This is a genomic window from Variovorax sp. UC122_21 (genome assembly GCF_044056785.1).
Classification (GTDB): Bacteria; Pseudomonadota; Gammaproteobacteria; order Burkholderiales; family Burkholderiaceae_C; genus Variovorax.
In genome coordinates, this window is the sequence record NZ_CP172003.1 from 335,713 (window position 1) to 388,804 (window position 53,092).

Here is a 53,092-nt window from a genome sequence, read left to right on the forward strand (position 1 = left end):
CGCGGCGTGCTCGGCATCGTCGGGCGCAACGGCATGGGCAAGACCACGCTGTGCAACGCGCTCACCGGCCTGGTGCCGGCGCGCGGCAGCGTGCGCTTCGGCGGCGAGGAGATCCTGGGCCTGGCGCCCAACGAGATCACGCGCCGCGGCATCGCCTACGTGCCGCAGGGCCGGCGCGTGTGGCCCTCGCTCTCGGTCGACGAGACGCTGCGCCTGGTGGCCAGCCGCCGGCGCGAGGTCGACCGCGTCTATGCGATGTTCCCGCGGCTGGCCGAGCGGCGCGGCAATGGCGGTGCCCAGCTCTCGGGCGGCGAGCAGCAGATGCTCGCGATCGGCCGCGCGCTGCTGCTGAACCCCAAGCTGCTGGTGATGGACGAGCCGACCGAGGGCCTGGCACCGGTCATCGTCGACCAGGTGGCGCAGGCGCTGCGCGACCTCGCGGCCGAGGGCCGCATCGCGGTGCTGCTGATCGAGCAGAACCTCGGTGTGGCGATCTCGGTGGCCGACCGCATCGGGCTGATGGTCAACGGCCGCATCGCGCGCGAGATGCCGGCGGCCGAACTCGCGGCCGACCGCGAGCTGCAGGAGAAGCTTTTGGGCGTGCGCTCGGGCGGCCATGGCGACGAGGCCGAGGCGGAGCAGCCCGCGCCGCGCATGGGCGAGCACGAGGGCCGCGACAACGCGCCGCGCGTCTACACCGTGCGCCGCGCCCATGGCGACGGCGCGCCCTCGCTCGACGACCTCGCGCCGGCCAGCGTGCGCGGCTTCACGCGCTGGAACGCCGGCGGCACGGCCGCGCCCGCGGCCGACATCCCGCGCCTGATCGCACCGCCCGAGCCCGCACCCGAACCGGCACAGCCCGCGGCGGCCTCGGGCCAGGTGTTCGACTTCCCGGTGGCCGCGAGCAGCGTGCGCGCGGCCTACGTGGCCGGCACCTTCGACACCAAGAGCCGCGAGCTGTTCTTCCTGCGCCAGTGCATCGAGCGGCTGGGCCTGCGCGTGGTCACGGTCGACCTCTCGACCTCGGGCAAGCCCTCGACCGCGAGCGTGCATCCGCGCGAGGTGGCGCGCCACCATCCGAAGGGCGAGTCGGCGGTGTTCAGCGGCGACCGCGGCAGCGCCACCGCCGCCATGGGCCTGGCCTTCGAGGCCTTCCTGCGCACGCGGCGCGACCTCGGCGGCCTGATCTCGGCCGGCGGCTCGGGCGGCACCTCGATGGCCACGCAGGGCATGCGCGCGCTGCCGATCGGCGTGCCCAAGCTCATGGTCTCGACCATGGCCAGCGGCGACACGCGGCCCTACGTGGGCCCGAGCGACATCTGCATGATGTATTCGGTCACCGACGTGCAGGGCATCAACCGCATCAGCGAGAGCGTGCTGTCGAACGCGGCCAATGCGCTGGCCGGCATGGTGGCGCATCCGGCTTCGGTGTCGGCCGTGACCCGGCCCGCCATCGGCCTCACGATGTTCGGCGTGACCACGCCCTGCGTGCAGGCCGTGACGCGGCGGCTCGAGGACGACTGGGACTGCCTGGTGTTCCATGCCACCGGCGTGGGCGGCCAGTCGATGGAGAAGCTCGCGGACTCGGGCCTGCTCGCGGGCGCGATCGACGTGTCGACCACCGAGGTGGCCGACGAGATCGCGGGCGGCGTGCTGTCGGCCGGGCCCGACCGGCTCGACGTGTTCGCGCGCCACGCCCTGCCCTACGTGGGTTCGTGCGGCGCGCTCGACATGGTGAACTTCGGCGCTTGGGAGACCGTGCCCGAGCGCTTCCGCGCGCGCAATCTCTATCGCCACAACACGACGGTGACCTTGATGCGCACCACGGCCGACGAGTGCCGCGCCATCGGCGAGTTCATCGCCGCCAAGCTCAACGCGATGCGCGGACCGGTGCGCTTTCTCATCCCCGAAGGCGGCGTCTCGGCCATCGACCGGCCGGGCCAGCCCTTCCACGACCCCGAGGCCGACCGCGCGCTGTTCGCGGCGCTCGAGGCCGGCTTCCGGCCCGGGCCGAACCGCCAGCTCAAGCGGCTGCCGCTGCACATCAACGACGAAGCCTTCGCCGATTCGCTGGTCGAGGCCTGGCGCGAGGTCTCGCGGGCCGCGCCCGGCGCGCGCCGCGCATGAGCCAGGAACAACCAAGGAGGAGCCCACCACCATGACCCGCATCTCACGCACCGCGCTGCTGGAGCGCTTCCGCGCCAAGATCGCCTCGGGCCGGCCGCTGATCGGCGGCGGCGCCGGCACCGGCCTGTCGGCCAAGTGCGAGGAAGCCGGCGGCATCGACCTGATCGTGATCTACAACTCGGGCCGCTACCGCATGGCCGGGCGCGGCTCGCTCGCGGGGCTGATGGCCTACGGCAATGCCAACGAGATCGTCTGCGAAATGGCGCGCGAGGTGCTGCCGGTGGTCAAGCACACGCCGGTGCTCGCGGGCGTGAACGGCACCGACCCGTTCATGATCCCCGACGAGTTCCTGCACCGGCTGATCGCGCTGGGCTTCTCGGGCATCCAGAACTTTCCGACCGTGGGCCTGATCGACGGCACCTTCCGCGCCAACCTCGAGGAGACCGGCATGGGCTACGGCCTCGAGGTCGAGCTCGTGGCCCGCGCGCGCGCCCTCGACCTGCTGACCACGCCCTATGTCTTCAGCGAGGCCGATGCGCGCGCCATGGCCGGCGCGGGCGCCGACATCGTGGTCTGCCACCTGGGCCTGACCACGGGCGGCGCGATCGGCGCCGAGACGGCACTGAAGCTCGACGACTGCGTGCCGCTGATCAACCGCTGGGCCGCGGCCGCGCAGGAAGTGAACCCCGGGGTGATCGTGCTCTTTCACGGCGGCCCCATCGCCACGCCGGAGGATGCGCAGTACGTGCTCGCGCGCTGCCCCGCCTGCGACGGTTTCTATGGCGCCAGCTCGATGGAGCGCCTGCCCGCGGAGGTGGCGCTGACCGAGACCACGCGCCGCTTCGTTCAGATCACGCGATAAACCAGGAGACGACATCCATGTCAGGTTCTCAATTCGGAAGTTTCATCCTCGGGCTGCTGGTGGTGGCGATCGCGGTCGCGATCGTCGTCTGGCTGCTGCACTGGCTCTACCTGCGCAGCTCCAAGGAACGCGCCTTCGTGCGCACAGGCCTGGGCGGGCAGAAGGTGGTGCTCGACGGCGGCGCCTTCGTGCTGCCGATCGTGCACGACGTGATCCCGGTCAACATGAACACGCTGCGGCTGGAGGTCAGCCGCGGGCGCGACAAGGCGCTGATCACCAAGGACCGCATGCGCGTGGACGTGATCGCCGAGTTCTACGTGCGCGTGGCCGCCAAGGCCGAGTCGGTGGCGGTGGCCGCGCAGACGCTGGGCCTGCGCACCACGGAGCCCGAGCAGCTCAAGGAACTGGTCGAAGGCAAGTTCGTCGACGCGCTGCGCACCGCCGCGGCCGAGATGACGATGGAGGAGCTGCACGAGAAGCGCGGCGCCTACGTCAAGCGGGTGCGCGAGGCGGTGGCCGAGGACCTGACCAACAACGGCCTGGAGCTCGAGGCCGCCTCGCTCACGCAGCTCGACCAGACCGGCATGGAGTTCTTCAACCCGAGCAATGCCTTCGACGCCGAGGGCCTGACGCGGCTGACCGAACAGATCGAGCGCCGCAAGAAGCAGCGCAACGACGTCGAGCAGGACACGCTGATCGCGATCCGCAACAAGAACCTCGAGGCCGAGAAGCTGTCGCTGGAGATCGACCGCGAGAGCGAGCATGCGCGGCTGACGCAGCAGCGCGAGGTCGAGATGGCGCGCTCGCGCCAGCGCGCCGAGGTGGCGATCGAGCGCGCGCAGCGCGAGCAGCATGCCGAGAGCGCGCAGATCGCGGCGCGCCAGAGCATCGATGCCGCGCGCATCCGCTCGGAGCAGACCATCGAGGAGGAGCGCATCGGCAAGGAGCGCGCAATCCAGAGCGCCGAGCTCGAGCGCCGCACCTCGCTCGAGCTGGCCGAGCAGCAGCGCTCGATCGCCGTGGCGCGCGAGAGCAAGGCGCAGAGCGAGGCCCAGGCCGAAGCCGAGGCCGCGCGCGCCCAGGCCGTGACGGCCGAGGAGAAGGTGTTCACGGCACGCGAGGTCGAGAGCGCCGAGCGCAAGAAGACCATCGAGCTGATCGCGGCCACGCTGATCGCCGAGCGCGAGGCGCTGCGGCTGACCTCCGCGGCCCAGGCCGAGCACGACGCGAGCGCGCACCGCGGCGCCGCGCTGCGCGCCCAGGCCGAGGCCGATGCCGACGCCGAGAAGATCCGTGCCGATGCCACGCGCGTGCGCGCCGAGATCGAGGCCGAGGCCGCGCGCTGGATGAACGAGGCGCACAACATGCTCACGCCCGAGGCGCGCATGTCCGCCCTGCGCATGCGGCTGGTGGAGAAGGCCGAGGGCATCATCCGCGAGTCGGTGCGGCCGATGGAGCGCATCGAGGGCATCAAGATCCTGCAGGTCGACGGCTTCGGCGGTTCGTCGGGCGGCGCGCGCAATGCCGAGGGCGGCGGCAACTTCGCCGACGGGCTGGTCAATTCGGCGCTGCGCTTTCGGGCCCAGGCGCCGCTGGTCGACCAGCTGCTGCGCGAGATCGGCATCGAGGGCGGCGACATCCAGAAGCTGGTCAACGAGAGCAGCGGCGCGCGTGCCGCGCTGGGCGCCGGCACGCCCAAGGAATAAGGCATGGTGAACGTCTACGTCTCGAGCGTGATCGACGCGAGCGCCGACAACGTGTGGGCGCGCGTGCGCGACTTCAACGGCCTGCCGCAATGGCATCCGCTGATCGCCGACAGCCGGATCGAGAACAACCAGCCGGCCGACCGCGTGGGCTGCATCCGCCATTTCCACCTGCGCGACGGCGGCATGATCCGCGAACGGCTGCTCGCGCTCTCGGACTACGACTACAGCTGCAGCTACGAGATCCTCGAGAGCCCGATGGGCGTGAGCCACTACACGGCGACGCTCAAGCTCACGCCGGTGACCGACGGCGGGCGCTGCTTCGCCGAATGGAGCGCGGAGTTCGACTGCGAGGCGCATCGCGAGCGCGAGCTGGCCGACTCGATCGGCGAGGGTGTGTTCCAGGGCGGCTTCGATGCGCTGAAGCGGCACTTCGGAGGCCGCTGATGCTACAGCGGGTCGTGCGCTCCACCGTCATCGACGCGCCGATCGAGCGCGTGTGGGCGGTGCTGCGCGACTTCAACAGCCATGCCGACTGGCACGAGGTGGTGGAGGCCAGCCGCATCGAGGGCGACGAACGCGGCGACCAGGTGGGCTGCGTGCGCAGCTTCACGCTGCGCGACGGCAACCGCATCCGCGAGCAGCTGCTGAGCCTGTCGGACAGCGAACACAGAAGCACCTACTGCATCGTCGAGGCCACCCTGCCGCTGCAGCGCTACGTGGCCACCGTCACCCTGAAGCCCGTGACCGACGGCGACCGCACCTTCTGGCATTGGGAATCGACCTTCGCCACGCCGCCGGGCCGCGAGCGCGAACTGCGCGACACGGTGGCGCGCGGCGTCTACGAGGCGGGGTTCGAGAACCTGCGGCGCTACCTGGAGCGCGGGGCGCCCACGTCATCCGCCGGCATCGCCGCTTCGGCCGCGCTCGCGCTGCCGCGGCGCAGCGTGGGCCTCGAAGCCTACGGCGGCGCCGAGGTCCTGCGCCCGCGCGACGACGAGGCGGCGGCGCCCGCCGAGGGCGAGGTGCGCATCCGCCAGCGCGCGATCGGCGTGAACTTCCTCGACGTCTACCTGCGCCGCGGCTGGATGCCGGCGATGCTGCCGGTGTCGGAGGGCGCGCCGGGCGTGCCCGGCATGGAGGCGGCCGGCAGCGTGATCGATGTCGGCCCCGGCGTCAGCGGCCTCTTTCCCGGCGACCGCGTGGCCTACCTCGGGCCCGTGCCCGGCGCCTACCGCAGCGTGCGATCGGTGCCCGCCGACTGGGTGGTGCGGCTGCCCGCGGCGGTTGAGGACGACGAGGCCGCGGCGCTGCTGCTCAAGGGCTTCACGGCCGACTACCTGCTGCGCGACCTCGGCCGCGTGCAGCGCGGCACGCGCATCCTCGTGCATGCCGCGGCCGGTGGTGTCGGCCTGCTGCTGTGTTCCTGGGCGCGCAGCCTCGGCGCGGTCGTGGTGGGCACCGTCTCGAGCGAGGAGAAGGCCCGCGTCGCGCGCGACCATGGCTGCGAGCACGTGATCGTCACGCGCGACTACCGCTTCGCCGATGCGGTGCAGCGCGCCTGCGGCGGCGTCGACGTGCTGGTCGACGGCCTCGGCGAGGCCGCGCGCGCCGAGAACCATGCGGCGCTCGCGCGCCGCGGCCACTGGATCAGCCTCGGCCAGGCCAGCGGCGCGCTGGCCGCGCTGCCGCCCGACCTGCTGATCGCCAAGTCGCTGAGCTTCTCGCGGCCCGTGGTGTTCGACTATGTCGCCACGCCCGCGCAACTGGCCGAGCGCGCGCAGCGTCTGTGGGATGCGCTCGCCAGCGGCGCCATCCGCAAGCCGCCGATCGAACGCTTCGCGCTCGATGCCGCGGCGCGCGCCCATGAACGCCTCGAATCGCGCGCCAGCATCGGCGCCTTGGTTCTGCTGGCCTAGGGCCTGTCAACACGATGCAAGGAGAACGCCCGTGATCGTCGGCATGAACCACTTCACCGTCACCGCGGAAGACGAGCGCCAGACGCTGGACTTCTACACCGGCCTGCTCGGCCTGCGCGTGGGCCACCGGCCCGACCTCGGCTTTCCGGGCGCCTGGCTCTACGGCAGCGGGCCACAGGCCGTGCTGCACCTGTACTTCGGCCGCCCCGTGCCCGCGCAGCGCACCGGCGTGATCGACCACATGGCCTTCACCGCGCAGGACCTGCGCACGGTGAAAGCGCGCTTCGACGCCGCGGGCGTGAAGTACGAACTGCGGCAGCAGGCGGGCGCGGGGACCTGGCAGCTGTTCTGCCACGATCCGAACGGGGCGAAGGTGGAGCTGGATTTCGATCCGGGGGAGACGCTTTAGGACAGGTGTTCCAGTGGCCTACCGACCCTTCGCGTGGGCCATGCCATCGCTCCAGATGTTTCGCATCTGCGCCAGCAGGTCCTTCGGAATCCGCGGGTCGCGGGCCGCGATTTCCAGTGTCTTGGCCATCCCCTCGGCGATTCGCGCGAGCACCCTTTCCGGCTTCGCGACCGCGCAGACCTTGCTGCCGAACTGCAGCAGTTCCTCGGTCGTCGGATAGGCCTTGGTGTGGCCCTTGCCGGCGAAGAGCTTGAGCGCCAGCGTGCGGTCCTCGAGCTCGGAGCCGCCTTCGTAGCGCGTGTAGCGGTAGAGCGCGGTCGTCACCACGTCGAACATCGGCGCGAGGCGGCAGTCGGCCGCGGAGGTATAGAGCAGGCCGTAGTTCTTGAGGTGGCCGTCGCCGTTGCGCACCATGACGCTGAAAGCAACCTGCGCGAAGAAGCGCTCGAGGTTCTCGATCGGCAACTGGAGGTACCGCATCAGCTCGGCGATGCGCTGGTAGCTGCCGTGGTACTTCCGATCGGACTGGATGTCGCGCACGCGAAGACCCATCAGCGCCGCGATGTCCTCGAAGGCGATGCGGGAGCCATCGGTCGCGATGTCGAAGCGGTCGACCAGCAGCAGCTGTCCGTCGTCCGAGAGGTCGAAGGTGGGTGTCTCGATGCCCGCGTGGCCGGCCGCCGTCAGGCACAGGAATTCGTTGGCCGACAGGCCGGGGTAGGACGGCGCGGCCGCCTTCACGATGATGGTGGGCACCGGAACGCTGACCCGGTCCGGCACCATGATCTTCGGCTGCATGCCGCCGATGCCGGCACCGGTGCTCAGGTAGGCCCGCACCAGTTCGTCGAACACCTCGGGCGTGTAGCGGGTGGCGAGCAGGGTCTTGCGGTCGATGAGCCGGGGCGCGGCGAGCGCCGGCGCCCCGGGCAGTCGGAAGCCCAGGCGGCCGATGCCGTTCGACCCCACCACCGCGAGCAGATGCATCGGGGTCAGCTCCTGCTTCGGAAACATCGCGCGCAGCCGCAGGTACAGGTCACCCTCGGGCAGGTTCTGATCCATCACCGCGAAGAGGTTGCCGTCCTGGTAGGTCGGCCGGGTCGGCGGCATGAGCAATGCGACCGAGGGCTGCTCAGCGCGGCTGTCCAGGTACCGGAACTCGTAGATCGAATGCTTGAGCAGTTGGCCGGCCGGCGCGCCGGCGATCTCGACCTCGAGCTGCCTGATCTTTTCAGGAAGCATCGTCGTCCTCGTCCTGTCCGAAGCGCTGCGCGACTTCCTCCAGCGTGGGCATGCCCAGGCGTTCGAGGCGAATCGTGAGATCCATGGCGCGCAGGATGTCGAGCAGCGACGCGACGGTGATGTCGTCCCCGCGCTCCAGCCGGTAGAGCACGTTGCGTGCACGGCCGGAGCGTGCGGCGATGTCGGTCGCCTTCAGGCGGCCTTCCTTGCGCGCGCGTTGGATCGCCTGGCCAAGCTCGATGGGAAGCCGGATTTTGTCCTGCATACGCCACATTTTTGCAAAAAAATTAGAAAATGTCCATCAAGAAGGACACATCCATACGAAATGGTCGATGGCAGAGACACGGGCCGGCGATGGGCATGGCGCGCGCTAGCGATCATTTACCCGCTTCCAGATCGTGCAGGGGATAACCCGCTCACCCTGGCGCCCTCCCGGAGCACGAGGCACTGTTTGACTGAACACGCGCATACTTGGGTCATCTGCCCACCCAACCGCCGCCATCTCGCCTGTTAAACGCACCATCGTCGGCTTCACCCCGCTATCACGCCATGACCGCCATCACCCAGCAGTCCCTGTTCGCCAAGATCAAGGCTCTGTCGCCCGAGCAAGTGGCTCAGGTGGACGGCTTTGTGGAATCCCTCTCGGCCAGCGCCAGGCGCCATGTCGCGCTGGACCGGCTGCTGGCCATCGCACCCGCGCTGGAGGCCGCAGGCGTGACGCCCATGAGCGAGGATGAACTCCAGGCCGAGATCGACGCCGCGCGCGCCGAGCGCCGCGCACGCCGGGCCGAAAACGACGGGCAAGACGATGCCGACCGGGGTTCGGATGCGCCTCGTCCTTGATACCAATACCCTGATCTCCGCGCGCTGTGGCGCGGCACGCCCCACCACCTGCTGCACGCCATCCGCGCACGCGCGAACCTGCAGCTCTACAGCAGCCCCGACCTGTTCGAGGAACTGGCCGACGTGCTCACGCGCGCATCGCTGCGCAAGCAACTGGGCGTGATCGGCAAACAAGCCCTCGAGGTGCTGCGGGACTACGCGGCGGTCGTGCAATTGATCGAGGTCGAGCCACTGGCCGAGCCCGTGTGCCGCGATCCGGACGACGCTGCGGTGCTCGCCCTGGCACGGGCAGCCCAGGCCGACCTCATCGTCTCAGGCGACCAGGACCTGTTGGTGCTCGGGCAGTGCGAGGGCGTTCCCATCGCCACCCCACGCGATGCGCTCGAACGGATCACGCAGGCGTAGCTGAAGCCCTGCGTACGGGATGCGGGAATAACCGCGACTACGGAGCTTCCCCCGCCCCCTTCACCCCCAACGCCTGCGACAGCCGCGCGCAAGCCGCGACCACCTGCCGCCCCAGCGCGTCCACATGCCCCTCGCCGATGCGCGCGGCCGGGCCGAAGATGCCGATCGATCCCGCGACGCCGCGGCCGTTGTAGAACGGCGCGGCCACGGCCACGGCGCCTTCGATCAGCTCGTCGCGGCTGACGGCATAGCCGCGCTCGCGCGTGCGATCGAGTTCGGCGCGCAGCTTCTTGAGGTCGATCTTCAGGTCTTTGGTGTATTGCTCGAGCCGTTCGTCGGCCCCGGGCATGAAGGCCAGGATCGCGCGGCCGCTGGCGCCGCGGGCGATGCGCTCGGTGTAGCCGACGCCGCGCTTGAAGTTCAGCGGCTGCGGGCTCGGCATCTCGGCCAGGCACAGGCGCATCTCGCCCTGCGCCACGAACATCGCGACGGTCTCGCGGGTCTCGCTCCACAGCCCGCGCATGATCGATTCGGCCAGCGCCGACAGGTCCAGCGTCTCGGTCCACACATGCGACAGCCGCGCCACCGAGGGCCCGAGGCGGAAGCGCTGCGGGTCGCCGACCGAGACGATGAAGCCCTTGGTCTCGAGCGTGTAGAGGATGCGGTAGAGCGTGGGCCGGCTCAGGTCCACGCGCTGCAGCAGCTCGCCGGCGGTGAGCTCGGCGTCGTCCTTGGTGAACGCCAGAAGGATGTCGAGGGCGCGGTTGACCGCGCGCACGTTCTCCGAGTTCTTCTCCTTCGGCTCCATGGCCCCTCCTGTGTTGTCGCTTTGCATCGCGGCATTTTCGCTTCCCGCCCGATCCCCTCCCCCGCTCCGTGCGGCCGCGCCGGCGCGACCCGATTGCGCGATCGAATCTTGTCCGTATAATGAGCGCAGAGTCCACACAACGGACAATCCGCACCGACAAGCGATTGGAGACACGATGAACCCCGCCACCCCTTCCGCCTCCGCGGCCGCTCTCTGCTGGCGGCCGCCGCCCTCTTTCTCGCAGCCCTGGCCGCGCCCGCGCAGGCCGCCTATCCCGACAAGCCGGTGCGCGTGGTGGTCGGCTTCGCACCCGGCGGCACCAACGACATCCTGGCCCGGCTGATCTCGGTCAAGCTCTCGGAGCGGCTCAAGCAGTCCTTCGTGGTCGACAACCGCGCGGGCGCCAACTCGATCATTGCGGCCGAGCTGGTGGCCAAGGCGCCGGCCGACGGCTACACGCTGTTCGTGGCCTCGTCGGGCGCGATGACGGTGAACCCGGCGGTCTACGGCAAGCTGCCCTACGACCCGGTCAAGGACTTCCAGCCGGTGGCGCTGCTGGGCTCGTTCCCGCTGGTGGTGACGACCAACGCCGCGTCGAGCGCGAAGACCATGGCCGAGCTGAAGGCGCTCGCGGCCAAGGCGCCGGCCGGCGGCCTCAACCACGGCGTGGCCTCGTCCTCGTTCCAGCTCGCGGCCGAGCTCTACACGAGCGAGGGCGGCGCGAAGTTCACGCACGTCAACTACAAGGGCACCGGTCCGGTCATCACCGCGCTGCTGGGCAACGAGGTCGACCTCGGCTTCCTCGACATCGCGGCGGTGCTGCCGCAGATCCAGGCCGGCCGGCTCAAGGCGGTGGCCGTGACGACGGCCAAGCGCTCGAGCGTGCTGCCGCAGGTGCCGACCATCGCCGAGTCGGGCACGCCCGGCTACGACGTGCCGATCTGGACCGGCCTTGTGGCGCCCGCGGGCACGCCCACCGAGGTGGCGGACCGCATCCGCGCCGCGCTCAAGGAGGTGCTGGCCGAGCCCGACACCGTGAAGAAGCTGCAGGCCCTCGGCATGGAGCCGGGCCATGTCGACAGCGCGGCCTTCGGCAGGCAGATCGCCGCCGACATCGCGCGCTGGACCGCGCTCGCGAAGAACGCCAACCTCAAGGTCGACTGACCGGCGCACCCAAGGAGCCACCGATGAGCGCCAGCGTCGCGATCACCCTGCTCTTCGCCGATGGCGGCACGCGCCGCGTCGACGCGAATCCCGGCGACACCGTCGTGGCCGCGGCCGCCGAGGCCGGGCTGAACCTGCTCACCGACTGCAGCAACGGCCAGTGCGGCACCTGCACCGCGCAGCTGGTCTGCGGCAGCGTCGAACTCGGCGACTACGACCGCGCGGTGCTGCCCGATGCCGACCGCGCGGACGGCGCCACCTTGTGCTGCGTCTCGCGCGTCACGGCGCAAGACTGCGTGATCGAGCTGCCCTACGACCTTTCCGAGGCCACGGCCGAGGAGCCGCCGCCGATCGAAGGCACGGTGAGCGCGCTCGAGCGCGTGGCGCTGGAGACGATGCGGCTCGAGGTCCGCGTCGATGCGCCCGTGACTTTCCAGCCGGGCCAGTACGTGCGCCTGCGCGCCGCGGGCAGCGAGGCCTGGCGCTCCTATTCGATGGCCAATGCCTCGGGCGACAGCACGCTGGTGTTCTACGTGCGGCTGGTCGATGGCGGCGCCTTCTCGAGCTGGCTCACGCAGTCGGCCGCGGTCGGCGCCACGCTCGAACTCAGCGAGCCGCGCGGCAGTTTCTTCCTGCGCCACGAACCGCGCCCGCGCCTGTTCGTGGCCGGCGGCACCGGGCTCGCGCCCTTCCTCTCGATGCTCGAGGCGATCGCTTCGCGCGAAGGCGCGGCGATGCAGCCGACCACGCTGCTGCTCGGCGTGCGCACCGGCGCCCACCTGTTCGCGCTCGAGCGGATCGAGCAGCTCAAGCAACGGCTGCCGGCGCTCGACGTGCGCCTGGCCGCCGAGGCCGAGCCCGGCGACGCTTGCCACGGCGGCTATGCCACCGACCTGATCGGCACGCTCGCGCTCGATCCCGCCACGCGCATCTACCTGTGCGGCCCGCCGCCGATGGTCGAGGCCGGCCGCAGCGCGGCGGCCTCGGCCGGCCTGGCCCGCGCCGACATGCTCTGCGAACGCTTCAACTGAAGCGCCGCTTTCCGATTCCCCACCCGACGCACACGACGACAAGGACGCAACGAATGACGACGACGACACCGATGGTCTATCACCGGATGGTCGACCTCAAGCAGGGCACGATCAGCCGCGAGATCTTCTCGAGCAAGGACGTCTACGAGGAAGAGCTCGAGAAGGTGTTCGCGCGCGCCTGGCTCTTCGTGGGCCACGAGAGCCAGATCCCCAAGCCCGGCGACTACTTCACCTCGCGCATGGGCGCGGAGTCGGTGATCCTCACGCGCGACAAGAAGAACAAGGTGCACGTGTTCCTCAACTCCTGCCGCCACCGCGGCATGAAGGTGTGCCAGTACGACCACGGCAACACGCAGCTCTTCACCTGCCCCTATCACAGCTGGAGCTACACCACCGAGGGCAAGCTGTTCGGCGTGCCGCAGTTCAAGGCCATCTACGACGGCTGCCTCGAGAAGGAGAACTGGTCGCTGATCGAGGTCGCGCAGCTCGCGATCTACAAGGGCACGGTGTGGGCCACCTGGGACAAGGACGCGCCCGACTTCCTCACCTACCTGGGCGACGCGCGCGCGCACCTCGACCTCGCGCTCGACTGCCGCGACGGCCGCGAGGGCGGCTCCGAGGTGCTGGTGGGCGTGCAGAAATGGGTGATCCCCTGCAACTGGAAGTTCGCGGCCGAGAACTTCCTCGGCGACACCTATCACAACGTGAGCCACCGCTCGGTCGACCTGATCGGCATCGGCCCGAGCGCCGAGGTCGGCGTGAAGGGCCGGCGCGACAACGAGCTCGAGTACGCGCAGCACCTGTGGGTGAACTTCCCCGCCGGCCACGGCGTGCACAGCGCGCTGCTGCCGGAAGACACGCCCTTCGTCGACACCTACAAGAACAACCCGGTGATCGCCGAGTACTTCCGCCATTGCCACGAGGAGCGCAAGCGCCGGCTCGGCGCCGAGAAGAACCGGCTGGTGCCCTTCGTCGGCACCATCTATCCGAACACCTCGTTCCACGGCAAGCAGCCGCGCAACCTCTGCGTGTGGCATCCCAACGGGCCGGAGTCGACCGAGGCCTGGCGCTTCTTCCTGGTCGATGCCGACGCGCCGCAGGAGGTGAAGGACTTCCTGCGCACCTACTACATGCGCTATTCGGGCCCGGCCGGCATGACCGAGCAGGACGACATGGAGAACTGGAACTACGCCACCGCCGGCAGCCGCGGCACCATCGCCAAGCGCTATCCCTACAACTACCAGCAGTCGATGGGCAAGGTCACCACCGAGGGCCCGGTACCCGGCAACGTGAGCCTGCAGGTCAGCGAGGAGAACCCGCGCCAGTTCTACCGCCGCTGGCGCGACTACATGGACGGCGCCGACTGGGACACTCTGCTGGGCCGCCACGACACCGGCGCGGCGAGCTTCGCCGGATGACGGCCGCGGAAATGGCAGAAAGGGCAGGCATGGCAGGCATGGCGCACCAGCCCGTCACCCTCGTCACCGGCGGCACCTTCGGCCTCGGCGAAGCCATCGCGCTCGAGCTGGCCCGGCGCGGCCACCGCGTGCTGGCCTTCGGGCTCGCGCAGCCGCAGGTCTCGAGCACCGCGCAGGGCCTCGAGGGCGTGCGCGCCGCGGCCGAGGCCGCGGGCCTCGCGGAGCGCATCGAGGTGCTCGAGGCCGACGTCTCCAGCGCCGCCGACGTCGAGCGCGTGGTCGAACGCGCGCTGTCGCGCTTCGGCCGCATCGACGGCCTGGTCAACAACGCGGCCATCGGCCCGCTCGGCACGGTGCTCGACACCAGCGAAGAGATGTTCGACCGCATCCTGGCCGTCAACGTGAAGGGCGTGTACCTCGCCTCGCGCGCCGTCATCCCGGCGATGGCCGCGCAGGGCGGCGGCTCGATCGTCAACATCGGCTCGGGCGCCGGCCACGGCAAGCCCGACATGGCGGCCTACGCGGCCAGCAAGGGCGCGGTGCTCGCGCTCACCACCGCGATGGCCTACGACCACTTCCACCAGCGCATCCGCGTGAACCTCGCGATTCCCGGCGGCGGCGGCATCGTCTCGGGCATGAGCGTGGGCCGCGTGGGCGGCGACGCCGCGCTGTTCGCGGGCCGCAAGGTCGCGGGCACGGTGGCGGGCCGCCCGGCCACCGGGCGCGACCTGGCCAACGCCGTGGCCTTCCTGCTGTCCGACGACGCCGCCACCGTCTCGGGCACGGTGGTCGACGTCGGCTGCTTCGCGAACCAGGGCGGACCGATCCCGCCCGCACCGAATTCCTGACCGCATCTCCCACGAAGGACGCATCGATGACCGAGACCCTCACCGAACCGACCGCCGTCGCCAGCCCGCCGCCGAGGCCGCCGCGCGACGCGCGCTACTACGAACTCAAGCGCGAGATCGAGGAGTTCCTCTACGACGAGGCCGAGATGCTCGACCAGCGACGCTTTCGCGAATGGCTGGACACGCTGGCCGAGGACCTCGTGTACTTCATGCCGATGATGTTCAACGTCAAGTTCGGCCAGCACGAGACGCGCGAGAAGACCCGCTACGAGAAGGACATGAGCTGGTTCAACGAGGGCAAGTGGACCCTGACCAAGCGCGCCGAGCAGATCCTCACCGGCGTGCACTGGGCCGAGGAGCCGCTGTCGCGGCTGTGCCGCCTCGTCACCAACGTGCAGCTCACCGCGATCGAAGAGAACGCCGCCGGCCAGCAGGAGGTGTCGGTGCTCAGCGGCTTCCTGATCTACCAGAACCGCTGCGAGCACGAGGAGTACTACTTCGCCGGCAAGCGCAGCGACGTGCTGCGGCGCGTGGACGGCCGGTGGCAGCTCGCGCGGCGCGAGATCCGGCTCGGCCAGAACGTGCTGCTGGCCAAGAACCTCACCATGTTCTTCTGAGGCCCGCCCATGCTGAACATCATGCACCTCGAGGCGGGCCGCCGGCTCGAACTGCGCAGCGGCGCCATCGGCGAGATCGTCGAGAACATGGGCGACGGCATCTGGGTGCAGTTGCGCATCCTGAGCGCGCCGCGCGGCGACTTCGCCGCGGGCGACGAAGAGCTGATCCATTGCGAGGACATCAAGGACCTCGCGCCCGACTGACATCGACACGCGGCGGGCAGGACCGGGCCATCGAAGCCCGGCCATCCGTCGAGCCCCCACACACCGGAGACAAGCCCCATGAAGATTCTCTCGACGCGCTTCAACGCGCGCGCGCTCGCGAGCGCCGCCCTCGCGCTTTGCGCCTTCGCCGCCACGGCCCAACCCTTTCCCTCCAAACCGGTGACACTGGTCGTGCCCTTCGCGCCCGGCGCCTCGGCCGACGGCATCGCGCGCATCGTCGGGCGCGAGCTCTCGACCTCGCTGGGCCAGCCCGTGGTGGTCGACAACAAGCCCGGCGGCGGCGGCGCCACCGGCCTGATCGGCGTGGCGAAGTCCGCGCCCGACGGCTACACCATCGGCATGGGCGCCACCGGCGCGATCGTGGTCAATCCGAACCTGCCCGATGCCGCGCCGCTCAAGCCGCAGGAGCAGCTCGCGCCGGTCGCGAAGGTGGCCGACATCCCGCTGGTGCTGGTGGCCGGCGCCAAGACCGGGCTGCGCGACCTGCGCGGCTTCATCGAGAAGGCGCGCGCCACGCCCGAGGGCACGAGCTACGGCACCACCGGGCAGTACACCGCGCAACACCTCGCGGGCGAACTGCTGGCCAGCATGGCGAAGCTCAAGCTGGTCGCCGTGCCCTACCGCGGCAGCGGCCCCGCGGTGACCGACCTGCTCGGCGGCCAGCTGCCGGTGGCGGTGGTCGACCTGACCTCGGCCTATCCGCACATCAAGAGCGGCGCGCTGGTGGCGCTCGGCGTGACCAGCGCCACGCGCAGCGCGGTGGCGCCCGAGATTCCGACCATCGCCGAGGGCGGCGTGCCCGGCTACTCGGCCACCGCGTGGATGGGCCTGTTCGCGCCCGCCAAGGTACCGCCCGAGGCGATCGAGAAGCTCGCGGGCGCGATCCAGGCCGTGGTCGCCAAGCCCGAGGTGCAGTCGCAGATCGTCGGCCTCGCGGCCGAACCGCGCTACCTCGGTCCGGCCGGTTTCAAGAGCTTCATCCATGCCGAGTCGGACAAGTGGGCGGGCGTGATCGCCTCCATTCCCGCGCCGCAGAAGTAGCCCGCCAAGGAGACGCCATGAACCGCATCAAGAAGCTCGCGAGCCTGCTCGGCCTGGCCGTGCTGGCCGTGCTGGCCGGTGCCAGCACCGCCGCGCCCTGGGCGCCCACCAAGCCGGTGCGCATCATCGTGCCGATCACCGGCAGCACCAACGACACGGTGGCGCGGCTGGTGCGGCCGAAGCTGCAGGAGGCGCTGGGCCAGCCGGTGATCGTCGAGAACCGACCCGGCGCGGGCGGCAACATCGGCGCCGACTACGTCGCCAAGTCGCCGCCCGACGGTCACACGCTGCTGGTGGGCTACAACGGGCCGATCGCGATCAACGCCACGCTGTTCCGCAAGATGCCCTTCGATCCGCGCAAGGACCTCGCGCCGATCACGCTGGCCGTGACCTCGCCGCAGTACCTTGTGGTCAATGCCGACCTGCCCGCGAAGACGCCGGCCGAGTTCGTCGCGCTGGCCAAGGCGCGCAAGGGCGGGCTGTCGTATGCCTCGGTGGCGGTGGGCAGCGCCTCGCACCTCACGATGGAGATGCTGAAGTCCGCCGCGCAGGTCGACATCACGCACGTGCCGTACAAGGGCGCCGGGCCGGCGCTGGTCGACCTGGTGGCCGGCAACGTGCAGAGCGCCTTCCTGGTGCCGGGCAACGTGCAGCAGTTCGTCAAGGACGGCCGGCTGCGCGTGATCGCGACCACGGGCGAGAAGCGCTTCGCGAACGTGCCCGAGGTGCCGACGATGGTCGAGTCGGGCTACCCCGATTTCGTCGCCACCTCGTGGGTCGGCTTCCTCGCGCCCGGCGGCACGCCGCGGCCCGTGATCGACCGGCTCAACGCCGAGATCGTGAAGATCGTGCGCTCGCCCGAGATCAGCGCGAAACTCCGGGAGCTGGAATTCGACGTGGTGGCCGGCTTGCCCGAGGATTTCTCGCGCTGGATCGACAAGGAAACGGACCGCTGGGGCCGCGTCATCAAGTCGACCGGCGCCACCGTCGACTGACCGGCACACCCCTCACGATCCGAACGAAGAACCCAGGAGACACACGAATGACGATGGATGCGGCCTCGGCCCCACCCGCTCCCCCCGCGCCGGCCGGCATGCCGGCCGCCGAATGGACCGCCCGGCTCGACCTGGCCTGCTGCTACCGGCTGTTCGACCACCTCGGCTGGACCGAGCTGATCTTCAACCACATCACGCTGCGCGTGGACGAGGCCGGCGAGGGATCGGAAGCGCGCTACCTGATCAACCCCTTCGGCCTGCACTACGCCGAGGTCACGCCACTGAACCTGATCTGCACCGACATCGGCGGCAACTCGCAAAGCGAGAGCGCCTACACGGTCAACAAGGCGGGCTTCGTGATCCACAGCGCGGTGCATGCCGCGCGGCCCGACGCGCACTGCATCATGCACGTGCACACCACCGCGGGCTGCGCCGTCGCCTCGAAGGAAGAGGGCCTGCGGCACGACAACTTCTACAGCGCGATGATGTACGGCGACGTGGCCTACCACGACTACGAGGGCGTGACCACGAACCTCGACGAGCAGCCGCGGCTGGTGCGCTCGCTCGGCCAGGCCAACCATCTGATCCTGCGCAACCACGGGCTGCTGACCGCGGGGCCCGACATCCCGACCGCCTTCAACCGCCTGTGGACCTTGCAGCGCGCCTGCGAGATCCAGCTCGCGTCCGATGCCGGCCGCGGGGCCAACCGCGCGATTCCCGCCGAGATCCTCGAGACCGTGCCGGCCACGCGCGTCGCGGGACGCGGCCCGGTGAACCGGCTGGTGTTCGAAGCCATGCTGCGGCGCGCGGGCATCTCGCGCGCGATGTTCGGCTGAGCCCGGACTAGCTCGCGAAGTGCGCCGCGAGCGCGAGGTCCGCCGCGGACCTCGCCTCGGCCACGGCCGCCTCGCCCAGTCCCGTGCCCTGCACCGAGAAGAAGTGCAGCTCGGTGAGCCCGATGCTGCCGAGGATCGCGCGCAGATAGGGCGTGAGGAAATCGGGCTGCCGCGCGCGCTCGCCCGAGAAGCGGCCGCCCGAGGCGATCGCGATGAACACGGGCCGGTCGCGCAGCATGCCGACCTTGCCCTCGGGCGTCATGCGGAAGGTGCGGCGCGCGCGCACCACGTGGTCGATCCAGGCCTTGAGCACCGAAGGCAGGCTCAGGTTGTGCATCGGCGTGCCGATGACCACCACGTCGGCCTTCTCGAGCTCCTCGATCAGGGCATCGGAAGTCGCGACCGCGCCCCGCGGCACGACCTCGGCCGTGCCCGAGTGCTGCCCGAGCGCGTAGTTGGCGTCGATGTGCGCGAGGCCGCCGTCGCCGATCGCGCGCCGCACGAGCAGCGCCGCGGGCGCCTGCCTGCGAAGGTGCTCGACGATCTTGTGCGAGAGCCGGCGGCTCTCCGAGTCTTGTCCGCGCGGGCTGCAGTCCAGGTGCAGGATGTTCATCGTTCGCTCCCCATGATGTGATGGCGGCGATTCTAGAAATCGCATGGCCTGCCATGAAGAGCCATGAATCGACTTCTCAAATGGGCCATGATCGATGGCCCGGTGCTACGATCCCGCGCACCATCCTCTCTCCTCATGCACGCCATGGCCGCAGGGACCCTCGCCCATCTCTCGCCGCTGGACCCGAAGTCGCCGGAGCCCTACTACCGGCAGATCTACGGGCGCTTTCGCAACGCGATCGCGAGCGGCACGCTGAACCCCGGCGACCGCATCCCCTCGGCGCGCGCGCTCACGCAGGAGCTGGGACTGGCGCGCGGCACCATCGATGCCGCCTACGGCCTGCTCGCGGCCGAGGGCTACATCCAGGCGCGCGGGCAGGCGGGCACGGTGGTGTCGCCGAGCCTGCGCCCGCGCATGCCGGTCGCGCGCGAGCAGCCGGTGGCGGCAACCCCCTACACGCCGAGCTTCCGGCCCGATTCGATCCTGCCGTTCCAGATGGGCCTGCCCGCGCTCGACGTCTTTCCGCGCAAGATCTGGGCACGGCTTGGCGCACGCGCCGCGCGCGCGATGCAGCCGATCGACATGACGCATCCGGCCGTGCCGGGCCTGCCCGCGCTGCGCGCCGGGATCGCCGCCTACCTGCATGTGTCGCGCGGCATCGACTGCGCGCCCTCGCAGGTCTTCCTCACCTCGGGCTACCGCCACACGCTCGAGCTGGTCGCGCAGGCGCTGCTCAAGCCCGCCGACCGCGTGTGGTTCGAGAACCCCGGCTATCCGCCCACGCGCGAGCTGCTGGCCGCGATGCGGCTCGCGGGCGTGGCGGTGCCGGTGGATGCCGAGGGGCTGGTGGTGGCCGAGGGCCTGCGGCTCGCCCCGAAGGCGCGTGCCGCGGTGGTCACGCCCGCGCACCAGAGCCCGCTGTGCGTCTCGCTGTCGCTGCCGCGCCGGCTCGCGCTGCTCGACTGGGCCCGGCGCAACCAGTCGTGGATCGTCGAGGACGACTACGACGGCGAGTACCGCTATGCCAGCCGTCCGCTGCCCGCGCTCAAGAGCCTGGACCGCGACGGCCGCGTGATCTATGCCGGCACCTTCAGCAAGGTGCTGTTCCCGAGCCTGCGGCTGGCCTACCTCGTCGTGCCCGAGGCGCAGATCGAGCGCTTCGAACGGACCCAGGCGATGTTCGCGGGCGGCAGCCCGCAGCTCACGCAGGCCATCGTCGCCGACTTCATCGCCGAAGGGCATTTCGCGCGCCATATCCAGCGCATGCGCAGGCTCTATGCCGAGCGCCGCGACGCGACCCGCATCGGCCTCGAGCGCGTGCTCGGCGCCAAGGTGCGCATCGACGAGCAGCCCGGCGGCATGCACCTGATCCTGCGGCTGCAGGGCCGGCGCTCCGACCGCAGGCTGGTCGCGCGCATGCGCGAGGAAGGCCTGTTCGCGGAGGCGCTGAGCGACTGGGCCGTCGACCGGGACATCGCACCCGCGCTGATGGTGGCCTTCACGAACGTCGATTCCGCCGCCACGGCCGAGCGCTTCGCAAGGCGGATCCTGCCGTTGATGTGAAGCGTCGCGGCCGGATCATGGCCTGGAACGCAAGGCCAATCATGGCTCTTCTGAAGTAGACCAAGCCGGCGCACCATACGGTTCTTCATTCAACGCACATTGCTTCCAGAGGATCCGTCATGACCCATCGCATCGACTACGCCAAGGTTTCGCCCGAAGGCTACAAGGCCTTCGGCGGGGTGTACGCCGCGCTCCAGAAGAGCGGCCTGCCCAAGGAACTGGTCGACCTCGTCTACCTGCGCGTCTCGCAGATCAACGGCTGCGCCTACTGCATCGACATGCATTCGCGCGACCTGCTCAAGGGCGGCCTCGCCGTCGACAAGCTGGTGCTGGTTCCGGTGTGGCACGAGGCCGGCGCCGTGTTCAGCGCGCGCGAACGCGCCGCGCTGGCCTGGTCGGAATCGGTGACCCGCGTGGCCGACACCGGCGTGCCCGATGCCGACTACCAGGCCGCCAGCGCCGAATTCAGCGAAAAGGAACTGGTCGACCTGACCTATGCCATCGGCCTGATGAATGCCTTCAACCGCCTCGGCGTGACCTTCCGCGCCACGCCGGCCGCGGCCGTGGCCGCCGCCAAGGCCTGAGCGTGGCCTGGACCCTGCTCGGCATCGCCGGGCTGCTGGAGATCGCCTTTGCCTTCGCGATGAAGTCCTCCGAGGGCTTCACGCGGCTGGTGCCGGCCCTGTTCACGGTCGCCACGGGGCTGTCGAGCGTGGTGCTGCTGTCGTTCTCGATGCGCACCCTGCCCATGGGCACGGGCTACGCGGTCTGGACCGGCATCGGCGCCGCGGGCACCGCGATCGTCGGCGTTCTCGTGCTCGGCGATTCGGCGGCGCCGCTGCGGCTGCTGTGCATCGGCCTGATCCTCGCGGGCGTGATCGGGCTCAAGCTGGTCGCCACCGATTGAGCACGCCGCCGCCAGGCGCAGGAGGCATCCAGTTACATGCGCCATCGGCGCCGTCCGACGTGCCGTCCCCGACGCCCCTCGCGATCATTGCGGCCATATTCCTGGAGGTTCCCAAAATGGCTGTGGCGCAAAAGAACTGGATCGCGGATGGCGGCGGCCACAAGGAGGCTTCGCTCGCCACATGGACCGTGCTCGTGTCGCTGGTGGTGGTGGTCGTCACGATGGCCTGCCTCTACCTCGCGGTGCAGCGCGAGCGGGCGGCCGTGGCGCAGGCACCCGCGTCGGCCGTGTCGGTGCAGACGCAACCCGAAGAGATTTCGCTGGCGAGCATGCCGGTGGGATTGGCGAAGTAAGGCGGGGCGCTCTCGCACTTGTCACTCTGCTGCTGCCCGGAACGCAGCCTGAACGGCGCGCACGATGGACGGGTGCAGCACCCCCAGCTTGGGCATCTGCCCGTGAGGTGCCGCAGGCGGCACCGAAAACCATTCGGTGCTGTAGGGCAGCTCGAGCGTCTGCTTGAGATCGAACTTCGTGTCGTAGCTCAGCCCGGCAGCCGCATAGGCGGCCGGGTGGCGGTCGCGCAGGATGGCAAATTCTCCTCGGTGCAATGTCGTGGTGCGCTGGCTGGTGCCATAGGCCACGCGCACGGTGAAGCGGGGTGCATCGTCGTCGAACACCGTGAGGATCAAAGCGGGTCGCGGCTTCGGACGAGGATGGATGTCATCGGGGAAATGGCACCAGACGATCTCGCCAGCGGTGGGCTCGCCCCACCACTGGTGAATCATGCGGTCTCCGTATCGAACAGGCTCGAGCGCACCGAGCGCTTGCCACCCTGCGGTACCTTCTTCCTGATCTGCCGGACTTGGGCTGCCGTCAACGGGCCCTCGTCGGCTTCGTATTGCGGCAGCACGCGCACGGCCAGTTCATGCAACGCCTGGTGAATGGCCTGCGTTTCGTCCACGCCCAGGTGCTCCGCCAGGCGTTTGGCGGTTTCGCGCGTCACCCCGGTGGCGCTGTCGACCGGGCGGTAACGAAAAGCGATCTGGTTGGCGAGGGAACGGGTGGGCATGCCATCACTCCTTTGGATATCTCGAAGATATCCATTTTACCCGCCTCTTCCAGCGAACGAACAACGCTCAGGCCAAGGCCCTGAGCGCCACCCCCATATCGCGCCAGTTCTCGGGATGGCAGGTGAACAGCAGCACCTGGTGCCGCTGCGCCGCATCGAACAGCACCCGCTTCATCTGCGCCAGGCGCGGCGCATCGCTGTGCACCAGCGCGTCGTCGAGGATCAGCAGGGTCGGACGGCCCGCCTCCTGCAGCAGGTCGGCATAGGCGAAGCGGCTGATGATCCGTAGCTGCTCGCGCGCGCCGAAGCTCAGTTCCTGCAACTGCCCGCTCTCCACCGTGCCGCCCAGGCGCGCGCGCGTGAGCGTGGCGGGCGCGAGCCCCGCATCCATCTCCACCGTGGCGCCGGGCATCAGCAACGGCAGGTAGTGCTGCATGCGCGCCTGCAGCGGTGCCTGCAGTCGGGTCAGCGTGGCCTGCCGCTTCTGTTCGAGCTTGCGGCACAGCAGCGACAGCGCCTCGGCACGGCGCTGCAGGTCCGCCTGCCGGCGCTGCGCCTGCGCGAGCTGGCCGGCCAGCGCCTCGCGCTGTTCCTCGAGGCCCTGGGCGCCGGCCTGCTGCAGGCCGCTCTCCAGCACCAGCAGCTGTTCGCGCCGCTGCTGGTGGCCGCGCATCAGTTGCTCGATGCTGCGCCGCAGCCGCTCGATGTCCTGCAGCACGATGTCGGGCCGCGCGGCCTGCAACTCGGTCTCGGTGAGCTCGATGCGCGCGGCCAGGGCATCGGCCTCGGCGCTGGCGGTCAGCAGTTGCTGGTTGGCCTGCGCCTGGCGCTGCTGGCGGCCCGGGTCGGCCAGCGTGGCCTGGGCCGCGGCCAGTTCGCGCCGCGCCGCCTCGCTCGCGCCCTGCGCGGCCGACTGGCGGCGCTGCGCCTCGCCCAAGGTCTTGCGCAACGCCTGCTCGGCCGCCACGGCGGCTTCCTGCGCGGCCTCGGCCTCTTCGATCGACGGCGGCTCGCCCGCGGGCGGCGCGGGCAGCCGTTCGAGCGCGGCCTGCGCGCCCGCATGGCGTGCCTGCGCCTGGGCATGCTCGCCGCGCAGCGTGTCGATGCCGCGCGGCGCGACGATCGCCAGCGCCTGCTGCGCGAGCCGGGTCTGGGCCTCGAGGTCGGCCGCGGCGCGCTGCCGCGCCTGGGCCTGCGCGACCTCGTCCACGCCGAGCGAGCGCAGCGCCGCCTGCAGCGCCTCGCGCGCATCGGCATGCTGGCGCGCCAGGCCCGCGAGGTCGTTGCCGCCGGGCGTGATGATCAGTTGCCCGCCGCCGGGCAGGTGCAGCGTGGCGGGCGCGTCGACGAGCCGTTCGCCCTCGGCGCGCAGCTCGTGGCTTTCGCCGCGCGCCTGCAGGCGCAGCGCCTGGCCTTCGGGCAGCACGAACTGCAATCGCGTGGCGACAGCCTGGCGGCGCAGGTCGGCATCGCGCTCGGCGCGTTCGAGCTTGAGCAGCCGGTCGAGCTCGGCCGGCTGGATCGCCGGTGTGGAGGCGGCCGTGGCACGCAGGGCCGCGAGCCGCTCCTGCGCCTCCTCGGCGCGCGCGAGGTTCTCGGCATGGCGGGCGACCTCGGCCTGCGCCTGCTGCAGTTGCTGCTGCAGGCCGCGCCGCTGCGCTTCCTGGCTCGCCGCGCGCCAGGCCTCGCGCGCGGCATCGACGCGCCGTTGCGCCGCGTCGGCCTGCGTGCGCGCCTGGGCCACGGCCTCGTCGCTCTCGCGCAGTTGGCGTTCGGCCTCCTCGGCGGCCCGCTCGCGCGCCTGCGCAGTCGCCTGCTGTTGCGCCAGGCCCTCGAGCGCCTTGGCGAGCAGGTCGCGCGTCTCCTGCAGCTGCCGCAACCGTGCGCGGTCGCCAAGCAATTGCGCCTGGCCGGCCTGCAGTGACTCGTTGCGCGTCTGCGCGGCCTGCAGCTCCTCGCGCAGCGCGTCCCAGGGCCGGGCCGTCTCGTCGGCCTGGTGCTGCTGGCGCATCAGCGCGAGCTGGTCGACCTGCTCGCGGTAGGTGGTGATCTGCGCATCGAGCGCGGCCCGCTGCGCCTGCAGCGCGGCGGCCTGCTCGATGACCTCGGCATAGGCGGCGCGCGGCTTGCCGGTCGAGGTCAGCAGCTCGTCGCGCTGCGCGCGCAGGCTGTCGAGCAGCGCATCGCCGCCGCTCGCGGCCAGCGGTGCCGCGGCATCGCCGGCCGGGTCGCGCAGCGCATCGTGCAGGTGGTCGCGCGCATGGCTCACGTCGAGCTCCTGGCCGCGTCCCTGCTCCACCCACAGCAGCCCCGGAATGCCCCAGTTCTCGGGCCGGCTCGCGCCCTTGGCCGCGAACGAGAAGCCGAACAGCTGCGCCAGGTGGTCCTCGGCCTCGGTGCCCTCGAGGCTGCGCGCGCCGGCATCGAGCACGCAGCGCTTCTTCGCGAGGAAGCTCTTCATGAGCCGGTGCGGCTGGCCGTCGAGCAGGAAGTCGAGCTCGACCTGCGGCGCGGCGCCCGTGCCCTCGCCCCAGGGGCGCAGGTCCTCGACCTGGGTGGAACGGTGGCGCTCGAAGAAGGCAGCGCGGATGGCGCGCACCAGCGTGCTCTTGCCGGCCTCGTTGGCGGCCGCGACGATGTTGAGGCCGGGCTCGAAGCCGTCGAGTTCGAACGGCGCGCGAAAGCGCCGCAGCTGCTCGACGCGCATGCGGGTGATCTGCAGCTTCATGGCCGGGCTCCCTCCGCCGCGCCGCGCGCGAGTTCGGCCGCGAGCAGCGCCAGCGCGTCCTGCGCGATGCGCGCCTGCGCCGGGTCCGCGCCGGCCTGGGCCTCGCGCAGTTCCTGCATCACCTCGCCGAGGTAGCCGTCGGCGCGCAGGCCGGCGATGTCCTCGTCGGTGGGCTCGAGCCGCAGCGCCGACAGGTCGGCCTGCAGGTGGCGCGCGCGTGCCTCCGCGCGGCCGATCGCGGCCTGCAGCCGCTGCAACCCCGCGAGGTCGATGCGACCCTGCACGCGCAGGTCGACCACGTCGTTCGCATCGAGCCCCTCGAGCTGCGCTTCGAGCGCATCGGCGTCGGTCGCGACCTGCAGCACGCCGGCGATGGCCTGCCAGCGGAAGCGGCCGACCTGCAGCTGCGTGACACGCGGCTCGGCACCGGGCGCGTCGATCTCGACCAGCAGCGCCTGGCCCGAGCCGTTGTCCTTGAAGCGGTCGGGCTCGGGCGTGCCCGCGTACCAGGTGCGCGCGTCGATGCGCTTGCAGCCGTGCCAGTCGCCGAGCGCGAGGTAGTCGAGCCGTGCGCTCGTCGCGCGCTCAGGCGCGATCGGGTTGGCCGAATCGATGTCCTCCGACAGCAGGCCCTGCACGCTGCCGTGCGCGAGGCCGATGCGCAGCAGGCCCGCGGGCGTGTCGGCCTCGTCGAACCATGCCGTGAGGTCGTTGTAGGTGTGGCGCTGCGCGAGCGGCGCGGGCAGCACCGCGAAGCCCTGGGCCTCGAACAGGCGCAGCTCGGGCGCGAGCAGCAGGTGCACGTGGGCCGGCACCGCGCCCAGGCGCTGCGCGCGCGTCCACACGCTCTCGGCCAGCGCGGCGTCGTGGTTGCCGGGGATCAGCAGCCACGGGCCCGGATAGGCGGCGAGCGCATTGAACAGCCGGCGCAACGTGCGCTCGGACACGGTCTGGGCATCGAACACATCGCCCGCGACCAGTACCGCGTCGACCCGGTGCTCGAGCGCGAGCGCGGCGAGGCGTTCGACCACGGCGATGCGCGCCTCGGCCAGGATCGGCGCGTGCTCGGGGTCGAAGCTCGCGAACTGGCGGCCGATCTGCCAGTCGGCCGTGTGGAGAAAACGTGTCATGAGAAGAGAGGGAGGTGCGGCGCGCCTGCGCCGTGGCGTTGCATTGTCGGTGCTTCGATCACGCGTCGAAGCCCTCGGCCAGGGTCTCGCGCAGCCAGGCCACGAACACGGCCACGGCGCGCGGCACATGGGTGGCATAAGGGCGGATCGCATAGAGCTTCTCGCCGAAGGCACCAACCGAGCGCCATTGCGGCAGCACCTCCTGCAGCTTGCCCGACTGCAGCGCCGACTGCGCGCTGAAGTCGGGCACCAGCGCGATGCCCAGGCCGCTCACGGCCGCGTCTCGCAGCGCCTCGCTGTTGTTGGCCACCAGCGGTCCCGACACCGGCACCGTGATGCGCTGCACCGCCGCCTTCGAGGCCGCGGCGCGCGCCTCGAAATGCCAGGTCGGCGTTTCCTGCGCGCGCGGGTAGTGCAGGCAGTCGTGCCCGGCCAGCGCCTGCGGTTCGCGCGGCGTGCCGCGGCGGCGCAGGTAGGCGCGGCTCGCGACCAGCACGGAGCGGGTGTCGCACAGGGTCCAGGCGACGTGGGTATCGGGCGGCGCGGCCGTGTGGCGGATCGCGAGGTCGAAGCCCTCCATTGCGAGCGAGCTCAGGCGGTCCGACATGTCGAGCTCGATGCGCACCTCGGGCTGCGCGCGCAGGAAGGCCGCGAGCCGCGGCACCAGCTGCTGGCGCGCCAGCGCCACCGGCGCCGTGACGCGCACCAGCCCGCGCGGCACGCCGGCCAGATCGCGCACGCCCTCGAAGCTGTGGGCGATCTGCTCGAAGGGCCCGCGCATGTCCTCCACCAGCCGCTGGCCGGCCTCGGTGAGCCGCACGCTGCGCGTGGTGCGTTGCACCAGCGAGGCGCCGGCCGCGCGCTCGAGCTCGGCGATGCGCTGGCTCATGGCCGCCTTGCTCACGTTGAGCCGCAGCGCCGCCGCCGTGAAGCTGCCCTGCTGCGCCAGCACCGTGAGCCAGTGCAGGTGGGTCCAGAGCGACTCGATATTTTGGGTCTTCATGGATCCATTGTTCACTATGGCAAACAATAAGTTCAAGCTTCGCGTCTAGGCGAGGGCGACCGCGCTGCCTAAACTGGCCCTCGACCCCCCGCATTCCTTCGCATCCCCGCCTCCTTCCACACGAGAGACACGCACCATGCCCATCCAGTCCATCGACCATTACATCGCCGGCCAGGCCGTGGCCAACACCTCGGGCCGCACGCAGGACGTGACCAACCCCGCCACCGGCGCCGTCACCGGCCGCGCCGGCCTGGCCGATGCCAGCCAGGTCGCCGCCGCCGTGGCCGCCGCGCAGGCCGCCTTCCCGGCCTGGGCCGACACGCCGCCGCTGCGCCGCGCCCGCGTGATGTTCAAGTTCCTCGAGCTGCTCAACCAGCACAAGGACGAGCTGGCCCACCTGATCACCGCCGAGCACGGCAAGGTGTTCACCGACGCGCAGGGCGAAGTCAGCCGCGGCATCGACATCGTCGAGTTCGCCTGCGGCATTCCGCAGCTGCTCAAGGGCGACTTCACCGACCAGGTCTCGACCGGCATCGACAACTGGACCCTGCGCCAGCCGCTGGGCGTGGTCGCGGGCATCACGCCCTTCAACTTCCCGGTGATGGTGCCGATGTGGATGTTCCCGGTGGCGATCGCCGCGGGCAACACCTTCATCCTCAAGCCCAGCCCGACCGACCCGAGCCCCTCGCTGCGCATCGCCGAGCTGCTCAAGCAGGCCGGCCTGCCCGACGGCGTGTTCAACGTGGTGCAGGGCGACAAGGCCGCGGTCGACGCGCTGCTCGAGCATCCCGACGTCAAGGCCGTGAGCTTCGTGGGCTCGACCCCGATCGCCAACTACATCTACGAGACCGGCGCACGCCACGGCAAGCGCGTGCAGGCCCTGGGCGGCGCGAAGAACCACATGGTGGTCATGCCCGACGCCGACATCGACCAGGCCGTCGACGCGCTGATCGGCGCGGGCTACGGCTCGGCCGGCGAACGCTGCATGGCGATCAGCGTGGCGGTGCTGGTGGGCGACGCGGCCGAGAAGATCATGCCGAAGCTGATCGAGCGCACCAAGACGCTGAAGGTGCTCGACGGCGAGAACCTCGAGGCCGAGATGGGCCCGATCGTCACGCGTGCCGCGCACGAGCGCATCACCGGCTACATCGCCCAGGGCGAGAAGGAAGGCGCGAAGCTGCTGGTCGATGGCCGCCAGTTCGACGGCGCCAAGGCCGGCAAGGGCTGCGACGACGGCTTCTGGATGGGCGGCACCCTGTTCGACCACGTCACGCCCGAGATGCGCATCTACAAGGAAGAGATCTTCGGCCCGGTGCTGTCGTGCGTGCGCGTCGCCAACTTCAAGGACGCCGTCGACCTCGTCAATGCCCACGAATTCGGCAACGGCGTGAGCTGCTTCACCCGCGACGGCAACGTGGCACGCGAATTCGGCCGCCGCATCCAGGTCGGCATGGTCGGCATCAACGTGCCGATCCCGGTGCCGATGGCCTGGCACGGCTTCGGCGGCTGGAAGCGCTCGCTGTTCGGCGACATGCACGCCTATGGCGAGGAAGGCGTGCGCTTCTACACGAAGCAGAAGTCGATCATGCAGCGCTGGCCCGAGAGCACGCCGAAGGGGGCGGAGTTCGTGATGCCTACGGCGAAGTAAGCCGGGGCCCCTCACCCTCGCACAGGCGGCCCATCGGCCGCCTTTTTCTTTGGCTCAGCTCGCCCGCATCCGGCAAGCCGCCCGCACGATCCGCGCCGTCGGATTCGGCGTCATGTCGAGAAAACGCATCGGCTTGGGCGCCGCGCTGTAGTCGGCGACCTGGTGCGGCTCGCCGCGCCACAGCGGCTCGGCATAGAAGCGCGCCTGCACATAGGTCGCGCTCTTCGCCTGGCAGTCGAAGACCACGCGCGATTCGTACGAGCGATAGGGGACGCGGTCCCAGTTGAAGCGTGGGCCCGAGCGGTTCACGCGCACGTTCATCTCGATCAGCGGCTTTTCGGGCCTCGCCTCGCCTTCCGCGGGCGGCGGTGCCGCGATGCGGTTGGGGTCGACCTGCACCGTGTCGGCCGCCTTGTCGAGCGGATCGCCGACCACGGTGAACCACGCGGGCTGCGCCCACGCCAGACTGCCCGCCACTGAAAGACCCGCCGCCAGCCACCAATGCCTCACGCGTTTGCTCCTCGTTGTCGCGACCGGGCCCCGCCAGGTCGGCAGGGAAAATAACCGAAGAATCCGGTTCGCTGACACAGGAATTTACAGTTTTGGGCATGCCGGGTTTGTCGGACACCGGCGTGGCGGGCCTGAGGAAAGTGCCCCGTCGCCACGACCGGCGCCGGCGCGTCACGGGCTCAGCCTGCCGGCCGAGATGCGCGCGCCGCCCAGACGCTGTCCGCCGGCCCTTCGCGCGCGCGGCGGGCCGTGCGCAGCGCCATCCAGGCAAAGGCAGCGGCACCGAGCAGCGCGAAGGCATCCACGCCCAGCGCATCGGCGCGCAGCCACAACCCCGAGGACGGCAGCAGCCACCCGGCGATGCCGGTCAGCGGCACCGCCAGGGCCGCGGCCGCGGCCAGCCAGAGCAGCTCGACGGAACCCCGCGAAGCGCCGCGCAGGAAGGCCCAGGCCACGCTGCCCAGGAACACGGCGTGATAGACATGCTCGCGCCATGGCGCCGGCACCTCACCCTGCCAGGCCCACAGCCACTTCTCGGCCGCCACCGTGAGCGACAGCGCCGCCACGCAGCCGAGCGACACGCCGACCGTGCCCGCGGCCATCCACCGGCTCGAGCGGCGTTGCTCGACGCGTGCCCCGCCGCGCTCGGCACGCCGGCGCGACTCCACCCACAGCAGGTTGCCCGAATAGAAAAGAAAGGCCCCGGCCAGCCCGAGGAAGAAATAGCCCCAGCGCACGGTGCCGCCGCCATAGGCGCCGAAATGCAGCGCGAAGAAGGCCGAGACCGAGGCCATCCAGCCCGATTGCTGCCCCGCCAGGTACTCGGTGTGCAGCAGCCGGCCGTCGACCGCGCTCGCCAGCACGAACGATCCCTGCGCCTGGCGCGTCATGCAGCACGCCATGTCGCCCGCGATCCAGACCGCGGCACCGGCCGTGCCGGCCCCGCGAAAGCGCAGCGTGTGCGGCACGAAGCCCTCGGCCTGCGCGCGCACGCGCGCCTCGAGCGCGGGCAGCGGCAGCAGCGCGGCCGGCGCGGGATCGGGGCGGATCGCGCTGAAGGGGCCGCTGGCCTTCCAGATCCGCTCGAAGCGCGGCTCGCCGTAGACCACGGCCTTCTGCGCGTCGTAGATCAGGTCGTGCATGCCGAACACCACCGCGCTCAGCGCCATGACCAGATGGAACGGCAGGCTCACGATGCCGATCACGTTGTGCGCGTCGAGCCACATGCGCTTGAGGTTGCGCCCGACGCGCAGGGCGAAGAAGTCCTTCACCAGCGTCGGCCACAGCACGACCACGCCCGAGACGATCGCCAGTGCATAGAGCGCGCTGACGACGGCCATGACCAGCGTGCCGGTCTCGAGGTCGACCGGCAGCGCGACGGTGCGGTGCACCACGTCGATGAACTGGCCGAGGCCAGCTGGCGCGTCGGGTGCGATGCGCAGCGTGCCGTCGGCCGCGAAGCTGGCGCTCCAGCCGCGCTCCTCGCCGCGCGCCTTCCACGCCACGCGCTCGGGCGCGCCGTGCCGCGCCCGATGCAGGGTGAAATCGGCGCGCGCATCGGGCCGCGCGGCCAGCGTCTGCGCGATCAATTCGTCGGCGCCCGGCGACTGCGCCGCCGCCACGGCGGGCGGCGTGGCCCAGCGGTCGAGCGGGCCCTTGAACATGGTCAGGGCGCCGGCATAGAAGGCGATGAACAGCGCGAGGCCCGCGACGATGCCGGTCCAGGTGTGGACCGTCTTGTAGGTGCGAAGGGTGTCGGCGCGCATGGCTCAGCCCGAGAGATGGCGCACGGCGAACAGCACCGCGCCCGCCACGGCGGTGGCGCCACCCAGCCAGGCCCAGGCACGCAGGGCCGAGCGGAACATGAACACCGCCGAGCAGATGCCCAGCCACAGCGGCGGCACGATCCACATGTTGAACTGGTACTTGTTGAGCGGCGCCATGCCGCCCGGCCCGAGCCAGGCGAACAGGCCCGACAGCGCGATCGCGAGCGCGAAGCCGGGCAGCGCGCCCGCGAGCGCAAGCCCGCACCAGGTCGCGCCGCTCCGGTCCTCAGCGCGCGCCATGGCGGTCCTCGCTCGGCGAGCGCCGCAGCGCGGTGGCGTACGGCAGCGCGATCCACGCGCACATCAGGAGCGTGAGGGCGCTGAAGAGGCCGGCCGCCGGCTGCAGCGCGCGGCAGAACAACCCCGCACCGAGCGCGACCAGCACGCCGCCGATGCCTCGCCACACGCGCGGCTTCGACAGCGCACCGCCGAGCCGCTGATGCGGCGCGGCCCGGTACACGCACAGCGCGCCGAGCAGCGTGCAAAGACCTGCGAGCGCCGCCATCACCAGGCGTACGAGAGCGTGGCGGTGGCGGTGCGGCGCGCGCCGTAGTTGCAGGGCGAGCCGGCCAGCATCAGGCAGTGCGAGACATAGCGCCGGTCCGACACGTTGGCCACCGTCAGGCGCAGCCGCGCGCCCTTCCAGGCATCGCCGAGCAGGCCGAGGTCGTAGGAGGCACCGAGGTCCCACAGGAACAGCGCGGGCACGCGCAGGTAGGGGTCGTAGGTGCCGGCGGTGTCGTAGGCCGACATGTAGCGCGCGCCGATGCCGGCCTGCAGGCCGGGCACGCTCTCGAAGCGGTAGTCGAGCCAGGCCGAGGCCTGGTGCCGCGGCGTGCGCAGCGTGGGGCGGCCGAGCTGGTTGCGGTCGTTGCTGCTGCGCACTTCGGAGTCGGTGTACGAGTAGGCCGCGATCATGCTGAGCCGCTTCGTGAGCTCGGCCTTGGCCTCGAGCTCGAGGCCGCGCAGGCGCTGCCGGCCCGACTGCACCGAGCGCTGCGAGTCCATGGGGTCGGGCGTGAGGCTGTTCTCGAGGTCGTTCTGGTAGAGCGACGCGGTCATGAAGCCCCAGCCGCCGGTCGGCTCGTACTTCAGGCCGAGCTCGAACTGCCGGCCCTTCTGCGCGCGGAACGGCTGGTTGTAGCGGTCCACGCCGGTGACCGGCAGGAACGAGGTGGAATAGCTCGCATAGGGCGCGACGCCGTTGTCGAACACGTAGCCCAGGCCGACGCGGCCGGTGGTGGCCGAGTCCTCGGTCGGCACCACCGGCCGCGCGGCCAGCATGCGGTTGGTGGTGTCGATGGACGAGCGGTCGTGGCGCAGGCCCAGCGTGGCGATGGCGCGGCCCCAGCGGATCTGGTCCTGCAGGTACAGCCCGGTCTGGCGCACCGCCTGGAAGGTCGAGTTGGTGTAGCTGCTCGGCCGAGTGACCGGCAGGCCGTAGACCGGGTTCAGCACGTCGAGCGGCGGCACGCCGATGGCGCTGTTGGCGAAGTTGAAGGACAGCTTGCCGCGCAGGTGGTCGACGCCGGCGAGCAGCGTGTGCGCGAGCGGGCCGGTGCGCAGGCGCGCCTCGAGCTGGGTGTCGACCGAGAGCGAGCGGATGTCGTCGTCCGAGATCGCCGAGACGCGGTTGAGCGTGTGGCCGTCGGGCTGGTAGGCATTGAAGGGATGCACGCGCACCAGGAACATGTCCTGCTCGGCATGGCCGTAGCGCAGGTTCTGGCGCACCGAGACCGTGTCGTTGAAGCGGTGTTCGAAGCTGTAGCCCAGCGACTTGTAGCTGCGGTTGAAGCTGTCGGTCGACGGCTCGCCCAGGTACAGGCTGCGCGGGATGTAGCCGAACACCGGGCTCGGCACATGCGAGCCGACCACCGGGTAGAAGCGCGGGCTCATGCGCGGATCGTCCTTCTGGTAGTGGGCCTGCACGGTGAGCGAGGTGTCGGCCGACGGCCGCCAGGTGAGGCTGGGCGCGATCATGGTCTGGCGGTCGCGCTCCAGGTCGACCTGCGTGTGCGCATCGCGCCGCAACGCGATCAGCCGGTAGAGGAACTTGCCGTCCTCGTCGAGCGGCCCCGTGAGGTCGGTGGCGAGCTCGGCGCCGCCGAAGTGGGTGGCCGACAGCCGCACCTCGCGCTGCGCGACCGCCTGCGGCCGCTTCGTCACCTGGTTCACCAGGCCGCCCGGTATGGCCTTGCCGTAGAGCACCGAGGCCGGCCCCTTGACCACCTCCACGCGCTCGAGCGCATAGCCCGGAATGCGCGGCACCGCATAGCTGGCCGGATCGCCGGGCAGCGGCAGGCCGTCGAGCCACTGGGTGCCGAAGGTGTTGAAGCCGCGGATGTAGTTCCAGTCGTAGCGCACGTCGAAGCCGTTGGGCTCGGCCAGCACGCCGGCCGTGTAGCGCAGCGCCTCGGCCACGGTGCGCGCGCCCTGGTCGTCCATCTGCGTGCGCGTCACCACGTTCACGAGCTGCGGCGTCTCCAGCAGCGAGGCATCGGTCTTGGTGCCGCTGGCGCTGCGCTTCGCGACATAGCCGACCACCGGGCCGGTGGCGGTCTCGGGTGGCGCGCTGTCGTGCACGCGCACCTCGGGCAGCATGCCGTGGCCGGCCTGCACCTCGCCCGCGCCGGTCGGCGCTGGCGGCGGGGGTGCCACATCGAGCGTGAAGCTGCCGTTGGCCTGGCGCACGGCCTGCAGGCCATGGCCGCGCAGCAGCTCGGCGAAGCCTTCGCGCACCGTGAAGTTGCCCGCCAGGCCGGTGCTGCTGCGGCCGCGCAGCAGGCTGGCATCGACCGACAGCTCGACGCCCGCAGCGCTCGCGAAACTGCCGAGCGCGCGATCGAGCGGGCCGGCGGGAATGTTGAAGCCGCGCCTGGCATCGGCCGCGGCCTGGCCCGCGGGCTGGGCCTGCGCGAGGCCGACGGTGGTCGCGCCGAGCGCGAGCCCCATCCAGAGCGCGGCCGCGAGGCGGCTCGGCGCGGCCATCGGGGCGGCGCGCCTCGGCCTGCGTGGAGGGAGGGGGCGCTGCGGGAGGCGTTTCGCCATGACGGGGGTCCTTTCAGTTCGGAAGATGTCTGGTGCTCCCATGTCTTCCGGACGAGAAAGGCGGAACCTCAAGCCGCAACGCGAAAAAAACGAAAAAAGTTTCGGCCGCCGACCGTCTACCGGGCCCGCACCGTGACCCAGTAACGCGTGCGGTAGGCCGCCGACACCGGCAGCGCAAGCGCGAGGTTCTCGAGCGCGCGGTCGGTGTCGCGCAGCGAGAACACGCCGGTCACGCGCAGCTCGGCCACCTCGGGATCGCAGCGCAGCACGCCGGGCCGGTAGCGCGCCAGTTCGGCGACGAAATCGGCGACGCGCATGTCCTCGGCCACCAGCACGCCGCGGGTCCAGGCGGCCGTGCTGTCGGCCACGGCATCGGGCGCCTGCGCACGGTCGGCGAAGAACACGGTGCCCTGCCCCGCGCCCACGCGCACCATGGCCTCGGGCGCGCGCGCCGGCCGCACCGCCACCGCGCCCTCGAACACGGCCACGCGCGAAGCCTCGGCCTCCTGCCGCACGATGAAGCGCGTGCCCAGCGCCTCCACGCTGCCCTGCCGGCTGTGGACGCGGAACGGACGGTGCGCGCCGGCGGGATCGGGGGGCGGTGGTCACCAGGATCTCGCCGGCGCGCAGCACCAGTCGGCGTTCGTGCGCGTCGAAGCGCAGGTCGATGGCGGTGGCCGTGCCCAGCACCACGCGCGTGCCGTCGGGCAGCGCGATCTCGCGGATCTCGCCGGTGCGCGTGCTGTGGTCGGACGCGGCGAGCTGCCAGGTCTCGTTGCCGCGCAGCGCCGCGGCGATGCCGCCGACGGCGGCCGTCAGTCCCAGCAATTGCAGCGCGCGGCGCCGGCCCGTGCGCACCGGCTCGCGCAGCGCGTGGCGCGCGGCTTCGCGCGGCAGGGCATGGAGCGTGTCCTCGAAGGACTGCAGCCGGTTCCAGGCGCGTTCGTGGTCCGGATGCTGGGCGCGCCAGCGTTCGCAGGCCGCACGGTCCTGGTCGCTGGCCTCGCCCGACCAGAGCCGCGCCATCCATTCGGCCGCGCGCCGCACCACCGCGGGATCGAGCGGACCCGGCAGCGCGGGGCTCGGGTTCATGCGCACGTCAGCCATGCATCACCCGGTAGCAGGCCTGCAGGCCGGCCGCGACGTACTTCTCGACCGAGGAGACGCTGACATTCAGCCGCTGCGCGATCTCGCGGTAGCTCAGCCCCTCGAGCCTGCACAGCAGCAAGGCCGTGCGCGCCTTGGCCGGCAGGCCGTGCAGGATGGTGTCGACCTCGACCAGCGCCTCGACCGCGAGCGCGCGTTCCTCCTCTGAGGGCGCCAGCGCCGCGGGCATGCAGGCGATGGCCTCGAGGTAGGCGGCCTCGATCTGCCGGCGCCGGTACAGGTCGATCACCAGGCCGTTGGCGATCTGCGTCAGGTGGCGGCGCGACTCCTCGGGCTGCGGCACGCGGCCGGTCGAGAGGATGCGCAGGTAGGTGTCGTGCGCGACGTCGGCCGCGTCGAAGGCATTGCCCAGGCGCTTGCGCAGCCAGCCGCGCAGCCAACCATGGTGGTCGCTGTACAGGACTTCGACGGGCTGAGCGGATGCGGCTTCGGTGAACGCCAAGAGGACCTCTGGCCGGTGGTTCCAAGGAACGGGGCACCGGATTAATAAGAATGGTTCTCATTTTAGAGGATGACGCGCCCGGCGGAAACGGGCCCGGCCCCCGGCCGGTAGAGTCGAGCCGCCGTTCCCTGCCCCACCCACCCCATTTCGCAAAGGACCACTCTCATGACCAGAAAGCTCATCAGCTCCGGCTCCACCTTCGAACAGCAGATCGGCTACTCGCGCGCCGTCGTCGCGGGCGACTGGGTGTTCGTCTCGGGCACAACGGGCTTCGACTACGCCACCATGACCATCTCGGACGACGTGGTGGAACAGGCCGAGCAATGCCTGAAGAACATCGAGGCGGCGCTTCAGGAGGCCGGCGCCAGCCTGCGCGACGTGGTGCGCGTGACCTATGTGCTGCCCGACGGCGCCGAGTTCGAGGCCTGCTGGCCGGTGCTGCGCAAGTACTTCGGCGAGGTGCGGCCCGCGGCGATGATGATCTCGGCGGGGCTGGCCGATCCGCGCATGAAGATCGAGATCGAGGTGACGGCGCTGCGCAGCTGAGGCGCTCTCGCGTGCTGGGTGTCCCTCACTCCCCCGCGCGCCTTTGGTCCATGTGCGCCAGCAGGCTGTTCGCGCCCGCGTTGCCCCTGGTCCTCATGGCGCGCCAACGCGAGGAAATCCTCGAGCAGACCGGCCTTGGCCAAGGCCAGTTGCCCGCCGCCGGGGGCGCGAGGTCTTGCGCTCGATCGACGACGAGGTGTGCGCCGGCCTCGGCGCAAAGGATCGGGAGACGTTCCTGTGGCTGCCCCACAAGATCGCCGAGGGGGCCAAACAGGCCGAATCTTGAGCGGCTGCGAACGCCTCGCGCTCAGCGCCCGGTCGTTCCCGTCGTGCCGGTGGTCCCGGTGCCGGGGATCAGGCCGAAGCCGCCGCCCGAATTGCCGTTGTTGCCGCTGATGGCCGCGGCAAACATGGCGACGCCGGCGCCCGCGGCGATCCATTCATCGGAGGTCAATCTGCCCTGCGCATTCGACGTCGCGGCGGCCCCGCCGGCCGGCGCCGGCGTCGGAGGCGCGGGATTCTGCGCGAGCGCCGCTGACATCGAAAGCGCGGCGATGGCCGCTGCGACGGCAAGTCTGGTGGGGTTCATGGGGAGACTCCATGGGGCAAAGAAATGCGCCTCCATGCTCGCAGCTCGGCGCGTCGCGGCGTAAGCCCGGCCGCTGTTTCTTCTGTCGGAAAACGCCGCGAATGCGCTACGCGTCGGCTCGCGCGCTTCGTTTCTGGGCGCGCGCCACCCCGCGCCGCGGCTTCACGAAGCGCAGCGTCATGCGGTCCGATTCGCCGATGGCAAGGTACTTCGCACGATCGACTTCGCCACCGCGAAGGGTCGGCGGCAGCGCCCAGACGCCGTTCGCATGGTCGCGCGTGTCGCGCGGATTGGCGTTGATCTCGCTCTCGCCGTCGAACACGAAGCCGGCCGCGCGGCGCGCGCGCGATCACGAAGTCCTGCGCCACATAGCCGCTGTCGATGGTCCGTGCGAGCGAGGTGCCGGGCGGCGCGCGGTGCTCCTCCACGCCGAGCACGCCACCGGGCTTGAGCACGTCGAAGAAAGCGCGCAAGGTTTCGTCGAAATGGCCGTCGGCGATCCAGTTGTGGATGTTGCGGAAGGTCAGCACCGCGTCGGCGCCGCCGGGCGGGTGGATGTCGGTGAAGCGGTCGGTCGGAAGGGTGCCGAGCACCACGCGGCCGTAGTCGGCGGGGTCGCTCGCGAGCTTCTTCGCGAAGGCCGCGCGGGCACGCTGCTGCTCGGGCGTGCCGTCGGCCGGCGCGTGGGCCGCGTAGAGGCGGCCGCGGGCCTTGAGGAAGGGCGCGAGGATCTCGGTGTACCAGCCGCCGCCCGGCGCGATCTCGACCACCGACCATTCGGGCCGCAGGCCGAAGAAGGACAGCGTCTCGAGCGGATGCCGCGCGCCGTCGCGCGCGCGGTCGGCCGCGCTGCGCTGCGGGCCGTCGATCGCCGACTGCAGCGCGGCGAGCGCGGGATCGGTCGCGCCCATGGCAGCGGGCGCGATGGCCGCTGCGGCCAGGCCCAGCAGCAGCGCGCGGCGCCGGTCCGAATGAAGGCCGGGCATGACGGCGGAAGATGCAATGGACATGGGACGCTGCTCTTTCTCGAAATGGACGCTCTCAGGCCAGGGCGGCATCCGCGCGTGCTTCGAGCGATCGCGCGGCCGCGCCGGCCACGCGCGGCAGCACATGATCGGCGAAGCGGCGCATCTCCGCTTCGAAGGGCTGGAACTGCAGCATGAAGAGCTCGATGCCGGCCGCGTGGAAGGCCTCGATGCGGCGCGCCACGCTGTCGTAGCTGCCCACGAGCTCGGCCGCGGTACCGCCGTTCGACCCCACGCGCGGCGACTTCTGCGCGGTCTGGAACATCACGGCCTTGGGATCGATATTGGGCTTGTTGGCCGCGCGCAGCGGGGCGTCGAGCGCCGCGAGCGCGAGCAGCCGCGCATGCTCGGCGCGCGCCTCCTCGTCGGTCTCGCGCGCGACCACGAAGGCCGAGAGGCCGAACTGCAGCGGCGCCCAGCCGGCCGGACGCTCGCGGCGCCGCAGGTCGGCGATCAGCGCCTGCACGTCGGCCAGCGGCTGGCCGTTGATGAACCAGGTGTCGCCGCGATCGGCCACCAGCGCGCGCGCCGGCTCCGACTCGCCGCCCACGTAGATGCGCGGCCGCGCGCGATGCAGGCCCGCCGGGCTCAGCCGGTAGTCGTCGAGCTTGAAGTGCTGGCCCGCGAAGCGCGTGCGCTCGCCGCGCAGCAGCGACTCCACCACCTCGATCCATTCGCGGCCATAGGCATAGCGCGCGTCGTGCTCGGCGAAGGGAATGCCGGCGCGCTCGAGCTCGGGCCGGTTCCAGGCGTTGACGAGGTTGATCGCGAAGCGCCCGCCGCTGATCTCCTCGATGCCCAGCGCCATCTTCGCGAGCACCGCGGGGTGATAGAGGTAGGGCTTGATGGCCGCGATGATCTCGATGCGCGAGGTCAACGCGGCCAGCGCCGCGGCCGCCGTCCAGGCCTCGAGCTGCGCGCTCTCGCCATCGTGCGGATTGACCGTGTGCTGCGCCACCAGCACCGAGTCGAAACCGAGCCGCTCGGCCTCGAGCACCAGCGCGCGGTTGCGCCGCCACGAGGCGTCGTAGGGTTCGTCGGGGTCCTGCAGCGCGGCGCGGCTGCCGTGCACCAGCGCCCAGATGCCGAAGCGCGGGCCGGGCCCATTGGAAGAAGCAGAGGTCATGGCGATGAAGAGGGGTTGGTCATGCGGCGGCATCGCGCAGCAGCGGCAGCAATTGCTCGCCCTGCCGGCGGATCTCGTGGAGGTAGGGCGTATCGGACAGCACGAAATGCGTGATACCCAGCGCCTGGTACTTGCGCAGCGAGCGCGCGACGTCCTGCGCCGAGCCCACGAGCCAGGTGGTGGCGGCACCGCCGCCGCCGTACTTGCCGGGCGTGGTGTAGAGGTTGTCGTCGAGCACCTCGCCGCGCTCGTGCAACTGCAGCAGCCGGCGCTGGCCCACGGCCTGCGCGCGGTCGGGCTCGCCGGGTGCCGCGCCGCGCGCCATCTGCGCCACCCTGGCCTCGGCATCGGCCCAGGCCTGCTCGGTGGTGTCGCGCACCAGCGTCGTGACCCGCAGGCCGAAGCGCAGCGGCGGAAGATCGCGGTCGAGGCTCTGGCTCAGCGCCTTCAGCCGCTCGATGCGTTCCTGGATGCCGTCGCGCGGCTCGCCCCAGAACAGCTGCACGTCGGCCTCGGTCGCCGACACCCGCTCGGCCGCCTCGGAGGCGCCGCCGAAATAGATCGTCGGATGGCGCCGCGCGCCACGCACCTCGATGCGCGGCTGCACGGTGGCGTTCTCCACGCCGAAGTGCTCGCCACGATACGTCACGCCCTCCTCGGTCCAGAGCCGGCGCACCAGGTGGATGAACTCGCGCGTGCGCGCATAGCGCTGCGCGGGGTCGCCCTCGCTGTCGCCATAGGCGGCGAGCTGGTCCTTGCCCGAGACGATGTTGATGCGCACGCGGCCGCCGCTCAGGTGGTCGAGCGTGGCCGCTGCCGCGGCGAACTGCGCCGGCCGCCAGTAGCCGGGGCGGATCGCGATCAGCGGCTCGAAGCGGGTGGTGCGCGCCGCGAGCGCGGTCGCCACCGTGAAGGTGTCGGGCCGGCCCCAGCCGGCGCCGAGCAGCGCGCCCTTCCAGCCGTGTGCCTCGAGCGCCAGGGCATGCCGGGTCAGCGTATCGAGGCTGTTGTGGCCTTCGATGGCGGCGTCGCCGCGATGGCCGGCCACGACCTGGTTGGGGACGTACCAGAGGAATTTGGTGGGTTCGCTCATGCTTCGGCGTGCCGGTGGGAAGGAATCGATGCGGCCACGGCGGCAGGATGCGCGGGCCGTGCCAGCCCCAGGTGCTCGCGCAGCGTGCGGCCGGTGTATTCGGTGCGGAACAGCCCGCGTCGCTGCAGCTCGGGAATCACGAGCCGCGCGAAGTCGCCCAGGCCGTGCGGCAGCGTCGGCGCGAGCACGTTGAAGCCGTCGGCCGCGCCGGTGCTGAACCAGTGCTCGAGCTGGTCGGCAATAGCCTCGGGCGTGCCGACCACGGTCCAGTGGCCGCGCGCGCCCGCCACCTTCTCGTAGAGCTGGCGGATCGACAGGCCGTCGCGGCGCGCCATCTCGGAGAACAGCGCCTGGCGGCTCTTCCAGCCCTCGGTGACCGGCAGGTCCTGCGGAAACGGATCGTCGACCGCATAGCCCGAGAGGTCGACGTTGCCGAGGAAGGTCGACAGCAGCCCGACGCCGAGCACCGGGTCGATCAGGCCCTGCAGCTGCTCGAACTTCTCCTGCGCCTCCTGCTGGCTGCGCCCGACGAAGGGCGAGATGCCCGGCAGGATCTTGAGCGAATCGGGGCCGCGTCCGTGCGCGGCCAGCCGCGCCTTGAGGCCGGCGTAGAACGCGCGCGCATCCTCGGGCGTCTGCTGGGCCGTGAACACCACCTCGGCCGTGGCCGCCGCCAGGTCCTGGCCGTCGCCCGACGAGCCGGCCTGCACCAGCACCGGATAGCCCTGCGGCGCGCGCGGCGTCTGCAGCCCGCCATGCAGCGTGAAGTGCTCGCCCTCGTGCGCCACGCGGTGCAGCTTCGCGGGATCGAAGAAGCGGTTGGCCGCCTTGTCGTGCACGAAGGCATCGTCCTCCCAGGTGTCCCACAGGCCCTTGACGATCTTCACGTACTCATGGGCGCGCGCATAGCGGTGCGCATGCGCGAACTGCTGCGGCAGGCCGAAGCTGCGCGCCTCGAAATCGCTGCCCGAGGTCACGAGGTTCCAGCCGCTGCGCCCGCCGCTGACCTGGTCGAGCGAGGCGTACTTGCGCGCCAGGTGGTAGGGCGGCAGGTAGGTGGCCGACACGGTCGCCACCAGCCCGATGTGCGTGGTCGACTGCGACAGCGCCGCCAGCGTGACCAGCGGATCGAGCGGATACCACAGCGCGTTCTTCGCCACCACCGCGTCGGGCGGCCCGGGCAGGCCGACGTTGTCGGCGAAGAAGATGGCGTCGAACTTCGCGGCTTCGGCGATGCGCGTCCATTCGCGCAGCGCCTCGATGCGGCTCGCAGCGCCCGGGTCCACGTCCGGGTGGCGCCAGGCCGCGAGGTGATGGCCCACGCCGAAGAAGAAGGCGCCCAGGTGCATCTGGCGGCGCGCGCCCGCCTCGCTCATCGCGCTGCCTCCGGCGCCCGAACGCAAGCGCGCGATGCGGATATGCACATGTGCTTTTCTTCGTTCGCCCGCGAGCGGCTTCGCTCCATCGTTGGGTTCTTCATTTCACCGACTTCCAAAGGATTCCTCGCATGAGCCGCGACCGACTCTTCCTGCTCGAGGCAGGCTTCACCGACGACAAGCACCCGGGCGATGCCTTCGTCTGCCCCGACGGCCTGCCCATCGAGGGGCTGCTGGCCTCGGCGCCCGAACAGGCCGCGCGCCTCGAGGTGCACCGGCTGCCGTTCCCGCGCCCGCGCGCGGCCGTGGTGGCGGTGCTCGACGAGGCGCACCAGAGCCTGCCGGTGCTGGTGTTCGGCGACGAGCCGCCGGCACCGGCCGACGCGCAGTCGCTCGGCGCCCTGCGCTTCGTGACCGACACGCGCCGCATCCTCGCGCTGCTGGCCGAGCGCCACGGCTTCCCGAAGGTGCATTGACCCCCGGCGGCCGCAGTTGCTCGCCGGGGCCCGGCTTCAGGCCACGGCGTGCAGCTGCGGCCGCGGCGCGGCGGCGCGCTCGGCCTGCGGCTGCAGCTGCCGCAGCACCGGCAACGCGCGCGAGACCGCCAGCGCGATGCGCGCGCGCAGCAGTTCGCTGCGCACCTGGTAGTTCTCGAAATCGCGGTCGGTGGCGTAGACGCCGATCGGCAGCGTGTGCGACTGGAAGAAGCTGAACAGCGGCCGCAGCTGGTGGTCGATCACCAGCGCATGGCGCTCGCTGCCGCCGGTCGCGGCCAGCAGCACCGGCTTGTCGATCAGCGCATCGTGGTGCACGAAGTCGAGGAAGTGCTTGAACAGGCCGCTGTAGGCGCCGCGGAACACGGGGCTGGCAGCGATCACCAGGTCGGCCGACTCGAGGGCCACGAGGGCTTCCTCGACCGCGGCCGGCAGTTGCGGGCGGTAGAGCACCGCGCCGAACTGCGGCACCAGGTTGCCGATCTCGATCACGCGGCTCTCGACCGGGATCGCCTGGGCGATGCCTTCGATCAGCTCCTCGACCAGCACCAGGGTGCGCGAGGGGCGTTGCAGGCCGCCGGACAGGGCGACGATCTTGAGGGGGGTTTGGGGCATGGGATGGATGGCGCGGCCGGCGGGCTGCGCGTGTGCAGACTAGGGCTGCGGCCATTCTGCGCGCCGTGCGCGGCGCGTGAACCTCGACTTTCGCATGTGCTTCTGCGAACTTCGTCTATGCGGTGCCAGGGTGCGCCATATGCATGGCTGGCATGCGCGGCGGCCATGGGAAAGGACGCATATGGATGTGCGCAATTGTTCGTTCCGCGCGGCCGATGCGCGTCCCAGAATCGCGCCGGCCTTCCCCCCTCCCCCTCTTCTCTCTTCCCCCGCATGACGCTCCCCACCTCCGCCATCGACCATCCCTGGGGCGCACCGCCCAGCGCGCGCTACGACGAACTCGCGCGGCCGTTCCGCGCCGTGTTCGCGCGCATCCGCGAGGGCGCGGTGGCGCGCGACCTCGCGCACCAGCTGCCGCACGAGGAGATCGGCTGGCTGCGCGAGGCCGGCTTCGCGCGGCTGCGGCTGCCGGTCGAACGCGGTGGCGCCGACGCCAGCCTGGTCGAGCTGTTCGCGCTGCTGACCGAGCTCGGCGCGGCCGACACCAACGTGGTCAACGCCCTGCGCGCGCACTTCGGCTTCACCGAGGACGTGCTGCTCGCGCCCGAGTCGCCGTGGCGCACGCACTGGCTCGAACGGCTCGCCGCGGGCGAGCTCGTGGGCTCGGGCTTCTCGGAGACCGGCGACGCCAAGGTCGGCGCCTTCTCGACCCGGCTGCGCGCCACGCCGCGCGGGCTGCGGCTCGACGGGCGCAAGTTCTACACCACCGGTTCGCTGTTCGCCGACTGGATCAACGCCGTGGCCGACGACGACGAAGGCCAGCCCACGATGATCTCGGTGCCGCGCCAGGCCGCGGGCGTGCAGGTGCTCGACGACTGGGATGGATTTGGCCAAGCCCTCACCGCGAGCGGCACCGCCACCTTCGAGGACGTGGCCATCGATCCGCTGTGGGTCAATCCGAGCAAGCAGCGCTTTCCGTACGCCTCGCCCTACTTCCAGACCGTGCACCTGGCCTCGCTGGCCGGCATCGCGCGCGCCTCGAGCGACGACCTCGCGCAGCGCGTGCGCGAACGCGACCGCAGCTACAGCCACGGCAATGCCGCGCGCGTGTCCGACGATCCGCAGATCCTGCAGGTGGTGGGCCGCGGCCGCAGCGCGGCCTATGGCGCGAGCGCGATCGTGCTGCAGGCGGCCGGCGCGCTGCAGCGCGCGCACGATGCGCACCTCGACGGCGCGCTGCCCGACGAGGCGCGCGCCGCCGCCGCGGCCGCCTCGCACGTGGAGGTGGACCAGGCGGTCTCGGTCGTCACGCGGCTGGTGCTCGACGCGAGCACCGAGCTGTTCGACGCGCTCGGCGCCTCGGCCACGCTGCGCACGCACGGGCTGGACCGCTACTGGCGCAACGCGCGCACCATCTCCTCGCACAACCCGCGCGTCTACCGCGAGCGCCAGGTCGGCGCCTTCGCGGTCAACGGCACGCCGCCGCCGACCTTCTACCGCGTCGGCAGGAGCTGAACGCGGCCGGCGGATATGGATAGACGAATCGCTTCCTTCCGCCCCTTTCTACCCGCGGGTACTTTCGGGCCATCGCCGTTGTCCTCCAGGAGATCGCCATGAGCCTTGCCACCGCCCACCCGGCCCCGCGTGCCGGCCGCAACGACGAGCCGCCCGTGCTCGCCGAATCCGTTCTCGAACGCATCGGCGCGCGCGCGGCCGGCTACGACCGCGAGGGCCGCTTCTTCGACGAGGACCTCGAGGACCTGCGGCGCGCCAACTACCTGAAGCTCTGGGTGCCCAAGGCGCTCGGCGGACTCGGGCTCGACCTGCCCGCGGTGCTGCGCGAGCAGTCGCGGCTGGCCTACTTCGCGCCGGCCACCGCGCTGGCCATCAACATGCACCTGTACTGGAGCGGCACGGCCGCCTACCTGCATGCGCGCGGCGACCATTCCACCGACTGGATCCTGCGCGAGATCGTCGACGGCAGGATCTTCGCGGCCGGCCACGGCGAACCCAACAACGACCTGGGCCTGGCCGCCTCGACGGTGAAGGCGCAGCCGCTGCCCGGCGGCGACTACCGCTTCGACGGCCGCAAGGTGTTCACCTCGCTGGCGCCGGTCTGGGACTGGCTCGGCGTGCACGGCCTCGACGACTCCGATCCCGCGCGGCCGCGCATCGTGCATGCCTTCATCCGCCGCGCCGATCCGGGCCACCGCACCGAGGCGACCTGGGACGCGCTCGGCGTGCGCGCCACGCGCAGCGACGACACGGTGCTCGAGGGCGCGGTGGCGCAGGCGGCCTACGTGTCGCGCGTGCTGCCGGCCGGTCCGCCCCAGCGATCCCTTCGTCGACGGCATCTTCGGCGCCGCGATCCTGCCGATCGCCGCCGTCTACTTCGGCATCGCGCGCCGGGCCTTCGACCTCGCGCTCGAATCGGCGCGCAAGCGCCACTCGGCCGCGCTCGGCGGCAAGAGCTACGCCCACCATCCGGCCGCGCAGTTCGCGGTGGCGCGCGCCGCGATCGAGCTCGACAGCATCGAGGCCCTGCTCGAGCGCACCGCGCGCGACTGGGCCGAGGGCGCGGACCACGGCCCGCTGTGGCCCGCCAAGCTGCTGGCGGCCAAGCAGCATGCGGTGGACGGCGCGCGGCGCGTGGTCGACCTCGCGACCGATGTCGTCGGCGCCTCCTCGCTGCTGCGGCGCAACGAGCTCGAGCGCCTGGTGCGCGACGTGCGCTCGGGCCCGTTCCATCCGCCGAACGCCATCGCCAGCCACGACGTGATCGGCAAGAGCTACCTCGGCGTGCTCGGCGAGCCGGCCCAGGGCTGAGGTCTACTGCGCGAAGGCGTCGAGCGCCAGCGCGCCGGCCGGCCGGTCGAAGCGCTGCTCGATCTTCTGGATCGCCTGCGCGAGGAACTGCAGGAACATGCCCATCGCCACCGCGGTGGTCTGGCCCGCGCGCTGGTAGAGGCAGCTGAACGAGCGCGCGCCCGCGTCGGCCAGGCCGGTCCACACCAGGCGGCCGGCCGCCACGTCTTCCACCACGTTCTCGGCGATCAGGAAGCCGATGCCGGTGCCGCCGGCCACCAGGCGCCGCACCATCGCGACCGAGCTGGTCTCCACCAGCGGGCGGGTCTGGCGGTGCGCGCGCAGGTCGATCTGGTCGACCATCGCGCGCAGCTCGGTATCGGGCGTCATCAGGATCAGCGGATGCTCGAGGCAGTCGCGCAGCCGCGGCAGCTTGCCCAGCGCGGTGAGCGGATGGCCGGGCGGCGTGACCAGCCCGAGCTGCTGCGCGAAGGCGCCGATCTCCTCCACGCCCGGCGGCGGCTTGCGGCGCAGGCAGTAGCCGATGTCGGCCTCGCCGGTGGCGACCCAGCGCAGGATGTTCTCGCCGCTGCCCGAGCGCACGCCGTAGGTCACGCCGGGGTAGCTCTTCATCGCGGCCTCGATCACCTCGGGCACCAGTTGCTCGGCCGAGGAGTGCGAGACCGCGAGGTTGATGTGGCCGCGGCGCAGCGAGCGCAGGTCCTCGACCTGGCTCAGCGCGCTGTCGAAGTCGCGCTGGCCGCGGCGCACCGCGGCAATCATGATCTCGCCCGCCGTCGTGAGCTGCATGCCGCGCGGCAGCCGGTCGAACAGCGGCGCGCCGACCTGCTCCTCGAGGTTGAGGATCTGCTGGTGCACGGCCGCGGCCGTGAGGTGCAGCGACTCGGCCGCCTTGCGGATCGAGCCGCGGCGGGCGACCTCGTCGAAGCAGCGGAAGGACTGGGAGATGGCGCGCATCGGGGCAATGTACGTTTTTTCCTGACGCACCGTTCGAAACAATCAGATTTTCCTGACGGCTCGAGCAGCCTAGATTCGGCGCCATCGCACTGAGGAACCCGTCTTGAACACTCCCATCCGTCCCGCCTCCACCGTCGACCAGGTCACGCAGCGCCGCCGCGGCGTCGGCCTGATCGCCCACGATCCCGTGCTCAGCGCGGGCGGTTACACGCTGATCGCGCCGCAGACCGCGCGGGGCCACGTCTACCTGGTCGGCATCGACGGCGAGGTGGTCCATCAATGGAAGCTGCCGGTGCGCGCGGGCCGGCATGCCGTGATCCTCGACAACGGCAACCTCGGCTACAACGGCAACCACGCCGACTCGCCCGACCGCTACCCCGCCTGGTCGATGTGGCACGGCGGCGACTTCCGCGAGCTCACGCCCGAGGGCGAGCTGGTCTGGCACTACGAGGACCCGTCGCACCACCACGACGCCATGTGGCTGCCCAACGGCAACCTGCTCTACGCGGCCTGCGCGCCCGTGCCCGCCGACTTCGCGCGCCGCGTGCCCGGCGGCACCGCGCACGGCACGGACGACACCATGTACGGCGACGTGATCCGCGAAGTGAACCGCGCGGGCGAGATCGTCTGGGAATGGAAGTGCTGGGAGCACCTCGCGCCCGAGGACTTCCCGATCCATCCGGGCTTCGGCCGCTACCACTGGCCGCTGGTCAATGGCCTCGACGTCGACGCCGACGGCCTGGTGCTCATGAGCCTGCGCACCACCTCGGGCGTGATCGGCGTCGACAGGGCCAGCGGCCAGGTGCGGCTGCACATTCCGCCGAGCGTGGTCTCGCACCAGCATGCGCCGGTGGCACTGCCCAATGGCCGCATCCTGGTGTTCGACAACGGCAACTTCCGCCATGGCGCGCACGTGGCCTTCTCGCGCGTGCTCGAAATCGATCCCGCGACCCACGAGGTCGCGTGGTCCTATGCCGACGAGATGGTCAACGCCTTCTACACGGCCTTCATGGGCAACGCGCAGCGGCTGCCCAACGGCAACACGCACGTCACCGAGTCGGCCACCGGCCGGCTGTTCGAGGTCACGCCCGAAGGCGAGGTGGTCTGGGAGTACGTGATCCCGTGGTTCGACGAGTACCCCGACGAGGCCGCGCGCAAGACCGGGCCGGGCCGACTCAACAGCGTCTTCAAGACCTACCGCTACACGCGCGAGCAACTGCCGTGGCTGCGGGCCTGAAGACCGGTCGCGCCATGAACGCCTCCACCCTCATCGCCCGCGCGCTGTGCGCCGCCGCCGCGCTGCTCCCCTTCGCCCACGCGGCCCGCGCTGCACCCGAAGTGCAGAACGTGCGCATCCTCTCCAACTGGTTCGCGCAGCCCGACCAGGCCGGCTACTGGCAGGCGCAGCAGCACGGCCTCGGCAAGGAGGCCGGCATCCGCATCAGCGTGCTGCAAGGCGGCCCGAAGATCCAGACCGTGCCGCAGGTGGCCTCGGGCCAGGCCGAGTTCGGCATCGGCAATGCCGACGACGTGCTGCTCGCGCGGCTGCGCGGCGCGCCGGTGCGCGCCGTGTTCGCGCACCTCGACCACGTGCCCTACACGCTGGTCTACCACGCCGACCCAGCCGTCAAGGGCATCGCCGATCTGCAGGGCCGCACCTTCGCGGTCAACATCGGCAATGCCTACTGGGAATGGACCAAGAAGCGCTACAAGCTCGCCAACACGCGCGAGATCCCGGTCTCGGGCGATCTGAGCCTGTTCCGCGACGATCCGAAGATGGTGCAGCAGGGCTACTCGCTGTTCCTGCCCGCGCGCATGGCCGCGAGCGGCCTCGCGGTGCAGCAGATCACGCTGGCCTCGCTCGGCTACCGGCCCTACAGCGTGCTGTTCACCACCGACGAGCTGATCCGCACCAGGCCCGCGCTCGTGAAGGCCGCGATCGCCGCGGTGCAGCAGGGCTGGCGCAACTACGTGCGCGACCCGTCGGGCCTCAAGCCGCTCTTGACCGGCATGAACAAGCAGATCTCGCCCGAGATCTACGACGCCGCCAACAAGCTGATGATCGAGACGCTGGTCTCGCACGACCTCAACCGCGTCGGCTGCATGGACGATGCGCGCTGGAAGGAGCTGGCCGGCCAGTTGCGCAGCGTGGCCTTCCTGCCCGCGGGCTTCGACGAGCGCCAGGCCTACGACCGCGGCCTCGTGCCCGGCTGCCAGCCATGAGCATCGGCGCTTCGATCGCGCTCGAGGCTGTCTCCAAGCGCTTCGACAGCGGCCTGCAGGCGCTCGACCCCATCGACCTCGAACTGCACGCCGGCGAGTTCGTCTCGCTGGTCGGCCCCTCGGGCTGCGGCAAGTCGACGCTGCTGCGCATCCTGGCCGGCCTGGTGCCTCCCAGCACCGGGCGCTGCCGCCTGGCACCGGGCACCGAGGCGGCCAGGGCCTTCGTGTTCCAGGAGCCGGCGCTGCTGCCCTGGCGCACGGCCGAGCGCAATGCGCAACTGCTCATGGAGCTCGAAGGCCTCGCGCCCGACGAACTGCAGCGCCGCGCCGCCGAGGCGCTCGCGCTGGTCGGCCTCGCGGGCATGGAGAAGCTCTATCCGCACCAGCTCTCGGGCGGCATGCGCATGCGGCTGTCGCTGGCGCGCGCGCTCGCGCTGCGCCCCGGCCTGCTGCTGCTCGACGAGCCGCTGGCCGCCGTCGACGAGCTGTCGCGCGAGCTGCTGCAGGAGGAGCTGTCCGCGCTGTGGCGCCAGGCCGGCTTCACCGGCGTGCTGGTGACGCACAGCGTGCACGAGGCCGTGTTCCTCTCGAAGCGCGTGGTCGTGATGTCGCCGCGGCCGGGCCGCGTGGTCGAGGTCGTCGAGGTGCCGTTCGCCTTTCCGCGCACGCCGCAATTGCGCGCGAGCGCGGAGTTCGCGCGGCTGGCGGGCGAGGTGACGGCCGCGCTGCGGCGCGAGACCTTGCCGCGCGCGGCATTCGCATGAGGAAGGAAGCGTCATGAACCCAACCTCCTCTTCGATCGCCGCGCGCTGGACGCGCGACGCCTGGCCCGTCGTGCTGGTCGCCGTGCTCGTCATCGGCCTGTGGCTCGCGCTGACCGCCACCGTCTACCGCGGCAAGGGCTACCTGCTGCCCTCGCCGCTCGAGGTGGGTACGGCCGCCATCGAGAACGCCGGCCTGCTGCTGATGGCCGCCTTCACCACGCTGAAGGAAGCGAGCCTGGGCTTCCTTATCGCCATCGTCGGCGGCATCGCGCTGGCGGCGCTGCTGAGCCAGTCGCGGCTGCTCGAGCGCAGCCTCTATCCCTACGTGGTGCTGCTGCAGACCGTGCCGGTGGTCGCGATCGCGCCGCTGATCGTGCTCTGGTTCGGCTACAACGAGGGCTCGGTGGTCGTGATCAGCCTGATCATGTCGCTGTTCCCGATCGTCAACAACACGCTGCTGGGGCTGCGCTCCACCTCGCGCAACCTGGTCGAGCTGTTCGCGCTGCACAACCGCAGCCGCTGGACCGCCTTTCGCAAGCTGCAGCTGCCCGCGGCGCTGCCGCACATCATCGCGGGCCTGCGCGTGTCGGCGGGGCTGTCGGTGATCGGCGCCATCGTCGGCGAATTCATCATCGGCTCGGGCAATGCCGAGGGCGGGCTCGGCGTGCAGATCGTGTTCGCGCAGGGCCGCATGTACACGGCGCTGCTGTTCGCCGAGGTGATCGCCGCCACCTTGCTGGGCTTCCTGTTCTTCGCGCTCGTGAGCGCGGTGGGGCGCGCGCTGCTGCGGGACTGGCACGAGTCGGCGATGCCGGGCTGAGGCCCTTCAGTCCACTCAGTCCAGCCAGCCGCCGCTGTCGTGCACCGCGCGACCGCCGACCAGCGTCAGCTCGGCATGCACCTGCGCCAGCGCCTCCAGCGGCACCGTGAGCGGATCGGCATCGAGCACCGCGAGGTCTGCATAGCGCCCCGGCGCCAGCGTGCCCTTGCGGTCCTCCTCGAAGCTCAGGAAGGCGCCGTTGCGCGTCACGGTCTCGAGCGCCTGCAGCCGGCTCAGCGCCTGGCCCGGGCCGATGGCGCGGCCGGTGGTGCGCTCCTCGCGCGCCACCGAGGCCCACACCGCGGTGAACAGGCTCACGGGGATGTTGTCGCTGCCCGCGGCCAGCGGCAGTCCGGCATCGAGCAATGCGCGCTGCGGCAGGAATTCCTCCTGCCGCTCGAGGTCGGCCAGCCGCGGCGCGCCGTTCTTCCACAGCATGTAGAACGGGATGCTCGTGACCATCAGGCCCAGCCGCTTCACGCGTTCGATGTCGGAGGCCGTGACGTAGCCCACGTGCTCCACCACCCAGCGCCGGCCCGCGAGCGGAAAGCGCGCGTCGATGGCTTCGAAGACTTCGAGCACCTCGGTCAGCCGGTCGACCACCACGCTGTGCACGCGCAGGTCGTGCTCGGCCGCGAGCCAGGCGTAGTCGCGGAAGTCCTCGATGCGGTTGGCCCATTCGACGAAGCCCATCCAGCCGGTGTTGGGCAGCGCGCGCCGCACGGCGTTGGCCGCGGCGCGGTCGCCGCCCAGGCCGACGTAGATGCCGCCGATGGCGAGCATCGGGTCGCCGCTGCCGCGCCCGCGCGCATGCGCGAGCCAGTCGCGCATCGCGAGCCGCGCCTCTGCCACGTTCGACCAGGTCGGGCTCACGCACAGGCGGGTGCGCATGCTGAGCCCGCCCTCCTCCCACAGCCGGCGATAGACGGCGATGGTCTCGGGCGAGGAGCCGTGGCCCTCGTAGATGCTGGTGGTGCCGCAGGCGTGGTAGAGCGGCAGCGAACGGCGCAGCCCCTCGAGCCGGTCGTCGAAGCCGAAGGCCGGCACCTGCGTGAGCACCGAGAACTCGACCAGCGGCCGCTTGTTGGTCTCGACGATCACGCCGTTGGGCCGGCCGTCGTCGCCGAGTTCGATCTGCAGCCCGCCGCAGTCGGGGCAGGTGTGCTCGTCGATGCGGTGCAGCGCCAGCGCGCGGCTGTTGAGCGCGCTGTGGCCCGGCGGCACGCCCCAGTTGCCGAACAGGCCCGGGATGTAGACCGGATGATCGGGCGCCACCGCGTCGAGCTCGTGCCGGTTCGGCATGCGCCGTTCGGCCAGGTTGGACGGGCCGCCGAAGTAGAACGGCGGCCGGCCCACGGGCATGGTCACGATCCAGCGGCCCGGCGGCGTGCGCGCGGCCTCGGCCGCGACCACCGCCAGCACGTCGGCGATGCAGGTGGCATGCGCGAGGCTGGGCCGCAAGGTCTTCAGGCCTTCGCGCTCCATGTGCGCATGGGCGTCGACGAGGCCGGGCAGCACGGTGCGGCCGCCGAGGTCGATGACGCGCGTGTCGGCCGTGCGCGTGCGCGCCACCTCGGCCTCGGTGCCGACCGCGAGCACGCGCCCGCCGGCCAGCGCCACCGCCCGCGCGGGCGCCGCGCCGGGTTCCATCGTCAGCACCTGGCCATTGGCCAGGATCAGCTCAGCGGCGGCCATCGGCGCCATACCAGGGGAACAGGCGATGCAGCAGCCAGGCGAACAGCTGGTCGGCCAAAAAGCCGATGGCGCCGAGGAACAGCAGGCCCACGAACATGATGTCGACGCGGAACACCAGGTGCGCGAACGAGATCAGGTAGCCCAGGCCCTGCTCGGCCCCGACCAGCTCGGCCGCCACCAGCACCACGAAGGACACGGCCGTGGCCTGGCGCAGCCCCGCGAACACGAAGGGCAGCGCGGCCGGCAGCGCCACCTGCGTCATGGCCGCGAAGGGGCTGGCGCCGAGCGCGGCGGCCGAGCGCAGGTACACGACGGGGATGTCGCGCACGCCGATGAAGGTGTTGACCCAGACCGGGAAGAAGGCGCCCCAGGCGATCAGCATCACCTTCGAGAGGTCGCCGAGCCCGAACCAGACGATGGCCAGCGGCACGATCGCGATCGCCGGGATGGCGCGCAGGCCATGCAGCACCGGGTCGGTGAACTGGCGCAGGGTGGTGCTGCGCCCGGTCAGCACGCCGGCCACCACGCCGAGCGAGGCACCGAGCAGGAAGCCCCAGAGCGCGCGCAGCAGGCTCGCACCCACGTGCGGCCAGATGTCGCCCTTGCGCCAGGCCATGTCGAGCAGCACGCCGGCCACCTGCGAGGGCGGCGGGAACATCTTGGTGTTGATGCCGGGCACGACGCGCGGCGCGATCTCCCAGGCCAGCAGAAAGGCCGCGATGCCCGCCGCGCCCAGCAGCAGCTGGCGCCGGCGCGCGCGCCGCTGCCGCGCGAGCTGGTCGCGCCGGAAGTCGCGCTC

The 53,092-nt window shown here is 71.2% G+C and carries 56 protein-coding genes and 2 pseudogenes (1 of these 58 cut by a window edge); 31 read left to right on the forward strand and 27 right to left on the reverse strand.

The window, feature by feature from the left end; genetic code table 11:
* Positions 1 to 33: 33 nt before the first annotated feature.
* The 7 genes and pseudogenes from ACHMXE_RS01670 to ACHMXE_RS01700 form a co-directional block, all read left to right on the forward strand.
* A pseudogene (locus ACHMXE_RS01670) lies at positions 34 to 324 on the forward strand (ATP-binding cassette domain-containing protein); the annotation flags it as partial.
* A 585-nt stretch (positions 325 to 909) separates the two neighbouring features.
* On the forward strand, positions 910 to 2,127 hold the full coding sequence (locus ACHMXE_RS01675) for a Tm-1-like ATP-binding domain-containing protein (RefSeq protein WP_395347394.1): 1,218 nt from the start codon (positions 910 to 912) through the stop codon (positions 2,125 to 2,127).
* Between the two features lie 31 nt (positions 2,128 to 2,158).
* On the forward strand, positions 2,159 to 2,989 hold the full coding sequence (locus tag ACHMXE_RS01680; protein ID WP_203207017.1) for a phosphoenolpyruvate hydrolase family protein: 831 nt from the start codon (positions 2,159 to 2,161) through the stop codon (positions 2,987 to 2,989).
* A gap of 17 nt (positions 2,990 to 3,006) precedes the next feature.
* On the forward strand, positions 3,007 to 4,695 hold the full coding sequence (locus tag ACHMXE_RS01685; protein ID WP_395346463.1) for a flotillin family protein: 1,689 nt from the start codon (positions 3,007 to 3,009) through the stop codon (positions 4,693 to 4,695).
* A 3-nt stretch (positions 4,696 to 4,698) separates the two neighbouring features.
* Positions 4,699 to 5,139: an SRPBCC family protein gene (locus tag ACHMXE_RS01690; protein WP_209539715.1), complete on the forward strand. Its 441-nt coding sequence runs from the start codon at positions 4,699 to 4,701 to the stop codon at positions 5,137 to 5,139.
* Complete coding sequence (locus tag ACHMXE_RS01695; protein ID WP_395346465.1) at positions 5,139 to 6,611, forward strand: SRPBCC family protein; 1,473 nt, start codon at positions 5,139 to 5,141, stop codon at positions 6,609 to 6,611. Before ACHMXE_RS01690 ends, ACHMXE_RS01695 begins: the two co-directional genes overlap by 1 nt.
* A gap of 31 nt (positions 6,612 to 6,642) precedes the next feature.
* On the forward strand, positions 6,643 to 7,020 hold the full coding sequence (locus ACHMXE_RS01700; RefSeq protein WP_209539717.1) for a VOC family protein: 378 nt from the start codon (positions 6,643 to 6,645) through the stop codon (positions 7,018 to 7,020).
* An 18-nt stretch (positions 7,021 to 7,038) separates the two neighbouring features.
* Here ACHMXE_RS01700 and ACHMXE_RS01705 read toward each other — a convergent pair whose 3' ends face one another.
* On the reverse strand, positions 7,039 to 8,259 hold the full coding sequence (locus tag ACHMXE_RS01705) for a type II toxin-antitoxin system HipA family toxin (protein ID WP_395346466.1): 1,221 nt from the start codon (positions 8,257 to 8,259) through the stop codon (positions 7,039 to 7,041).
* A complete protein-coding gene (locus ACHMXE_RS01710) occupies positions 8,249 to 8,524 on the reverse strand; it encodes a helix-turn-helix domain-containing protein (RefSeq protein ID WP_395346468.1) in 276 nt (91 codons plus the stop codon). The genes ACHMXE_RS01705 and ACHMXE_RS01710 overlap by 11 nt, the downstream gene beginning before the upstream one ends.
* A 284-nt stretch (positions 8,525 to 8,808) precedes the next feature.
* Between ACHMXE_RS01710 and ACHMXE_RS01715 the strand changes: the two genes are divergently transcribed.
* Together ACHMXE_RS01715 and ACHMXE_RS01720 are read left to right on the forward strand one after the other, a co-directional pair.
* Positions 8,809 to 9,102, forward strand: a complete 294-nt coding sequence (locus ACHMXE_RS01715) for a hypothetical protein (protein ID WP_395346469.1) — start codon at positions 8,809 to 8,811, stop codon at positions 9,100 to 9,102.
* Between the two features lie 78 nt (positions 9,103 to 9,180).
* Positions 9,181 to 9,507, forward strand: coding sequence for a putative toxin-antitoxin system toxin component, PIN family (locus ACHMXE_RS01720; RefSeq protein WP_395347396.1), 327 nt, complete (start codon positions 9,181 to 9,183; stop codon positions 9,505 to 9,507).
* A gap of 37 nt (positions 9,508 to 9,544) precedes the next feature.
* Here ACHMXE_RS01720 and ACHMXE_RS01725 read toward each other — a convergent pair whose 3' ends face one another.
* A complete protein-coding gene (locus tag ACHMXE_RS01725) occupies positions 9,545 to 10,315 on the reverse strand; it encodes an IclR family transcriptional regulator (RefSeq protein ID WP_203207012.1) in 771 nt (256 codons plus the stop codon).
* Positions 10,316 to 10,600: 285 nt separating this feature from the next.
* On the opposite strand from ACHMXE_RS01725, the gene ACHMXE_RS01730 reads away from it, so the two are divergent.
* From ACHMXE_RS01730 to ACHMXE_RS01770, 9 genes are all read left to right on the forward strand, one after another.
* Positions 10,601 to 11,479 (forward strand): tripartite tricarboxylate transporter substrate-binding protein, encoded by an 879-nt coding sequence (locus ACHMXE_RS01730; protein WP_395346470.1) that lies wholly within the window; start codon positions 10,601 to 10,603, stop codon positions 11,477 to 11,479.
* A gap of 23 nt (positions 11,480 to 11,502) precedes the next feature.
* Entirely contained in the window at positions 11,503 to 12,510 is a 1,008-nt protein-coding gene (locus tag ACHMXE_RS01735) for a 2Fe-2S iron-sulfur cluster-binding protein (RefSeq protein WP_395346472.1), read from the forward strand.
* 53 nt (positions 12,511 to 12,563) lie between these two features.
* A complete protein-coding gene (locus ACHMXE_RS01740; protein ID WP_395346473.1) occupies positions 12,564 to 13,928 on the forward strand; it encodes an aromatic ring-hydroxylating dioxygenase subunit alpha in 1,365 nt (454 codons plus the stop codon).
* 38 nt (positions 13,929 to 13,966) lie between these two features.
* Entirely contained in the window at positions 13,967 to 14,776 is an 810-nt protein-coding gene (locus tag ACHMXE_RS01745) for an SDR family NAD(P)-dependent oxidoreductase (RefSeq protein ID WP_395346475.1), read from the forward strand.
* Positions 14,777 to 14,802: 26 nt separating this feature from the next.
* Complete coding sequence (locus ACHMXE_RS01750; protein WP_203207008.1) at positions 14,803 to 15,393, forward strand: 3-phenylpropionate/cinnamic acid dioxygenase subunit beta; 591 nt, start codon at positions 14,803 to 14,805, stop codon at positions 15,391 to 15,393.
* A 9-nt stretch (positions 15,394 to 15,402) separates the two neighbouring features.
* Positions 15,403 to 15,597, forward strand: a complete 195-nt coding sequence (locus tag ACHMXE_RS01755; protein WP_093352531.1) for a hypothetical protein — start codon at positions 15,403 to 15,405, stop codon at positions 15,595 to 15,597.
* 78 nt (positions 15,598 to 15,675) lie between these two features.
* Positions 15,676 to 16,659, forward strand: a complete 984-nt coding sequence (locus tag ACHMXE_RS01760) for a Bug family tripartite tricarboxylate transporter substrate binding protein (protein ID WP_395346477.1) — start codon at positions 15,676 to 15,678, stop codon at positions 16,657 to 16,659.
* Positions 16,660 to 16,676: 17 nt separating this feature from the next.
* On the forward strand, positions 16,677 to 17,654 hold the full coding sequence (locus ACHMXE_RS01765; protein ID WP_395346478.1) for a Bug family tripartite tricarboxylate transporter substrate binding protein: 978 nt from the start codon (positions 16,677 to 16,679) through the stop codon (positions 17,652 to 17,654).
* A gap of 47 nt (positions 17,655 to 17,701) precedes the next feature.
* Entirely contained in the window at positions 17,702 to 18,490 is a 789-nt protein-coding gene (locus ACHMXE_RS01770; RefSeq protein WP_395346480.1) for a class II aldolase/adducin family protein, read from the forward strand.
* Between the two features lie 7 nt (positions 18,491 to 18,497).
* On the opposite strand, the gene ACHMXE_RS01775 is transcribed toward ACHMXE_RS01770, so the two are convergent.
* Positions 18,498 to 19,103, reverse strand: a complete 606-nt coding sequence (locus tag ACHMXE_RS01775; RefSeq protein WP_395346482.1) for an FMN-dependent NADH-azoreductase — start codon at positions 19,101 to 19,103, stop codon at positions 18,498 to 18,500.
* Positions 19,104 to 19,247: 144 nt separating this feature from the next.
* Between ACHMXE_RS01775 and ACHMXE_RS01780 the strand changes: the two genes are divergently transcribed.
* The 4 genes from ACHMXE_RS01780 (at position 19,248) to ACHMXE_RS01795 (ending at position 21,926) form a co-directional block, all read left to right on the forward strand.
* Complete coding sequence (locus ACHMXE_RS01780; protein ID WP_395346484.1) at positions 19,248 to 20,666, forward strand: PLP-dependent aminotransferase family protein; 1,419 nt, start codon at positions 19,248 to 19,250, stop codon at positions 20,664 to 20,666.
* A gap of 119 nt (positions 20,667 to 20,785) precedes the next feature.
* Entirely contained in the window at positions 20,786 to 21,250 is a 465-nt protein-coding gene (locus ACHMXE_RS01785) for a carboxymuconolactone decarboxylase family protein (RefSeq protein WP_209539725.1), read from the forward strand.
* 2 nt (positions 21,251 to 21,252) lie between these two features.
* Positions 21,253 to 21,573: a DMT family transporter gene (locus ACHMXE_RS01790; protein ID WP_395346486.1), complete on the forward strand. Its 321-nt coding sequence runs from the start codon at positions 21,253 to 21,255 to the stop codon at positions 21,571 to 21,573.
* A gap of 116 nt (positions 21,574 to 21,689) precedes the next feature.
* Entirely contained in the window at positions 21,690 to 21,926 is a 237-nt protein-coding gene (locus tag ACHMXE_RS01795; protein WP_395346488.1) for a hypothetical protein, read from the forward strand.
* A gap of 21 nt (positions 21,927 to 21,947) precedes the next feature.
* Here the strand turns inward: ACHMXE_RS01795 and ACHMXE_RS01800 are convergent, their stop codons facing one another.
* The 5 genes from ACHMXE_RS01800 to ACHMXE_RS01820 all read right to left on the reverse strand — a co-directional run bounded on the left by ACHMXE_RS01800 (position 21,948) and on the right by ACHMXE_RS01820 (position 27,503).
* The gene (locus tag ACHMXE_RS01800) at positions 21,948 to 22,358 is read right to left on the reverse strand and encodes a hypothetical protein (protein WP_209539728.1); all 411 of its coding nucleotides are present in this window, start codon (positions 22,356 to 22,358) and stop codon (positions 21,948 to 21,950) included.
* Entirely contained in the window at positions 22,355 to 22,642 is a 288-nt protein-coding gene (locus ACHMXE_RS01805; RefSeq protein ID WP_209539729.1) for a hypothetical protein, read from the reverse strand. Before ACHMXE_RS01805 ends, ACHMXE_RS01800 begins: the two co-directional genes overlap by 4 nt.
* A 67-nt stretch (positions 22,643 to 22,709) precedes the next feature.
* On the reverse strand, positions 22,710 to 25,370 hold the full coding sequence (locus ACHMXE_RS01810; RefSeq protein WP_395346490.1) for a GTP-binding protein: 2,661 nt from the start codon (positions 25,368 to 25,370) through the stop codon (positions 22,710 to 22,712).
* A complete protein-coding gene (locus ACHMXE_RS01815; protein WP_395346492.1) occupies positions 25,367 to 26,500 on the reverse strand; it encodes an exonuclease SbcCD subunit D in 1,134 nt (377 codons plus the stop codon). Before ACHMXE_RS01815 ends, ACHMXE_RS01810 begins: the two co-directional genes overlap by 4 nt.
* 58 nt (positions 26,501 to 26,558) lie before the next feature.
* Complete coding sequence (locus tag ACHMXE_RS01820; RefSeq protein WP_203206999.1) at positions 26,559 to 27,503, reverse strand: LysR family transcriptional regulator; 945 nt, start codon at positions 27,501 to 27,503, stop codon at positions 26,559 to 26,561.
* Between the two features lie 136 nt (positions 27,504 to 27,639).
* On the opposite strand from ACHMXE_RS01820, the gene ACHMXE_RS01825 reads away from it, so the two are divergent.
* Positions 27,640 to 29,151, forward strand: a complete 1,512-nt coding sequence (locus ACHMXE_RS01825; protein ID WP_395346493.1) for a CoA-acylating methylmalonate-semialdehyde dehydrogenase — start codon at positions 27,640 to 27,642, stop codon at positions 29,149 to 29,151.
* A gap of 54 nt (positions 29,152 to 29,205) precedes the next feature.
* Here ACHMXE_RS01825 and ACHMXE_RS01830 read toward each other — a convergent pair whose 3' ends face one another.
* The 8 genes and pseudogenes from ACHMXE_RS01830 to ACHMXE_RS01865 form a co-directional block, all read right to left on the reverse strand.
* On the reverse strand, positions 29,206 to 29,661 hold the full coding sequence (locus ACHMXE_RS01830; protein WP_395346494.1) for a surface-adhesin E family protein: 456 nt from the start codon (positions 29,659 to 29,661) through the stop codon (positions 29,206 to 29,208).
* A 179-nt stretch (positions 29,662 to 29,840) separates the two neighbouring features.
* Positions 29,841 to 31,427, reverse strand: a complete 1,587-nt coding sequence (locus ACHMXE_RS01835; protein ID WP_395346495.1) for a PepSY-associated TM helix domain-containing protein — start codon at positions 31,425 to 31,427, stop codon at positions 29,841 to 29,843.
* A gap of 3 nt (positions 31,428 to 31,430) precedes the next feature.
* The gene (locus tag ACHMXE_RS01840; RefSeq protein ID WP_395346497.1) at positions 31,431 to 31,727 is read right to left on the reverse strand and encodes a hypothetical protein; all 297 of its coding nucleotides are present in this window, start codon (positions 31,725 to 31,727) and stop codon (positions 31,431 to 31,433) included.
* The gene (locus ACHMXE_RS01845) at positions 31,714 to 31,992 is read right to left on the reverse strand and encodes a hypothetical protein (protein WP_395346499.1); all 279 of its coding nucleotides are present in this window, start codon (positions 31,990 to 31,992) and stop codon (positions 31,714 to 31,716) included. Before ACHMXE_RS01845 ends, ACHMXE_RS01840 begins: the two co-directional genes overlap by 14 nt.
* Entirely contained in the window at positions 31,992 to 34,535 is a 2,544-nt protein-coding gene (locus tag ACHMXE_RS01850; RefSeq protein ID WP_395347398.1) for a TonB-dependent siderophore receptor, read from the reverse strand. Before ACHMXE_RS01850 ends, ACHMXE_RS01845 begins: the two co-directional genes overlap by 1 nt.
* 116 nt (positions 34,536 to 34,651) lie before the next feature.
* Entirely contained in the window at positions 34,652 to 35,077 is a 426-nt protein-coding gene (locus ACHMXE_RS01855) for a hypothetical protein (RefSeq protein ID WP_395347400.1), read from the reverse strand.
* A gap of 100 nt (positions 35,078 to 35,177) precedes the next feature.
* Positions 35,178 to 35,642 (reverse strand): annotated as a pseudogene (locus ACHMXE_RS01860) (DUF4880 domain-containing protein); the annotation flags it as partial.
* The gene (locus ACHMXE_RS01865) at positions 35,635 to 36,144 is read right to left on the reverse strand and encodes a sigma-70 family RNA polymerase sigma factor (RefSeq protein ID WP_395346501.1); all 510 of its coding nucleotides are present in this window, start codon (positions 36,142 to 36,144) and stop codon (positions 35,635 to 35,637) included. The gene ACHMXE_RS01865 and the pseudogene ACHMXE_RS01860, both read right to left, overlap by 8 nt.
* 165 nt (positions 36,145 to 36,309) lie before the next feature.
* Here ACHMXE_RS01865 and ACHMXE_RS01870 point away from each other — a divergent pair, with 165 nt between their 5' ends.
* Entirely contained in the window at positions 36,310 to 36,690 is a 381-nt protein-coding gene (locus ACHMXE_RS01870) for a RidA family protein (protein WP_395346502.1), read from the forward strand.
* A gap of 307 nt (positions 36,691 to 36,997) precedes the next feature.
* Here the strand turns inward: ACHMXE_RS01870 and ACHMXE_RS01875 are convergent, their stop codons facing one another.
* Genes ACHMXE_RS01875 through ACHMXE_RS01895 form a run of 5 tightly spaced genes read right to left on the reverse strand, consistent with a single transcriptional unit; the run spans position 36,998 to position 41,899 of the window.
* A complete protein-coding gene (locus ACHMXE_RS01875; RefSeq protein WP_395346504.1) occupies positions 36,998 to 37,279 on the reverse strand; it encodes a hypothetical protein in 282 nt (93 codons plus the stop codon).
* Complete coding sequence (locus ACHMXE_RS01880; RefSeq protein WP_395346506.1) at positions 37,276 to 38,289, reverse strand: class I SAM-dependent methyltransferase; 1,014 nt, start codon at positions 38,287 to 38,289, stop codon at positions 37,276 to 37,278. The genes ACHMXE_RS01875 and ACHMXE_RS01880 overlap by 4 nt, the downstream gene beginning before the upstream one ends.
* Positions 38,290 to 38,320: 31 nt before the next feature.
* Positions 38,321 to 39,430: an LLM class flavin-dependent oxidoreductase gene (locus ACHMXE_RS01885; protein WP_395346507.1), complete on the reverse strand. Its 1,110-nt coding sequence runs from the start codon at positions 39,428 to 39,430 to the stop codon at positions 38,321 to 38,323.
* 19 nt (positions 39,431 to 39,449) lie between these two features.
* Positions 39,450 to 40,523 (reverse strand): LLM class flavin-dependent oxidoreductase, encoded by a 1,074-nt coding sequence (locus tag ACHMXE_RS01890; RefSeq protein WP_395346508.1) that lies wholly within the window; start codon positions 40,521 to 40,523, stop codon positions 39,450 to 39,452.
* On the reverse strand, positions 40,520 to 41,899 hold the full coding sequence (locus ACHMXE_RS01895; RefSeq protein ID WP_395346510.1) for an LLM class flavin-dependent oxidoreductase: 1,380 nt from the start codon (positions 41,897 to 41,899) through the stop codon (positions 40,520 to 40,522). The genes ACHMXE_RS01890 and ACHMXE_RS01895 overlap by 4 nt, the downstream gene beginning before the upstream one ends.
* A 131-nt stretch (positions 41,900 to 42,030) precedes the next feature.
* On the opposite strand from ACHMXE_RS01895, the gene ACHMXE_RS01900 reads away from it, so the two are divergent.
* Positions 42,031 to 42,375: a DUF3088 domain-containing protein gene (locus ACHMXE_RS01900; RefSeq protein ID WP_057591200.1), complete on the forward strand. Its 345-nt coding sequence runs from the start codon at positions 42,031 to 42,033 to the stop codon at positions 42,373 to 42,375.
* 36 nt (positions 42,376 to 42,411) lie between these two features.
* Here ACHMXE_RS01900 and msuE read toward each other — a convergent pair whose 3' ends face one another.
* Complete coding sequence (gene msuE, locus ACHMXE_RS01905) at positions 42,412 to 43,008, reverse strand: FMN reductase (RefSeq protein WP_093352586.1); 597 nt, start codon at positions 43,006 to 43,008, stop codon at positions 42,412 to 42,414.
* Positions 43,009 to 43,281: 273 nt separating this feature from the next.
* On the opposite strand from msuE, the gene ACHMXE_RS01910 reads away from it, so the two are divergent.
* On the forward strand, positions 43,282 to 44,523 hold the full coding sequence (locus ACHMXE_RS01910) for an acyl-CoA dehydrogenase family protein (RefSeq protein ID WP_395346511.1): 1,242 nt from the start codon (positions 43,282 to 43,284) through the stop codon (positions 44,521 to 44,523).
* Here the strand turns inward: ACHMXE_RS01910 and ACHMXE_RS01915 are convergent.
* Positions 44,502 to 45,188: a hypothetical protein gene (locus ACHMXE_RS01915; RefSeq protein ID WP_395346513.1), complete on the reverse strand. Its 687-nt coding sequence runs from the start codon at positions 45,186 to 45,188 to the stop codon at positions 44,502 to 44,504. The genes ACHMXE_RS01910 and ACHMXE_RS01915 overlap by 22 nt on opposite strands.
* On the opposite strand from ACHMXE_RS01915, the gene ACHMXE_RS01920 reads away from it, so the two are divergent.
* Positions 45,187 to 45,834: an acyl-CoA dehydrogenase family protein gene (locus ACHMXE_RS01920; RefSeq protein ID WP_395346514.1), complete on the forward strand. Its 648-nt coding sequence runs from the start codon at positions 45,187 to 45,189 to the stop codon at positions 45,832 to 45,834. The two genes, ACHMXE_RS01915 and ACHMXE_RS01920, sit on opposite strands and share 2 nt — an antisense overlap.
* 3 nt (positions 45,835 to 45,837) lie before the next feature.
* Here ACHMXE_RS01920 and ACHMXE_RS01925 read toward each other — a convergent pair whose 3' ends face one another.
* Positions 45,838 to 46,791, reverse strand: a complete 954-nt coding sequence (locus ACHMXE_RS01925) for a LysR family transcriptional regulator (RefSeq protein WP_203206984.1) — start codon at positions 46,789 to 46,791, stop codon at positions 45,838 to 45,840.
* A gap of 103 nt (positions 46,792 to 46,894) precedes the next feature.
* Here ACHMXE_RS01925 and ACHMXE_RS01930 point away from each other — a divergent pair, with 103 nt between their 5' ends.
* Genes ACHMXE_RS01930 through ACHMXE_RS01945 form a run of 4 tightly spaced genes read left to right on the forward strand, consistent with a single transcriptional unit; the run spans position 46,895 to position 50,598 of the window.
* The gene (locus ACHMXE_RS01930; protein WP_395346515.1) at positions 46,895 to 48,028 is read left to right on the forward strand and encodes an aryl-sulfate sulfotransferase; all 1,134 of its coding nucleotides are present in this window, start codon (positions 46,895 to 46,897) and stop codon (positions 48,026 to 48,028) included.
* Positions 48,029 to 48,042: 14 nt separating this feature from the next.
* Positions 48,043 to 49,014 carry an ABC transporter substrate-binding protein gene (locus ACHMXE_RS01935; protein ID WP_395346516.1) on the forward strand — a complete coding sequence of 324 codons (972 nt, stop codon included), beginning with the start codon at positions 48,043 to 48,045 and terminating at the stop codon, positions 49,012 to 49,014.
* Positions 49,011 to 49,778 (forward strand): ABC transporter ATP-binding protein, encoded by a 768-nt coding sequence (locus tag ACHMXE_RS01940; protein ID WP_395346517.1) that lies wholly within the window; start codon positions 49,011 to 49,013, stop codon positions 49,776 to 49,778. The genes ACHMXE_RS01935 and ACHMXE_RS01940 overlap by 4 nt, the downstream gene beginning before the upstream one ends.
* Positions 49,779 to 49,791: 13 nt before the next feature.
* Positions 49,792 to 50,598 (forward strand): ABC transporter permease, encoded by an 807-nt coding sequence (locus ACHMXE_RS01945; RefSeq protein ID WP_395346518.1) that lies wholly within the window; start codon positions 49,792 to 49,794, stop codon positions 50,596 to 50,598.
* Between the two features lie 15 nt (positions 50,599 to 50,613).
* On the opposite strand, the gene ACHMXE_RS01950 is transcribed toward ACHMXE_RS01945, so the two are convergent.
* Complete coding sequence (locus ACHMXE_RS01950; protein ID WP_395346519.1) at positions 50,614 to 52,293, reverse strand: amidohydrolase; 1,680 nt, start codon at positions 52,291 to 52,293, stop codon at positions 50,614 to 50,616.
* Positions 52,280 to 53,092: the 3' portion of an ABC transporter permease gene (locus ACHMXE_RS01955; RefSeq protein ID WP_395346520.1), read on the reverse strand. It continues 81 nt past the right edge of the window; 813 of the gene's 894 nt are visible here — the last part of the coding sequence; its start codon lies beyond the right edge, outside the window — the gene reads right to left on this strand; the stop codon is at positions 52,280 to 52,282. Before ACHMXE_RS01955 ends, ACHMXE_RS01950 begins: the two co-directional genes overlap by 14 nt.

Excerpts from the sequence above, each read along its gene's own strand:
- ACHMXE_RS01760 (WP_395346477.1), top strand. The coding sequence starts at position 15,676 with ATGAAGATTCTCTCGACGCGCTTCAACGCGCGCGCGCTCGCGAGCGCC.
- msuE (WP_093352586.1), bottom strand. The coding sequence starts at position 43,008 with ATGCCCCAAACCCCCCTCAAGATCGTCGCCCTGTCCGGCGGCCTGCAA.
- ACHMXE_RS01680 (WP_203207017.1), top strand. The coding sequence starts at position 2,159 with ATGACCCGCATCTCACGCACCGCGCTGCTGGAGCGCTTCCGCGCCAAG.
- ACHMXE_RS01945 (WP_395346518.1), top strand. The coding sequence starts at position 49,792 with ATGAACCCAACCTCCTCTTCGATCGCCGCGCGCTGGACGCGCGACGCC.
- ACHMXE_RS01920 (WP_395346514.1), top strand. The coding sequence starts at position 45,187 with ATGCCTTCATCCGCCGCGCCGATCCGGGCCACCGCACCGAGGCGACCT.
- ACHMXE_RS01840 (WP_395346497.1), bottom strand. The coding sequence starts at position 31,727 with ATGGCGCGCGCTGAGGACCGGAGCGGCGCGACCTGGTGCGGGCTTGCG.
- ACHMXE_RS01935 (WP_395346516.1), top strand. The coding sequence starts at position 48,043 with ATGAACGCCTCCACCCTCATCGCCCGCGCGCTGTGCGCCGCCGCCGCG.
- ACHMXE_RS01815 (WP_395346492.1), bottom strand. The coding sequence starts at position 26,500 with ATGACACGTTTTCTCCACACGGCCGACTGGCAGATCGGCCGCCAGTTC.
- ACHMXE_RS01740 (WP_395346473.1), top strand. The coding sequence starts at position 12,564 with ATGACGACGACGACACCGATGGTCTATCACCGGATGGTCGACCTCAAG.
- ACHMXE_RS01780 (WP_395346484.1), top strand. The coding sequence starts at position 19,248 with ATGGCCGCAGGGACCCTCGCCCATCTCTCGCCGCTGGACCCGAAGTCG.
- ACHMXE_RS01770 (WP_395346480.1), top strand. The coding sequence starts at position 17,702 with ATGACGATGGATGCGGCCTCGGCCCCACCCGCTCCCCCCGCGCCGGCC.
- ACHMXE_RS01685 (WP_395346463.1), top strand. The coding sequence starts at position 3,007 with ATGTCAGGTTCTCAATTCGGAAGTTTCATCCTCGGGCTGCTGGTGGTG.
- ACHMXE_RS01820 (WP_203206999.1), bottom strand. The coding sequence starts at position 27,503 with ATGAAGACCCAAAATATCGAGTCGCTCTGGACCCACCTGCACTGGCTC.
- ACHMXE_RS01950 (WP_395346519.1), bottom strand. The coding sequence starts at position 52,293 with ATGGCCGCCGCTGAGCTGATCCTGGCCAATGGCCAGGTGCTGACGATG.
- ACHMXE_RS01715 (WP_395346469.1), top strand. The coding sequence starts at position 8,809 with ATGACCGCCATCACCCAGCAGTCCCTGTTCGCCAAGATCAAGGCTCTG.
- ACHMXE_RS01910 (WP_395346511.1), top strand. The coding sequence starts at position 43,282 with ATGACGCTCCCCACCTCCGCCATCGACCATCCCTGGGGCGCACCGCCC.
- ACHMXE_RS01850 (WP_395347398.1), bottom strand. The coding sequence starts at position 34,535 with ATGGCGAAACGCCTCCCGCAGCGCCCCCTCCCTCCACGCAGGCCGAGG.
- ACHMXE_RS01835 (WP_395346495.1), bottom strand. The coding sequence starts at position 31,427 with ATGCGCGCCGACACCCTTCGCACCTACAAGACGGTCCACACCTGGACC.
- ACHMXE_RS01875 (WP_395346504.1), bottom strand. The coding sequence starts at position 37,279 with ATGAACCCCACCAGACTTGCCGTCGCAGCGGCCATCGCCGCGCTTTCG.
- ACHMXE_RS01845 (WP_395346499.1), bottom strand. The coding sequence starts at position 31,992 with ATGGCGGCGCTCGCAGGTCTTTGCACGCTGCTCGGCGCGCTGTGCGTG.
- ACHMXE_RS01750 (WP_203207008.1), top strand. The coding sequence starts at position 14,803 with ATGACCGAGACCCTCACCGAACCGACCGCCGTCGCCAGCCCGCCGCCG.
- ACHMXE_RS01870 (WP_395346502.1), top strand. The coding sequence starts at position 36,310 with ATGACCAGAAAGCTCATCAGCTCCGGCTCCACCTTCGAACAGCAGATC.
- ACHMXE_RS01810 (WP_395346490.1), bottom strand. The coding sequence starts at position 25,370 with ATGAAGCTGCAGATCACCCGCATGCGCGTCGAGCAGCTGCGGCGCTTT.
- ACHMXE_RS01915 (WP_395346513.1), bottom strand. The coding sequence starts at position 45,188 with ATGCACGATGCGCGGCCGCGCGGGATCGGAGTCGTCGAGGCCGTGCAC.
- ACHMXE_RS01695 (WP_395346465.1), top strand. The coding sequence starts at position 5,139 with ATGCTACAGCGGGTCGTGCGCTCCACCGTCATCGACGCGCCGATCGAG.
- ACHMXE_RS01725 (WP_203207012.1), bottom strand. The coding sequence starts at position 10,315 with ATGGAGCCGAAGGAGAAGAACTCGGAGAACGTGCGCGCGGTCAACCGC.
- ACHMXE_RS01800 (WP_209539728.1), bottom strand. The coding sequence starts at position 22,358 with ATGATTCACCAGTGGTGGGGCGAGCCCACCGCTGGCGAGATCGTCTGG.
- ACHMXE_RS01895 (WP_395346510.1), bottom strand. The coding sequence starts at position 41,899 with ATGAGCGAGGCGGGCGCGCGCCGCCAGATGCACCTGGGCGCCTTCTTC.
- ACHMXE_RS01775 (WP_395346482.1), bottom strand. The coding sequence starts at position 19,103 with ATGAACATCCTGCACCTGGACTGCAGCCCGCGCGGACAAGACTCGGAG.
- ACHMXE_RS01785 (WP_209539725.1), top strand. The coding sequence starts at position 20,786 with ATGACCCATCGCATCGACTACGCCAAGGTTTCGCCCGAAGGCTACAAG.
- ACHMXE_RS01880 (WP_395346506.1), bottom strand. The coding sequence starts at position 38,289 with ATGTCCATTGCATCTTCCGCCGTCATGCCCGGCCTTCATTCGGACCGG.
- ACHMXE_RS01690 (WP_209539715.1), top strand. The coding sequence starts at position 4,699 with ATGGTGAACGTCTACGTCTCGAGCGTGATCGACGCGAGCGCCGACAAC.
- ACHMXE_RS01890 (WP_395346508.1), bottom strand. The coding sequence starts at position 40,523 with ATGAGCGAACCCACCAAATTCCTCTGGTACGTCCCCAACCAGGTCGTG.
- ACHMXE_RS01900 (WP_057591200.1), top strand. The coding sequence starts at position 42,031 with ATGAGCCGCGACCGACTCTTCCTGCTCGAGGCAGGCTTCACCGACGAC.
- ACHMXE_RS01795 (WP_395346488.1), top strand. The coding sequence starts at position 21,690 with ATGGCTGTGGCGCAAAAGAACTGGATCGCGGATGGCGGCGGCCACAAG.
- ACHMXE_RS01825 (WP_395346493.1), top strand. The coding sequence starts at position 27,640 with ATGCCCATCCAGTCCATCGACCATTACATCGCCGGCCAGGCCGTGGCC.
- ACHMXE_RS01755 (WP_093352531.1), top strand. The coding sequence starts at position 15,403 with ATGCTGAACATCATGCACCTCGAGGCGGGCCGCCGGCTCGAACTGCGC.
- ACHMXE_RS01925 (WP_203206984.1), bottom strand. The coding sequence starts at position 46,791 with ATGCGCGCCATCTCCCAGTCCTTCCGCTGCTTCGACGAGGTCGCCCGC.
- ACHMXE_RS01940 (WP_395346517.1), top strand. The coding sequence starts at position 49,011 with ATGAGCATCGGCGCTTCGATCGCGCTCGAGGCTGTCTCCAAGCGCTTC.
- ACHMXE_RS01765 (WP_395346478.1), top strand. The coding sequence starts at position 16,677 with ATGAACCGCATCAAGAAGCTCGCGAGCCTGCTCGGCCTGGCCGTGCTG.
- ACHMXE_RS01745 (WP_395346475.1), top strand. The coding sequence starts at position 13,967 with ATGGCGCACCAGCCCGTCACCCTCGTCACCGGCGGCACCTTCGGCCTC.
- ACHMXE_RS01885 (WP_395346507.1), bottom strand. The coding sequence starts at position 39,430 with ATGACCTCTGCTTCTTCCAATGGGCCCGGCCCGCGCTTCGGCATCTGG.
- ACHMXE_RS01735 (WP_395346472.1), top strand. The coding sequence starts at position 11,503 with ATGAGCGCCAGCGTCGCGATCACCCTGCTCTTCGCCGATGGCGGCACG.
- ACHMXE_RS01705 (WP_395346466.1), bottom strand. The coding sequence starts at position 8,259 with ATGCTTCCTGAAAAGATCAGGCAGCTCGAGGTCGAGATCGCCGGCGCG.
- ACHMXE_RS01805 (WP_209539729.1), bottom strand. The coding sequence starts at position 22,642 with ATGCCCACCCGTTCCCTCGCCAACCAGATCGCTTTTCGTTACCGCCCG.
- ACHMXE_RS01710 (WP_395346468.1), bottom strand. The coding sequence starts at position 8,524 with ATGCAGGACAAAATCCGGCTTCCCATCGAGCTTGGCCAGGCGATCCAA.